Origin of the sequence: Streptomyces sp. B5E4, assembly GCF_039871555.1 — a bacterium.
Classification (GTDB): Bacteria; Actinomycetota; Actinomycetes; order Streptomycetales; family Streptomycetaceae; genus Streptomyces.
On the sequence record NZ_JBDPMI010000002.1, the window covers coordinates 517,589 to 573,553 of the forward strand.

General features: G+C 73.6%; 51 protein-coding genes and 3 pseudogenes (2 of these 54 only partly in view). 26 read left to right on the forward strand and 28 right to left on the reverse strand.

Annotated features, from left to right (window positions below):
* The 4 genes in view from ABGA99_RS04815 to bioB are tightly spaced (at most 22 nt apart) and all read right to left on the reverse strand, a layout consistent with a single transcriptional unit that may run on beyond the window.
* A protein-coding gene (locus ABGA99_RS04815) for a class I SAM-dependent methyltransferase (RefSeq protein ID WP_347582190.1) crosses the window boundary here: on the reverse strand, positions 1-307 show its 5' portion. The gene continues 356 nt to the left of window position 1, outside the view; only the first 307 of its 663 coding nucleotides appear in the window; its start codon is at positions 305-307; its stop codon lies off the left edge, out of view.
* A 22-nt stretch (positions 308-329) separates the two neighbouring features.
* Positions 330-1,076, reverse strand: coding sequence for a dethiobiotin synthase (bioD, locus tag ABGA99_RS04820; RefSeq protein ID WP_347579250.1), 747 nt, complete (start codon positions 1,074-1,076; stop codon positions 330-332).
* A gap of 18 nt (positions 1,077-1,094) precedes the next feature.
* Positions 1,095-2,399: an adenosylmethionine--8-amino-7-oxononanoate transaminase gene (locus ABGA99_RS04825; protein WP_347582191.1), complete on the reverse strand. Its 1,305-nt coding sequence runs from the start codon at positions 2,397-2,399 to the stop codon at positions 1,095-1,097.
* The gene (bioB, locus tag ABGA99_RS04830; RefSeq protein ID WP_347582192.1) at positions 2,392-3,531 is read right to left on the reverse strand and encodes a biotin synthase BioB; all 1,140 of its coding nucleotides are present in this window, start codon (positions 3,529-3,531) and stop codon (positions 2,392-2,394) included. Before bioB ends, ABGA99_RS04825 begins: the two co-directional genes overlap by 8 nt.
* A gap of 145 nt (positions 3,532-3,676) precedes the next feature.
* On the opposite strand from bioB, the gene ABGA99_RS04835 reads away from it, so the two are divergent.
* Complete coding sequence (locus tag ABGA99_RS04835; protein ID WP_347579253.1) at positions 3,677-4,849, forward strand: 8-amino-7-oxononanoate synthase; 1,173 nt, start codon at positions 3,677-3,679, stop codon at positions 4,847-4,849.
* On the opposite strand, the gene ABGA99_RS04840 is transcribed toward ABGA99_RS04835, so the two are convergent.
* Complete coding sequence (locus ABGA99_RS04840) at positions 4,846-5,109, reverse strand: DUF397 domain-containing protein (RefSeq protein WP_347582193.1); 264 nt, start codon at positions 5,107-5,109, stop codon at positions 4,846-4,848. The genes ABGA99_RS04835 and ABGA99_RS04840 overlap by 4 nt on opposite strands.
* The gene (locus ABGA99_RS04845; RefSeq protein ID WP_347579255.1) at positions 5,106-5,978 is read right to left on the reverse strand and encodes a helix-turn-helix transcriptional regulator; all 873 of its coding nucleotides are present in this window, start codon (positions 5,976-5,978) and stop codon (positions 5,106-5,108) included. The genes ABGA99_RS04840 and ABGA99_RS04845 overlap by 4 nt, the downstream gene beginning before the upstream one ends.
* Before the next feature lie 241 nt (positions 5,979-6,219).
* Between ABGA99_RS04845 and ABGA99_RS04850 the strand changes: the two genes are divergently transcribed.
* Positions 6,220-6,648: an ATP-binding protein gene (locus tag ABGA99_RS04850; RefSeq protein WP_347579256.1), complete on the forward strand. Its 429-nt coding sequence runs from the start codon at positions 6,220-6,222 to the stop codon at positions 6,646-6,648.
* A gap of 52 nt (positions 6,649-6,700) precedes the next feature.
* Positions 6,701-7,651, forward strand: a complete 951-nt coding sequence (locus ABGA99_RS04855; protein WP_347579257.1) for a serine/threonine dehydratase — start codon at positions 6,701-6,703, stop codon at positions 7,649-7,651.
* Between the two features lie 8 nt (positions 7,652-7,659).
* On the opposite strand, the gene ABGA99_RS04860 is transcribed toward ABGA99_RS04855, so the two are convergent.
* The 4 genes from ABGA99_RS04860 to ABGA99_RS04875 all read right to left on the reverse strand — a co-directional run bounded on the left by ABGA99_RS04860 (position 7,660) and on the right by ABGA99_RS04875 (position 10,007).
* Positions 7,660-8,232 carry a DUF6328 family protein gene (locus tag ABGA99_RS04860; protein ID WP_347582194.1) on the reverse strand — a complete coding sequence of 191 codons (573 nt, stop codon included), beginning with the start codon at positions 8,230-8,232 and terminating at the stop codon, positions 7,660-7,662.
* 29 nt (positions 8,233-8,261) lie between these two features.
* Positions 8,262-8,939 (reverse strand): GNAT family N-acetyltransferase, encoded by a 678-nt coding sequence (locus ABGA99_RS04865; RefSeq protein ID WP_347579259.1) that lies wholly within the window; start codon positions 8,937-8,939, stop codon positions 8,262-8,264.
* A gap of 102 nt (positions 8,940-9,041) precedes the next feature.
* Positions 9,042-9,365: a hypothetical protein gene (locus ABGA99_RS04870; protein ID WP_347579260.1), complete on the reverse strand. Its 324-nt coding sequence runs from the start codon at positions 9,363-9,365 to the stop codon at positions 9,042-9,044.
* A 6-nt stretch (positions 9,366-9,371) separates the two neighbouring features.
* On the reverse strand, positions 9,372-10,007 hold the full coding sequence (locus ABGA99_RS04875; RefSeq protein ID WP_347579295.1) for an ATP-dependent Clp protease proteolytic subunit: 636 nt from the start codon (positions 10,005-10,007) through the stop codon (positions 9,372-9,374).
* Positions 10,008-10,089: 82 nt separating this feature from the next.
* Between ABGA99_RS04875 and ABGA99_RS04880 the strand changes: the two genes are divergently transcribed.
* A complete protein-coding gene (locus tag ABGA99_RS04880) occupies positions 10,090-10,404 on the forward strand; it encodes a type II toxin-antitoxin system Phd/YefM family antitoxin (RefSeq protein ID WP_347582195.1) in 315 nt (104 codons plus the stop codon).
* 60 nt (positions 10,405-10,464) lie between these two features.
* Here ABGA99_RS04880 and ABGA99_RS04885 read toward each other — a convergent pair whose 3' ends face one another.
* Entirely contained in the window at positions 10,465-11,163 is a 699-nt protein-coding gene (locus ABGA99_RS04885; protein WP_347582196.1) for an MFS transporter, read from the reverse strand.
* Between the two features lie 187 nt (positions 11,164-11,350).
* On the opposite strand from ABGA99_RS04885, the gene ABGA99_RS04890 reads away from it, so the two are divergent.
* From ABGA99_RS04890 to ABGA99_RS04915, 6 genes are all read left to right on the forward strand, one after another.
* Complete coding sequence (locus ABGA99_RS04890; protein ID WP_347579264.1) at positions 11,351-11,719, forward strand: YciI family protein; 369 nt, start codon at positions 11,351-11,353, stop codon at positions 11,717-11,719.
* 2 nt (positions 11,720-11,721) lie between these two features.
* Entirely contained in the window at positions 11,722-12,948 is a 1,227-nt protein-coding gene (locus ABGA99_RS04895; RefSeq protein WP_347582197.1) for a sigma-70 family RNA polymerase sigma factor, read from the forward strand.
* Between the two features lie 145 nt (positions 12,949-13,093).
* The gene (locus ABGA99_RS04900) at positions 13,094-13,612 is read left to right on the forward strand and encodes a cupin domain-containing protein (RefSeq protein ID WP_347579266.1); all 519 of its coding nucleotides are present in this window, start codon (positions 13,094-13,096) and stop codon (positions 13,610-13,612) included.
* A 187-nt stretch (positions 13,613-13,799) separates the two neighbouring features.
* Positions 13,800-16,031: an MMPL family transporter gene (locus tag ABGA99_RS04905; protein WP_347579267.1), complete on the forward strand. Its 2,232-nt coding sequence runs from the start codon at positions 13,800-13,802 to the stop codon at positions 16,029-16,031.
* Positions 16,032-16,037: 6 nt separating this feature from the next.
* Complete coding sequence (locus ABGA99_RS04910) at positions 16,038-17,321, forward strand: sensor histidine kinase (RefSeq protein WP_347582198.1); 1,284 nt, start codon at positions 16,038-16,040, stop codon at positions 17,319-17,321.
* Entirely contained in the window at positions 17,318-18,016 is a 699-nt protein-coding gene (locus tag ABGA99_RS04915; RefSeq protein WP_347582199.1) for a response regulator transcription factor, read from the forward strand. Before ABGA99_RS04910 ends, ABGA99_RS04915 begins: the two co-directional genes overlap by 4 nt.
* Before the next feature lie 2 nt (positions 18,017-18,018).
* Here the strand turns inward: ABGA99_RS04915 and ABGA99_RS04920 are convergent, their stop codons facing one another.
* From ABGA99_RS04920 to ABGA99_RS04940, 5 genes are all read right to left on the reverse strand, one after another.
* A complete protein-coding gene (locus ABGA99_RS04920) occupies positions 18,019-19,215 on the reverse strand; it encodes an FAD-dependent monooxygenase (RefSeq protein ID WP_347582200.1) in 1,197 nt (398 codons plus the stop codon).
* Positions 19,212-20,594, reverse strand: coding sequence for an MFS transporter (locus ABGA99_RS04925; protein ID WP_347579271.1), 1,383 nt, complete (start codon positions 20,592-20,594; stop codon positions 19,212-19,214). Before ABGA99_RS04925 ends, ABGA99_RS04920 begins: the two co-directional genes overlap by 4 nt.
* 170 nt (positions 20,595-20,764) lie before the next feature.
* Entirely contained in the window at positions 20,765-21,706 is a 942-nt protein-coding gene (locus ABGA99_RS04930; RefSeq protein ID WP_347582201.1) for a TIGR02452 family protein, read from the reverse strand.
* 29 nt (positions 21,707-21,735) lie between these two features.
* Positions 21,736-22,443: a lysophospholipid acyltransferase family protein gene (locus ABGA99_RS04935; protein ID WP_347579273.1), complete on the reverse strand. Its 708-nt coding sequence runs from the start codon at positions 22,441-22,443 to the stop codon at positions 21,736-21,738.
* An 86-nt stretch (positions 22,444-22,529) separates the two neighbouring features.
* Positions 22,530-23,756 carry an acyl-CoA dehydrogenase family protein gene (locus ABGA99_RS04940; protein WP_347579274.1) on the reverse strand — a complete coding sequence of 409 codons (1,227 nt, stop codon included), beginning with the start codon at positions 23,754-23,756 and terminating at the stop codon, positions 22,530-22,532.
* Positions 23,757-23,913: 157 nt separating this feature from the next.
* Here ABGA99_RS04940 and ABGA99_RS04945 point away from each other — a divergent pair, with 157 nt between their 5' ends.
* From ABGA99_RS04945 to ABGA99_RS04965, 5 genes are all read left to right on the forward strand, one after another.
* Complete coding sequence (locus ABGA99_RS04945; protein ID WP_347579275.1) at positions 23,914-24,588, forward strand: TetR family transcriptional regulator; 675 nt, start codon at positions 23,914-23,916, stop codon at positions 24,586-24,588.
* Between the two features lie 170 nt (positions 24,589-24,758).
* Entirely contained in the window at positions 24,759-25,997 is a 1,239-nt protein-coding gene (locus ABGA99_RS04950) for a MurT ligase domain-containing protein (protein ID WP_347579276.1), read from the forward strand.
* 27 nt (positions 25,998-26,024) lie between these two features.
* Positions 26,025-26,753 carry a glutamine amidotransferase gene (locus ABGA99_RS04955; protein WP_347579277.1) on the forward strand — a complete coding sequence of 243 codons (729 nt, stop codon included), beginning with the start codon at positions 26,025-26,027 and terminating at the stop codon, positions 26,751-26,753.
* Positions 26,754-26,858: 105 nt separating this feature from the next.
* Entirely contained in the window at positions 26,859-27,794 is a 936-nt protein-coding gene (locus ABGA99_RS04960; protein ID WP_347579278.1) for a cytochrome c oxidase assembly protein, read from the forward strand.
* Between the two features lie 119 nt (positions 27,795-27,913).
* Positions 27,914-28,084 (forward strand): hypothetical protein, encoded by a 171-nt coding sequence (locus tag ABGA99_RS04965; protein ID WP_164715901.1) that lies wholly within the window; start codon positions 27,914-27,916, stop codon positions 28,082-28,084.
* Positions 28,085-28,106: 22 nt separating this feature from the next.
* Here ABGA99_RS04965 and ABGA99_RS04970 read toward each other — a convergent pair whose 3' ends face one another.
* Positions 28,107-28,343, reverse strand: a complete 237-nt coding sequence (locus ABGA99_RS04970) for a hypothetical protein (RefSeq protein ID WP_347579279.1) — start codon at positions 28,341-28,343, stop codon at positions 28,107-28,109.
* A 205-nt stretch (positions 28,344-28,548) separates the two neighbouring features.
* Here ABGA99_RS04970 and ABGA99_RS04975 point away from each other — a divergent pair, with 205 nt between their 5' ends.
* Entirely contained in the window at positions 28,549-29,424 is an 876-nt protein-coding gene (locus tag ABGA99_RS04975) for a hypothetical protein (RefSeq protein ID WP_347579280.1), read from the forward strand.
* Between the two features lie 47 nt (positions 29,425-29,471).
* Here the strand turns inward: ABGA99_RS04975 and ABGA99_RS04980 are convergent, their stop codons facing one another.
* Entirely contained in the window at positions 29,472-30,533 is a 1,062-nt protein-coding gene (locus tag ABGA99_RS04980) for a LacI family DNA-binding transcriptional regulator (RefSeq protein WP_347582202.1), read from the reverse strand.
* 141 nt (positions 30,534-30,674) lie between these two features.
* Here ABGA99_RS04980 and ABGA99_RS04985 point away from each other — a divergent pair, with 141 nt between their 5' ends.
* Positions 30,675-33,884 (forward strand): glycosyl hydrolase 115 family protein, encoded by a 3,210-nt coding sequence (locus ABGA99_RS04985; protein WP_347579282.1) that lies wholly within the window; start codon positions 30,675-30,677, stop codon positions 33,882-33,884.
* 1 nt (position 33,885) lies between these two features.
* On the opposite strand, the gene ABGA99_RS04990 is transcribed toward ABGA99_RS04985, so the two are convergent.
* Positions 33,886-34,620: a response regulator transcription factor gene (locus ABGA99_RS04990; protein WP_347579283.1), complete on the reverse strand. Its 735-nt coding sequence runs from the start codon at positions 34,618-34,620 to the stop codon at positions 33,886-33,888.
* A 375-nt stretch (positions 34,621-34,995) separates the two neighbouring features.
* Here ABGA99_RS04990 and ABGA99_RS04995 point away from each other — a divergent pair, with 375 nt between their 5' ends.
* The 3 genes and pseudogenes from ABGA99_RS04995 to ABGA99_RS05005 all read left to right on the forward strand — a co-directional run.
* Positions 34,996-35,538 (forward strand): snapalysin family zinc-dependent metalloprotease, encoded by a 543-nt coding sequence (locus tag ABGA99_RS04995; protein ID WP_347579284.1) that lies wholly within the window; start codon positions 34,996-34,998, stop codon positions 35,536-35,538.
* Positions 35,539-35,728: 190 nt separating this feature from the next.
* Complete coding sequence (locus ABGA99_RS05000; RefSeq protein WP_347582203.1) at positions 35,729-36,583, forward strand: alpha/beta fold hydrolase; 855 nt, start codon at positions 35,729-35,731, stop codon at positions 36,581-36,583.
* Positions 36,584-36,872: 289 nt separating this feature from the next.
* Positions 36,873-37,479 (forward strand): annotated as a pseudogene (locus tag ABGA99_RS05005) (Tn3 family transposase); the annotation flags it as partial.
* 340 nt (positions 37,480-37,819) lie between these two features.
* On the opposite strand, the gene ABGA99_RS05010 reads toward ABGA99_RS05005, so the two are convergent.
* Both ABGA99_RS05010 and ABGA99_RS05015 read right to left on the reverse strand, forming a co-directional pair.
* Complete coding sequence (locus ABGA99_RS05010; protein ID WP_347577775.1) at positions 37,820-38,569, reverse strand: SDR family oxidoreductase; 750 nt, start codon at positions 38,567-38,569, stop codon at positions 37,820-37,822.
* A 159-nt stretch (positions 38,570-38,728) separates the two neighbouring features.
* Entirely contained in the window at positions 38,729-39,634 is a 906-nt protein-coding gene (locus ABGA99_RS05015; protein ID WP_347577774.1) for an AraC family transcriptional regulator, read from the reverse strand.
* A 149-nt stretch (positions 39,635-39,783) separates the two neighbouring features.
* Between ABGA99_RS05015 and ABGA99_RS05020 the strand changes: the two genes are divergently transcribed.
* Positions 39,784-40,101, forward strand: coding sequence for an antibiotic biosynthesis monooxygenase (locus tag ABGA99_RS05020; RefSeq protein ID WP_347582204.1), 318 nt, complete (start codon positions 39,784-39,786; stop codon positions 40,099-40,101).
* 104 nt (positions 40,102-40,205) lie between these two features.
* Positions 40,206-41,174, forward strand: a complete 969-nt coding sequence (locus tag ABGA99_RS05025) for an alpha/beta hydrolase (RefSeq protein ID WP_347582205.1) — start codon at positions 40,206-40,208, stop codon at positions 41,172-41,174.
* Between the two features lie 47 nt (positions 41,175-41,221).
* On the opposite strand, the pseudogene ABGA99_RS05030 reads toward ABGA99_RS05025, so the two are convergent.
* Together ABGA99_RS05030 and ABGA99_RS05035 are read right to left on the reverse strand one after the other, a co-directional pair.
* Positions 41,222-41,722 (reverse strand): annotated as a pseudogene (locus ABGA99_RS05030) (site-specific integrase); the annotation flags it as partial.
* Positions 41,723-41,764: 42 nt separating this feature from the next.
* Positions 41,765-42,760: a glycoside hydrolase family 64 protein gene (locus ABGA99_RS05035; RefSeq protein ID WP_347582206.1), complete on the reverse strand. Its 996-nt coding sequence runs from the start codon at positions 42,758-42,760 to the stop codon at positions 41,765-41,767.
* A gap of 301 nt (positions 42,761-43,061) precedes the next feature.
* On the opposite strand from ABGA99_RS05035, the gene ABGA99_RS05040 reads away from it, so the two are divergent.
* Positions 43,062-44,306 carry a family 16 glycosylhydrolase gene (locus tag ABGA99_RS05040; RefSeq protein ID WP_347582225.1) on the forward strand — a complete coding sequence of 415 codons (1,245 nt, stop codon included), beginning with the start codon at positions 43,062-43,064 and terminating at the stop codon, positions 44,304-44,306.
* A gap of 392 nt (positions 44,307-44,698) precedes the next feature.
* Here the strand turns inward: ABGA99_RS05040 and ABGA99_RS05045 are convergent, their stop codons facing one another.
* From ABGA99_RS05045 to ABGA99_RS05060, 4 genes and pseudogenes are all read right to left on the reverse strand, one after another.
* Complete coding sequence (locus tag ABGA99_RS05045; protein ID WP_347582207.1) at positions 44,699-46,693, reverse strand: hypothetical protein; 1,995 nt, start codon at positions 46,691-46,693, stop codon at positions 44,699-44,701.
* Positions 46,694-46,806: 113 nt separating this feature from the next.
* Positions 46,807-48,120 carry a hypothetical protein gene (locus ABGA99_RS05050; protein ID WP_347582208.1) on the reverse strand — a complete coding sequence of 438 codons (1,314 nt, stop codon included), beginning with the start codon at positions 48,118-48,120 and terminating at the stop codon, positions 46,807-46,809.
* 30 nt (positions 48,121-48,150) lie between these two features.
* Complete coding sequence (locus ABGA99_RS05055; protein WP_347577785.1) at positions 48,151-48,930, reverse strand: 4'-phosphopantetheinyl transferase superfamily protein; 780 nt, start codon at positions 48,928-48,930, stop codon at positions 48,151-48,153.
* Positions 48,904-49,737, reverse strand: a pseudogene (locus ABGA99_RS05060) (metallophosphoesterase); the annotation flags it as partial. The gene ABGA99_RS05055 and the pseudogene ABGA99_RS05060, both read right to left, overlap by 27 nt.
* 260 nt (positions 49,738-49,997) lie before the next feature.
* Between ABGA99_RS05060 and ABGA99_RS05065 the strand changes: the two are divergent.
* Both ABGA99_RS05065 and ABGA99_RS05070 read left to right on the forward strand, forming a co-directional pair.
* Complete coding sequence (locus ABGA99_RS05065; RefSeq protein WP_347577768.1) at positions 49,998-51,101, forward strand: hypothetical protein; 1,104 nt, start codon at positions 49,998-50,000, stop codon at positions 51,099-51,101.
* A complete protein-coding gene (locus ABGA99_RS05070; protein ID WP_347582209.1) occupies positions 51,101-51,799 on the forward strand; it encodes a TetR family transcriptional regulator in 699 nt (232 codons plus the stop codon). The genes ABGA99_RS05065 and ABGA99_RS05070 overlap by 1 nt, the downstream gene beginning before the upstream one ends.
* A 59-nt stretch (positions 51,800-51,858) precedes the next feature.
* Here ABGA99_RS05070 and ABGA99_RS05075 read toward each other — a convergent pair whose 3' ends face one another.
* Positions 51,859-53,613, reverse strand: a complete 1,755-nt coding sequence (locus ABGA99_RS05075) for a fatty acyl-AMP ligase (RefSeq protein ID WP_347582210.1) — start codon at positions 53,611-53,613, stop codon at positions 51,859-51,861.
* A gap of 260 nt (positions 53,614-53,873) precedes the next feature.
* On the opposite strand from ABGA99_RS05075, the gene fabD reads away from it, so the two are divergent.
* A protein-coding gene (gene fabD, locus ABGA99_RS05080) for an ACP S-malonyltransferase (RefSeq protein ID WP_347582211.1) crosses the window boundary here: on the forward strand, positions 53,874-55,965 show its start. 5,324 nt of this gene lie beyond the right edge of the window; 2,092 of the gene's 7,416 nt are visible here — the first part of the coding sequence; its start codon is at positions 53,874-53,876; the stop codon falls past the right edge of the window.

Genomic DNA, 55,965 nt, shown 5'->3' on the forward strand with positions numbered 1-55,965 from the left:
CCTCCGCCGTTCCCGGCAGCACGTCCACCCGTGCGTCCGCGCGCAGCGCCGCCTCCGCGGCGAGCTGGCGCAGGTGCCGCTCCGGCTCGATCGCGACCACCTCGGACACCGCGGGCGGGTAGTGCGCGAAGTTCAGCCCGTTGCCCGCGCCGATCTCGACCACCCGGCCGGACAGCCCGGTCAGCAGCTCCTTGCGCAGCTCGGCGACCTCGCCGTGCTCGTCGGCGGCGACGCTGAGGCGGGCGTAGAAGCGCGCGAAGTACGGGTGGTACACGGCGTCCTGCGTGGCGCGCGTCGGTGAGGGCATGTCTGCCTCCTGGCGTGCGGGGTCAGTGCGATTGTCCCCTCCCGGACCCGCCAGGGGCCTGCCGGGCGCGGAAGTCGTCCGCGTCCCAGTGCCCGCCGAGCGCCGGCGCCAACCATCCCCGGGCGGCGGCGCCGAATGCCTCCGGGCCGTACCCGCCGGCGCCCTCAGGCACCGCGCCCAGCAGCGGCACCCGCGCCGTGGCCGGCAGGTCCACCAGGTTGCACCGGGCCGCCAGGTCCGGCGCCGCCGGCCAACTGCCCACCACCGCACCCGGGCACGCCAGACCGCGGCGGCGCAGCGCCTCCGTGGTCAGCTCGGTGGCGTTCAGCGTGCCGAGTCCGGCGGCGGCCACGACCAGCACCGGGGCCGCCACCAGCCGCGCCACTTCCGCCAGCGTGCCGCCCGCGTCGTCCAGCCGCACCAGTAGCCCGCCCGCGCCCTCCACCAGCACCAGGTCGTAGTGGTGCCCCAGCTTCTCCACCATCCCCGCCGCGTCCGCCGCCGTCAGCGGCGGCAGCCCCGCGCGGCGGGCGGCCGTCGCCGGGGCCAGCGGCTCGGGGAAGCGGGCCAGCTCCACGGCCCGTATGCCCGGGACGAGGCGCGCCGCCTCGTCGGCGTCCCCGGGCTCGCCCGCCGCCACGCCGGTCTGCGCCGGCTTGAGCACGGCCACCGACCGGTCCCGCGCCAGCGCCGCGGCGGCCACGGCGGCGGTGACGACCGTCTTGCCCACACCGGTCGAGGTGCCGGTGACCACGAGCACGCTGCCCATCGCGTCGCCCCCCGCCCGTCAGCCGGCCGCCGCCGCGGCGCATACGGCGGCGCAGATCCGGGCGATGTCGGCGTCTCCCGTCACGTACGGCGGCATGGTGTAGATCAGGTCCCGGAACGGGCGCAGCCACACCCCCGCCCCGACCGCGGCCCGGGTGGCGGCGGCCATGTCGACGTCGTGGTCGAGCTGTACGACGCCGATGGCGCCCAGCACCCGTACGTCCGCCACACCCGGCAGCTCCGCCGCCTCGGCCAGCCCTTCCTGCAGCCCGCCCTCGATGCGTTTGACGTCCTGCCGCCAGCCGTCGTCCGCCAGCAGGTCGAGCGAGGCCAGGGCGACGGCGGAGGCCAGCGGGTTGCCCATGAACGTCGGGCCGTGGGCGAGCACCGGAACCTCGCCCCGCGAGATGCCCTCGGCGACCCCGGGGGTGCACAGCGTCGCGGCCATCGACAGATAGCCGCCGGTCAGCGCCTTGCCGACGCACATCACATCCGGGGTGACGCCCGCGTGGTCCGAGGCGAAGAACGCGCCGGTGCGGCCGAAGCCGGTGGCGATCTCGTCGAACACCAGCAGTACGCCGTGTGCGTCGCACGCCTCGCGCAGCACCCGCAGATAGCCGGGTGCGGTGAAGCGCATCCCGCCCGCGCCCTGTACGACCGGCTCGACGATCACCGCGGCCAGCTCGTCCGCGTGCCGCGCCACCAGGTCGCGCAGCTCACGCTCGTACGCCCCGTCCACCGGTGCGTCGAAGCCCGCGGGCGGCACTCCGGCGAACAACTGCCGCGGCAGCACGCCCGACCACAGGTCGTGCATGCCGCCGTCCGGGTCGCAGACCGACATCGGCTGCCAGGTGTCCCCGTGGTAGCCGCCGCGCCAGGTCATCAGCCTGCGCTTGTCCGGCCGGCCGCGCGAACGCCAGTACTGCAGGCACATCTTGACCGCGACCTCGACCGACACCGAGCCCGAGTCGCTGAGGAACACGTGCCGCAGCGGCTCCGGCGTGACCTCCACCAGCCGCGTCGCGAGCCGCACCGCCGGCTCGTGGGTGAGCCCGCCGAACATCACGTGGCTCATCCGCTCCAACTGCCCGCGGGCGGCGGCGTCGAGCGCCGGGTGGCGGTAGCCGTGGACGGCCGACCACCACGACGACATCCCGTCGACCAGTTCGTCCACGCCCCACGCCGGCTCCGCCAGCCGCAGGCGTACGCCCTCGGCGGAGTCGACGACCAGCGGCTCCTGCCGGCCGGGCATGGGTCCGTAGGGGTGCCAGACGTGCTCGCGGTCGAGGTCGAGGAGCCGCCGCGGCGGCAACGGCTCAGGCATTGGGCGGCAGTTCCGTGCCGGCCCCCCGGCGGCGTACGGCCACGAGGTCCGCCCGTGCCTCCTGCCGCGGCTCGTCCGCCGGCGCCAGGCCGCGAGCGGGTCCGTCCTCCGGAGCCGGCCCGTGCGCCGCCCGGTGCGGCGGCAGCGTCGTCCTCCCCGCCTCCTCCACCTCGAACCCGGCGTCTGCGATCATCTCCAGGTCCGCCTTGCCCGCCTGCCCCTCGCTGGTCAGGTAGTCGCCCAGGAACACCGAGTTGGCCAGGTGCAGCGCCAGCGGCTGGAGCGCCCGCAGATGGATCTCCCGGCCGCCCGCCAGCCGCACCTCCACGTCCGGACATACGAATCGCACCATGGCGAGGATCTTCAGACAGCGCTGCGGGGTGAGATCCCACTCCCCGGCCAGTGGCGTGCCCTCGAACGGGATCAGGAAGTTCACCGGCACCGAGTCCGGGTCCAGCGCGCGGAGCGCGAAGACCACGTCCACCAGGTCCTCGTCGCTCTCGCCCATCCCCGCGATCAGCCCGGAGCACGCCGACATCCCGGCCGCCTGCGCCTGCTGCACGGTCTGCACCCGGTCCTCGTAGCCGTGCGTGGTGCAGATGTCCGCGTACGTCGCCTCGGAGGTGTTGAGGTTGTGGTTGTACGCGTCCGCCCCGGCCGACTTCAGCCGCTCCGCCTGGCCGTCGGAGAGCAGTCCGAGGCAGGCGCACACCTCCACGTCACCGTTCTGCTCCTTGATGGCGGCGATGGTCTCCGAGACCCGGTCGACGTCCCGGTCCGTGGGCCCGCGCCCGCTGGCGACCAGGCAGACCCGCTTGGCGCCGCCCGCCACCCCGGCCGCCGCGGCCTCGGCCGCCTGGTCGGCCTTCAGCCAGGTGTACTTGAGGATCCCCGCCTCGGAACCCAGCCGCTGCGAGCAGTACGAACAGTCCTCGGGGCACAGCCCCGACTTGAGGTTGACCAGGTAGTTGAGCTTCACCCGGCGGCCGAAGAACTCCCGGCGCACCTTCCCGGCCGCGGCGACGACGTCGAGCACGTCCTCGTCCGGAGTGCGCAGGACGGCCAGCGCCTCGTCACGGGTGGGCGCCTCGCGCCGCAGCCCCTTGTCCACCAGCGTCGAAAGCAGGTCCATGGCGCCGATCCTCGCCCACCGCACCGGCCCGGGCCAATGGGGTACCGCACAACGGCCGCCCCCGTCTTCTGTGCTCATCGCCACACCGCCGCGCGCCCCCACGCGCACTACGGTGCAGAAACAGCCCGCCGAGCCGAGGAACCGCATGCCCCGTCACGCCTTCGACTGGATCGACGCGCAGGCCGAGGAGCGGCGGCGCGCCGGTCTCGTACGCGCCCTGCGCCCCCGCGCGCATGACGCCCGGCTGCTCGACCTGTGCGGCAACGACTACCTCGGCCTCGCCCGCCACCCCGAGGTCACCGCCGCCGCGGCCGCCGCCGCCCGCCGGTGGGGCGCCGGCGCGACCGGCTCCCGGCTCGTCAGCGGCACCACCGTGCTGCACGCGGAACTGGAGGCCGAACTCGCCGCCTTCTGCGGCTTCGAGGCCGCGCTCGTCTTCTCCTCGGGTTACGCGGCAAACCTCGCCGCCGTCACCGCTTTGAGTGACCGCGGCACCCTGGTGATCTCGGACGCGGGCAACCATGCCTCGCTCATCGACGGCTGCCGGCTCTCCCGGGCCGATGTCGCCGTCGTTCCGCACGCCGACACCGACGCGGTCGCCAAGGCGCTCGCCGGCTTCGCCGGGCGCGCGCTGGCCGTCTCCGACGGGGTCTTCTCCGTCGACGGCGACGCCGCGGACCTGGCCGCGCTTGCGGCGGTCTGCCGCCCGTACGGGGCCGGGCTGCTGGTGGACGACGCCCACGGGCTCGGCGTCCTCGGGCCCGGCGGGCGCGGCACGCTGCACGCGGCCGGCCTGGCGGGTGCGGCCGACGTCGTCGCCACCGTCACGCTGTCCAAGGCGCTGGGCAGCCAGGGCGGCGCGGTGCTGGGTCCCGCGCGGGTGATCGAGCACCTGGTCAACACCGCCCGCACGTTCATCTTCGACACCGGCCTCGCCCCCGCCGCGGCGGGCGCCGCGCTCGCCGCGCTGCGCCTCCTGCGCCGCGAGCCGGGGCGGGCCGCGGCGGCGCGGGGGGCGGCGGCGGCGCTGTACGGCGGGCTGACGGCCGCCGGGCTGACGGCCGTGCGCCCCGACGCCGCGGTGGTGTCGGTACGGGCCCCGGCGCCCGAGGCGGCCGTGGCGTGGGCGGCGGCGTGCCGAGAGGCGGGCGTGGCGGTCGGCTGCTTCCGCCCCCCGTCGGTCCCCGACGGCATCTCGCGGCTGCGCCTGACCGCCCGTGCGGACCTCACGGAAGACCAGGTGGCCATCGCGACCGCGACGGTCGTACGCGCCGCGCCCCCGGCCCACGCCCCGGAGCGCGCGGAGCCCGCGCGCTAGGCGAGCGCGACCCGCGGACTCCCGGCGAACTCGCCGGCCTTGACCGCCGACACGAACGCCCGCCACGCCTCGGGGCGGAACAGCAGCGCCGGCCCTTCCACCTGGGTGGAGTCCCGTACGGCGAGCAGCCCGGCGGATTCCGGTCCCACGGGATAGGCGGCCTCGACGCAGTTGTTCGCCCCCGTACTGTGCGAACTGCGCCGCCAGCGGAGGTCGTCGAGTGCCGTACTGGAGGAGACGTACCGAGGCATTGCGGTCATGGTGCCTCCTTTGCGCCCGCGGCGAGCGCGGCTATGAACGACAGGGACTCCTCGTGCGAAAGGGCGCTTGCCTGCAGCGAAGCAAAGGCGGTCTCATACGCCCGTAAGTCTTCTTTCCTTTCGAGGTGAAGGCTACTCATCAAATGGTCGACAACGACCACATCGAGATCAGAACTGCGCGAATAAGAGAAGATAACGAAAGGTCCGGTGAGGCCCACGTGCTCGCCGGCGGAAAAGGGCAGGATCTGGACGCGTACGTGCGGAAGCGCCCCCATCCGCCGCAAGTGCCGCAACTGCTCCGCCATCACCCCCGGCCCGCCCACGTGCCGCCGCAGCACCGCCTCGTCGAGCACCGCGTGCAGGTGCGGCGGGTGCGCTGCACGCAGCACCGCCTGCCGGGCTATCCGGACCTCCACCAGCGACTCCACCTCCCGTGGCGCCGCGTCCGCGATGGCCGCCCGGGTCACCGCCAGCGCGTACCGACGCGTCTGCAGCAGCCCCGGGACCACCGACGTCTCCAGCGTGCGCACCGCGGACGCCTCCGTCTCCAGGCTGATGAAGTCCCGGTACGCGGGCGGCAGCAGCTCGCGGTACTCGCTCCACCAGTGGTTCTCACGACCGCCGCGCGGCGCCGTGGCCAGCGTCTCCAGCAGCGTGCGCAGCTCGGGCTCCGTGACGCCGTAGGCGTCGAGCAGCCGGGCGACGTCCGCGGCCTTGGCCGCCGACGTGCCGGTCTCTATCCGGCTGATCTTCGACTGGTGCCAGCCGACCAGTTCCGCCGCCTTCCCGCTGGTCAGCCCGGCTCTGCCGCGCAGCCTGCGCAGCTCCGCGCCCAGCTTGGCGCGGCGTACCGCCGGCTCATTGCGCATGACGCCCCTCCCGGCCCGCTCGGCCGAACGCGTGACAACTGGCCAGTGTGCCGCCCAAATACAGTCTCTCGCGGCAGAGTTCACCGCTTCGAGCGACAGATATATGCATAACTTGGTGGAGGGCTCGCGCGCCGGGCACGATCGATGGCACCGTGGCGCGAACAACAACCTGAAGCGGTCCTCGACTTCACCGGGCACGCGTCGGAGTCCGGCACACGCGTGCGAAAGGGACGGCGTCGCAATGGCAGACCAGCAGGAAGCTTCCGTCACGTTGCCGAGTGAGGCTGCTTCGGTCACGCAGGCGCGTAAATATGTCACTGACATTCTCGGGAAATGGGGAGTCCCGGAAGGCGCGGATGCGACGGACACCGTCCGCCTCGTCGTCTCCGAGCTGGCCACGAACGCCGTCCAGCACACCCTCGGGCTGTCGCCGACATTCACCGTCCGGATGATGCTCGTACGCGGGCAGTTGCGCGTCGGTGTCAGCGACAGCCACCCGCGCCGGCCGCGCCGGCTGCCGGCCGCCGTCCAGCAGGACAACGGGCGCGGCATGGTCATCATCCGGTGCCTCGTCGCGGAGTCCGGCGGCCGGCTGTCCGTGACCCCGACGGACGACGGCGGCAAGACGGTGTGGATCACCCTGCCCTGGCGGCCCGCCCCTGTGGCCTGACGCACACGGCCCCGGGCCACCCCGGCGCACCGCGCTGGTCCACCCTGGAGACATGACCGACCAGCCCCTCAGCCACGAGGACGTCCACGCCGCCGCCCAGCGCATCGCGGGAGGGGTCCGCCCGGTCGCCGTCGCGCCGGCGGGCGCCGAGGTGGTTCCGGACGCCGAGGTGTGGTTCGCGCTCGAATTCCTTCAGCACACCGGCTCCTTCAAGGCGCGCGGCGCCCTGAACTTCACCGCCGCACACGCAGCCGCGGGCACCATGCCGGACGCCGGCGTGCTCATCGCCTCCGGCGGCAACGCCGGCCTCGCCTGTGCCTGGGCCGCCGCCCGCCACGGCGTTCCCGCGCACGTCTTCCTGCCCGCCACCGCGCCGGAGTTCAAGGTCGAGCGGCTACGCGGCCTCGGCGCCGACGTACGGCTGACGGGCCGCACGTACGGCGAGGCACTGGCCGCGTCGCGCGCGATGGCCGCGGAGACCGGCGCGCTCGTCTCGCACGCGTACGACCACCCGCTGATCTCCGCCGGCGCCGGGACGCTGCTGCCTGAGATCGCCGCCGCGGTGGCCGGCGGCGTCGACACCGTCATCGTCGCGGTCGGCGGCGGTGGGCTGTACGCGGGCGTCGCGGCGGCCGCCGCGCAGCAGGGGATCGGCGTCGTCGCCGTCGAGCCGGAGAACTGCCGCGCCCTCAACGCCGCGCTGGCGGCCGGGGAGGTCGTGGACGTCCCGGTCGACTCCCTCGCCGCGGACTCCCTGGGCGCCTCCCGTGCGTCGGGCGACGCGCTGGCCTGGGCGCAGCGGCCGGGCAGCACCTCGGTGCTCGTCGCCGACGCCGACATCGCCGCGGCCCGGCGGCGGCTGTGGGACGAGCACCGGCTCGTCGTCGAGCACGCCGCGGGTACCGCGCTCGCGGCGCTGACCACGGGCGCGTACAAGCCGCGGGCGGGGGAGCGGGTGGCCGTCGTGCTCTGCGGCGCGAACACCGACCCCGGCACGCTGTGACTCCTTCGTCAGCCCTGCCCGCGGTCCTGTCTCGCCGCGCGCGCCGTGAGGCTCCTGCTCAGGCCCCACGGCAGCGCCGCCCACAGGACCGCGGTGAAGACCAGGACCGACGCGCCCGCCGCGACACCGGCCGCGCGCCCCAGGACGACGTCCACCACGAGCAGCACGGCCCCGGTCAGCGCGAGCGCCAGCACGCCCAGCCCCGCTGCGGCCAGCCGCGAGGAGACGTCGACGATGCGGCGCTTCGCCCGGCGCCGGAACAGCCCCCGGTGCACGGCCGCGGGTGCGGTGAACAGCACCGCCGCGGCCACGGAGAGCAGCAGGGTCGTCACGTACGTCCCGCGCTGCAGCGCGTCCAGTTCGGTGAAGCGCTGGGTGAAGGCGAGGGTCAGCAGGAAAGCGAACAGGATCTGTACGCCCGTCTGCGTCACCCGCAGCTCCTGGAGCAGCTCCACGAAGTTGCGATCGTCCCGTTCCAGCGCGGTCTCACGGCGCGCGTACTCCGCGGGTGCCGTGGAATCCGCCGCCCGCGCAACAGGCGCCGCCGTGCCGTGCTCGTCCTCGTTACGGTCTCGGTCCATGCCCTTCCCGGTTGCCCTGTCCGCCGGTTCTAATCCTCGTCTACCACCAGCAGCGCCTCCGCGCCCACCGGCCGGAACCCCGCGGCCAGGAACGCCCGTACGCTCGCCGCGTTGCCCGGCGCCACCTGCGCCCACAGCGGCTCGCCCGGCGGCACCAGATGCCGGGCCGCCGTCGCCAGCCGCCGCCCCAGCCCGCGCCCCTGAGCGCCCGGCTCGACCTCCACGGCGGCCTCAAAGCGCCCGGCGACGCCGCGGCCCAGGAGTACGGTGGCGCCGGGAACGGTCCAGGCGCGTACGCCGTCGCGGTAGCGCAGGGCGCGGCGCAGCCGGGGGTGGGTGCCGTCGGCGTCGGCCGCGAGCGGCAGCGGCGGCGGGCCGGGCAGGGGGTCGGCGACCAGCAGGGCGTCGATGTTGTTCACGGTGCGGCCGAGGCGGGCGGTGAGGGCGCCGAGGAACGGCGGGTTGAGCGGGGCGGACAGATCGCCGGCGGGCAGCAGGCCGCGTATCCACGCCGGGTCGGCGTCGGCGAAGACGACGTGGCCGCCGGTGAGGGCGAGGACGCCCGCGTCCCGGGGCGACGGCTGCGGGAGCACGGTGACCGCGCCGTCCGGCGGCGGGAAGTCGCCGCGGGCGGCCGCGGCCAGCAGCGCGGCGAGCCGGCCGCCGTCCGGCCCGCCGGTGCCGTATCCGGGCGTCGTCGGGGACACGGGATCAACGGGCTGCGGACACATGGCGGCTCGCTCCTCGAAGCGCGGCGGGCGGAACGCGGCCAACCTATCCGGCCGTACGCCACCCGCCCCCGCCGCCCGTCACGGTGCCCCGTCGGGCTCCTGCGGCCCCGGGGGCACCGCCACCAGCCGGGTGCGCCGCTCCCCGTCGAGCACCCGCAGCGCCCGCGCCATCGTCGCCGCGTGGATCTGCGTCTCGCGCCGCTCGTGCATCAGCGCCAGGGCGTCCCGCAGTCCGACCGCGGTGCGCACGAGCGCCTGCGCGGCGCGCAAGCCCGCGTACGTGTCCGTGCCGCGCGCCGGGTTGATCCGGCCCAACTGGTCGACGGCGTCCAGATAGCGGTCGATCACCTCCGCCTCCGCGCGCGTGAGCGCGGGCAGCGGCGGCAGCTCGGGCGGCAGCACGATCCGTCACCTCCCGTAGCGCGGTGTGCTCGTACCCTTGCGGCTCTCGGTCATCCGGTCGGCCAGCCCGTACGCGATGGCCTGCTCGGCGTCGAGGATCTTGTCGCGCTCGATGTCCTGGCGGATCTGCTCGATCGGCGTGCTTGAGTGCTTGGCGAGCAGTTCCTCCAGCAGCGCGCGATGCCGCAGCAGCTCCCGCGCGTAAATCTCCAGGTCGCTCGCCTGCCCCTCCACCGCCTCGGCGAACGACGGCTGGTGGATGAGCACCCGCGCCCCCGGCAGCACGTACCGCTTGCCGGGGGTGCCCGCGGCCAGCAGCACGGCGGCGGCGGAGGCGGCCTGCCCGAGGCAGACGGTCTCGATGTCGCTGGTGACGAACTGCATCGTGTCGTAGATCGCGGTCATCGCCGTGAACGAGCCGCCGGGGGAGTTGATGTACAGCGAGATGTCCTGGTCGGGCGAGGCATGCTCCAGATGCATGAGCTGGGCCATCACGTCGTTCGCCGACGTGTCGTCGACCTGTGTGCCGAGGAAGACGATCCGCTCCTCCAGCAGCTTCGAGTACGGATCCTGCGTGCGCACCCCGCTGCTCGTCCGCTCGGTGAACTCCGGCAGCACGTAGCGCGCCGTGGGGCTGTCCATGGCCGTCGGCACCTCTCCCTCTCTCGATTTCATGATCCTCAGTGCAAAATGTACAGGACGTACATCCGGTTATGCTGGGAGCATGGCGTACGAAATTCCGGTGACGCAAGCCCGCGCAGAACTGGCCGACTTGATCAACCGCGTGGTCTACGGCGGCGAGCGGGTCGTGGTCACGCGCCACGGCCGGCCCCTCGTGGCCCTCGTCTCCGCCGCCGACCTGGAGAAACTCGACCGGTCGGAGAACCCGCCGGCCGAGGAGCCGGTGATCACCACCGTCTCCGGCGTGCACGCCGCCCACCCCGCCGGATCTGCCACGGGCGAACGCCGCTTCGGCATCGCCGCGGAACACCGTGTCCCCGACTCCCGCGCGAGCGGCGAGGGCCCCACCTCGTCGTAGGAGGACCGGACAGGGCCGGCCCGTCACGGATCCGCGAAGCGGGCGGCCGGCGGCTGCGCCTCAGCCCTCATGCTCCCGGGCCGGGCCGGGCTCCGCGGGCTCCTCGGTCGGCGAGGGGGCGTGGCCGCCAGGACCCGCGGCGCGAACGCGTGCCGGACCTGGTCGGCCGCGCTCCCTTCCGCCGCCGGCACGGAGGGGACCAGTGCCATGGCCGCGGCCAGGGCGGCGGCGAGCACGATCACGGCCACGAACGCGCCGCGCCAGCAGGTTGCCGACCACGGTGCCCAGCGGCACGCCGAGCGCAGCCGACACGGAGACACCGGAGATGACCACCGCGATCGCGCGGCCGGCCCGCTCCGGCGGGACGCTCGCGAGGGCCACCGCGAACGCGGTGGCGTCGTAGAGCCCGGCCGCCGCACCGGTCAGCGCCCGGCACACGAGCAGCACGCCGAAGCCTGTCGAGGCCACCGCGACCACGTTGCCCAGGATGAACAGGACGAGCGCGCCGACGAGGACGGTGCGCTTGTCCAGCCGCATCGTCAGCGCGGTCAGGAGCGGCCCGCCGAAGGCGAGACCGAGCGCGTACGTCGTGACCAGCGCGCCGGCCGAGGAGACCGAGACGCCGAGGTCGCCCGCCATGACGTCGAGCACGCCGACCACCAGCAGCTCCGCGCCGCCCATGACGAACATGCCGAGGAACAACGTGCCGAGCACGCGGTTCGACCGCCGCCCGCCACGGGAGCCGGCCTGGGTACCCATGAGTCCACCCTTCGGCGTGGCGGCACCGGGTGTGCCGCCGGCTGCCCCGTGGTCGGCGGCGCGACCGGGAACCGGACAGGGTCCTGGTAAGAATCGGTGGAGGCGGCGTGTCCGGTTCGGCGCGGTGGCTTCGACCAGGGGGCGAGCGGCGGGACGTGGCGTTCCGCCCGACGATGAGGAGCGAACCGTGAAGTACCTGCTGATGGTCTACGCCTCGACCGAGGACTGGGAGGCGCTGAGCGAGGGCGAGCGCGCGGCGATGGACGCGCAGTACCGGGAGCTGCTGGCCGACTGCACGGCGTCCGGCGAGTGGCTGGCCGGGGACCCGCTGGCCGGACCGCCGTCCGGCCGGGCGGTCCGGGTGCGGGACGGCCAGACGCTCGTCACCGACGGGCCGTACCTGGAGCTCAAGGAGCACATGGCCGGCTACTGGCTCATCGACTGCGAGTCCATGGATCGCGCCGTGGAGATCGCCGCCCGGTTCCCGGACGCCCGGCACTGGGGCGTCGAGGTCAGGCCGGTACTCGGCCTCGGCGGCGCGGCCGACGAGCTCTAGCCGTGGTGACCGAGGCCCGGCTGGAGGCGCACCTGCGGGAGCTGCTCCCGCAGGTGCTGGGCGCGCTCACCCGGCGTACCGGCGACTTCGACCGGTCCGAGGACGCGGTCAGCGAGGCGATGCTGGCGGCCGCGCAGCAATGGCGGGCCGAGGGCGTGCCGGCCGACCCCCGCGCCTGGCTGGTCACGATCGCGAGCCGCCGGCTCACCGACATGTGGCGCTCGGAGTCCGCGCGCCGCCGCCGCGAGCTCCGGACCGCCGAGGCGGAGGAACGGCTGACGGCGCCGGTGGAGTACGCCGCGGACGACACCGCCGACCTCCTCTTCCTGTGCTGTCATCCGGATCTGTCGCCGGCCTCCCAGGTGGCGCTGACCCTGAGGGCGGTGGGCGGGCTGACGACCGCCGAGATCGCGGCGGCGTTCCTGGTGCCGGCCGACACCATGACGCGGCGCATCTCCCGCGCCAAGCGGGCGGTCGCGGCAGCGGGTGGCGGGTTCGGGGTCCTCGACGCCGCGACCAGGGCCGCGCGGCTGCCGAGCGTGCTGCGGGTGCTCTACCTGATCTTCAACGAGGGCTACGCCCCCGCCACCGGGGCGGAACTCGCCAGGGTGGAGCTCTCCGCCGAGGCCATCCGGCTGACCCGCCAGCTCCGGGAGAGCCTGCCGGAGCAGTCCGAGCTGGCGGGGCTCCTCGCCCTGATGCTGCTCACCGACGCCCGCCGCCCGGCCCGGCTCGACGCGGACGGCAGGCTGGTGCCCCTGGAGGCGCAGGACCGGCGGCTGTGGCGGTACGAGCTCGTCGACGAAGGCGTCGCGATCCTCACCGACGTCCTGCCGCGCCCGCCGACCGGGCCGTACCAGCTCCAGGCGGCGATCGCCGCCGTCCACGACGAGGCGGAGGTCGCGCAGGACACCGACTGGCCGCAGATCCTCGGGCTCTACCACCTCCTGGAGCGGATGGACCCGAGCCCGATGGCGCAGCTCGGCCGCGTGGTCGCCCTCGCCATGGTCCAGGGCCCCCGGGCCGGCCTGGCCGCCTGCGAGGAGCTGGCCGGGGAGCTGGGCGATCACCATCGGTGGTTCGCCGTACGCGCTCACCTGCTGGAGGACGCCGGCGAGGCGAAGGCCGCCGTCCGCGCCTACCGCGAAGCGGCGCAGCGCACCGCGAGCCTGCCCGAGCGCGACTACCTGACCCGCCGCGCCGACCGGCTCGGCTCCGATCCGGACTGATGCGTCCCGCCGGCGGCAGGGCCGCGGGTACGGCTTAGGTCCGCGGGCCTCGGCCGGGCGCCGGCGGAGATCATCCGGTTGCCCGATGCCGTTCGGGCGGCGTCCGGGACACGATGCCGGAGGACCCGCCGGAAGGAGCGCACCCATGTCGTACCCCGAAGACCTCGTCTACCCCGAGCCCCGCTACCACGGTGAGAGGGGCGAGGTGAACGCGACGTTCCGCCCCGCGGGCGGCCCGCCGGACCTCACCTCGCCCGGCGGCTTCACCCGCTACCTCGCCACCGGGGAGTCGACCGGCGGCGAGTTCGGGCTGTACGACGTGCAGCTCGGCCCGCGCTCGCCCGGGGCGAAGACGCACTTCCACAAGGCGATGTCGGAGTCCTTCTACGTGGTCTCCGGCGAGCTGGAGCTGTACGACGGCGACGGGTGGGTGACGGGGCGCGGCGGGGACTTCCTGTACGTGCCCGTCGGCGGGCTGCACGCCTTCAGGAACGCCACCGACGACCCCGTCCGCGTGCTCATGCTCTTCTCCCCGGGAGCGCCGCGCGAGGAGTACTTCGAGCGGGTCGCGGAGATGTCGCGGCGCGGCGGTGAGGAGCTGAAGCAGTTCCGGATCCGGCACGACAGCTTCTTCGTGGAGGACTTCGAGGGCGAGGAGGAGTAAGCAGGCGGGGCGGCCCGGGGCGGCCTGTGGTGCGTACGCACCAGGAGGCCCCGCCGGCTGGTCCGGGCGCACCAGGCGAAGACGGCCACGGCAGACGATGCCCCGCCGGGCGCCGGACGGGAGTGTGGGAAAGGCGCGGGATCTCGCGTGTTTCCCCCTTCCTACGGGTGTCTGGAGTGATCGAGAAGTGGCCACTTTTCTTTACCGGATCGGGCGGTGGGCCTTCCGGCGGCGCCGGCTCGTCGGCGGCACGTGGCTGGTCGCCCTGGTGCTGGCCGGGGTCGCCGCCGCCGTCGCGCCGGCCGGGGAGGAAGAGGACCTCTCCATGCCCGGCACCGAGTCGCAGGAGGCGTTCGACCTGCTCGACGAGCGCTTCCCCGAGAACAACGCGCAAGGGGCCGAGGCCCGTCTGGTGTTCCAGGCCCCGGACGGGCAGCGGGTGACGGCGCAGGAGCACAAGGCGGCCGTCGCGGACGCGCTCGACTCGCTGGCCGGCGGTCAGGTCGCGTCGGCCACCGACCCGTACGAGGCCGGTGACGTCAGCGAGGACGGCACCGTCGCGTACTCCACCGTCACCTACACCGCCGACGCCGTGGACCTGACCGGGCCGACGAAGAGCGCCCTGGAGAACGCCGCGGACCAGGCCAGGGATGCCGGGCTGACCGTGGAGATCGGCGGTTCCGCCCTGGACGCCGAGGAGGAGCCGGGCGGGACGACGGAGATCATCGGCGTCGCGGTGGCCGCGGTGGTGCTGGTCCTCGCCCTCGGCTCGCTGGTCGCCGCCGGGCTGTCCCTGCTGACCGCCTTCGCGGGTGTCGCCATCGCCTTCGGGCTGGTCTCGGCGCTGGCCGTGCCGCTGGGCCTGACGTCCACCGTCGCCATCCTGGCGCTGATGCTGGGGCTGGCGGTCGGCATCGACTACGCGCTCTTCATCACCTCCCGGTTCCGCGACGAACTCGCCCGCGGCAGCGAGCCGGAGGAGGCCGCGGGCCGGGCGGTCGGCACGGCCGGGTCCGCCGTCGTCTTCGCCGGCGCGACCGTCTTCATCGCCCTGGTCGGGCTGGGCGTCGTCGGCATCCCCGAACTCACCAAGATGGGCATGGGCGGCGCGGGCGCCGTCGGCCTCGCCGTGCTCGTCGCGCTCACCCTGGTGCCCGCGATGCTCGGCTTCGCCGGCCGGCGGGTGCTGTCCCGGGCCGCCCGCAAGGCCGCCCGGCGGGCCGGCGGGCGTCCGCACGCGGTGCCCGCCACGGCCGGCCGGCCCGGTCTCGGCGTCCGCTGGGCGCGGTTCGTCCTGCGGCGGCCGGTGGCCGTGCTGCTGGTCGCGGGACTCGGCCTCGGCGCCGTGGCCGTACCGGCACTGGGCCTCGAACTCGGGCTGCCCGGGGACGAGTCCAAGTCGGTCGAGACCACCCAGCGGCGCGCCTACGACCTGCTGTCGGAGGGCTTCGGTCCCGGTTTCAACGGCCCGTTGACCGTGGTCGTCGACACGTCGAAGGCCGCGGACACCGAGGCCGCCACCGAGCGGGTCGCCGAGACCGTACGGGACCTGGACGGCGTCGCGTCGGTCGGCGACCCGGTGCTCGACGAGGCCGGGGAGACGGCCGTCTTCACCGCCGTCCCCGAGACCGCGCCGAACAGCGGCGAGACCAAGGACCTGGTGAACTCCATCCGGGACGAGGCCGCCGGTGTCGAGGCCGGCACGGGCGCGGATGTCCTGGTCACCGGCACCACCGCGATGAACATCGACATCTCGGCAGCCATGTCCGACGCCCTGCTGCCGTATCTGACCGTGGTCATCGGCCTGGCGGTGCTGCTGCTGACGGTGGTCTTCCGCTCGATCCTGGTCCCCCTCAAGGCCGCCCTCGGCTTCCTGCTGTCGGTCGGCGCCGCCTTCGGCGTCCTCGTCGCCGTCTTCCAGTGGGGCTGGGGGGCGGACCTGCTCGGCATCGAGCAGACCGGGCCCGTCATGTCGCTGATGCCGATCCTCATCATCGGGATCGTGTTCGGCCTCGCCATGGACTACGAGGTCTTCCTCCTCACCCGGATGCGGGAGACCTACGTCCACGGCGCGTCGCCCGACGAGGCGATCGTCCACGGGTTCCGGCACAGCGGACGGGTGGTGGCCGCCGCGGCGATCATCATGATCAGCGTGTTCGCCGGATTCGTCGGCATGAGCAGCCCGACCATCCAGACGATGGGCGTGGGCCTGGCCGCCGCCGTCGCCTTCGACGCCTTCGTGGTCCGGATGGCGATCGTGCCCGCGGTCCTGGCGCTGCTCGGCCACCGGGCCTGGTGGCTGCCTCGTATCCTGAACCGTGTGCTGCCGAACGTGGACATCGAGGGCGAGGCGCTGAGCAGGCGGGTTCCGCCCGCCGCGAGCGGGCCGGTGCCGCGGCTTCCCGCCGGCCGGTACTGACCGGCCATGACGAACCCGGGCGCCGGCGGCCGGCGAGCGCGCCGTCCGTGGTGGCGGGAGGCGGCGATCACGGCGACGGCGTTCACGCTCTGCCTGCTCGGCGGCGTGGTGCAGGTCGACGACACGCTGACCGCGCCGCCCGCTGCCGCCTACGTCGTCGCCGTGGCGTCCTGTGCCGTGCTGCCCGTACGGCACCGGGCGCCCCTGGCCGTCCTGGCGGCCACCACCGCGGCGGGGCTGCTGGTGCCGCCGCTGGGTCTGCTGCTGAGTCCGCCCATCATGGCCCCCGCCGTGATCGCCGCCTACGCCTACGCCCTCCACGCCCGTACCGAACGGCGCGCCGCGGTCGTGGTGTCGCTCGCCTCCGCGGCGCTGCTGCTCGCCGCCACCCCCTGGTTCGACGACCTGTCCTGGCAGGACGCGAGCCGGATGGGCTCGGTGGCGGCGTTCCCGATGGTGGCCGGTGTGCTCGGGTACTCGGCGCACAACCGGCGGGCCTATCTGGCGGCCGTGGAGGAGCGGGCCCGGCGGGCGGAGAAGAGCCGGGAGAGCGAGGCGCGCCGCCGGGTGGCCGAGGAACGGCTGCGGATCGCCCGCGAGTTGCACGATCTCGTGGCCCACCAGATCACCCTGGCCAACGCGCAGGCCACGGTCGCAGCCCACCTCTTCGACTCCCGCCCCGAGCAGACCCGCAAGAGCCTCACCGAACTCGTCAGGACCACCGCCGACGCGCTCGACGACCTGCGCGCCACGGTCGGGCTGCTGCGCCAGTCCGGGGACGCGGCCGAGCCCGCGGAACCGGCGCCGGGGCTTACCCGGCTGCCCACGCTCCTCGACTCCTTCGGCCGCGCCGGTCTGGAGGTGTCGCTGCACGAGGAGGGCACGGCCAGGCCGCTGCCGCCGGGGGTGGACCTCACCGCGTACCGCATCGTCCAGGAGGCCCTGACCAACGTGACCAAGCACGCCGGCACCGGCACGGCGCAGGTGCGCCTCGTCTGGAACCGCGACCGCGTGACCCTCACCGTCGCCGACGAGGGCCGCGGCGCCCGTACGGCGCCGGACGCCGCCGCGCCCGAGCGCACTCCCGGCTACGGTCTGATCGGGATGCGCGAACGCGCCACCGCGGTCGGCGGACGCCTCTCCGCGGGCAGCCGCCCCGGGGGCGGCTTCCTCGTCTCCACCGAACTGCCCCTCCCGGCGGCCAAGGACACGACGCGCGCAACGGGCGGCGAAGAGGCAAGAGAGACGGAAGAAGCGAAAGAAGTGGAAGAAAGGGGAGAGGCACAGTGACGCTACGGGTGCTGCTCGCCGACGACCAGGCGCTGCTGCGCGGTGCGTTCCGGATGCTCCTCGACACCGCCGACGACATCACCGTGGTCGGCGAGGCGGCCGACGGCAGGGAGGCGGTGGGCCTCACCCGCGAACTGCGCCCGGACGTGGTGGTGATGGACATCCGCATGCCCGACGTCGACGGCCTCACCGCCACGTCGGAGATCGCCGCGGACCCGGAACTGCGCGGCAGCCGCATCCTGATCCTCACCACGTACGAGACGGACGAGTACGTGGCGCAGGCGCTGCGCGCGGGGGCCGGCGGCTTCATCGGCAAGGGCATCGGGGCCGAGGAACTGGTGGACGCGGTCCGTACGATCGCGGCGGGCGACACCCTGCTGTCGCCCGCCGCGACCCGCTCCCTGGTCGCCCGCTTCCTCGCCACCCCGGACGACACGCCGCGGCACCATCCCGAACGGCTCGCCGTGCTCACCCCGCGCGAACGCGAGATGGTGGCCCTGGTCGCCACCGGCCTGTCCAACCAGGAGATCGCCGAGCGGATGTTCCTCAGCCCCTTCACCGTCCGGGCCCACGTGCAGCGCGCGATGACGAAGCTGGAGGCCCGCGACCGGGCCCAGCTCGTCGTCATCGCGTACCGCGCGGGCCTGGTCCATGCCGCCCCTGACGACGACGGCGACCGCGAGCGCCCGTTCTGACGTCACGGCAGCGCGGTGAACTCCGGCAGCGTCAGGGCCGAATGAGCCGGCCGCGGGGGTGCGGCGGGCAGGGTGTCGAGGCCGCGCAGCACGGTGTTGCGCTGCTCCAGGGCCCGGGCCGTGGCGGGGAAGAGCGTGGCGCCGCCGACGTCGACCAGCGCCTGGTTCGCGGCGACGAAGTCGCGCATGCCGCGCTCGTAGGCGGCGAACGCCGACACGTGATCGGGGTGAGCGGCCAGGGCGTGGGCGAGCACGTAGGCGCCGGCCAGCGCCAGGCTCGTGCCCTGGCCGGTCAGGAACGAGGGTGCGTACGCGGCGTCGCCGACGAGCGCGACCCGGCCGCGGGACCAGCGCCGCATGCGGATCTGCCCGGCGCTGTCGAAGAACGGGTCGTCCGCGGCGCGCAGCGCCGTGACGATCGCCGGAACCTCCCATCCCGCACCCGCGAAGGCGTCGGCGACCAGTTCCCGTTGGGCGTCAGGGTGCCGGAGGTCGTCGAGCGGCGGGTGCGGTCGGTGGAAGGTGAGGAAGGCGTGCAGGTCGTCTTGTGCGCCGACCGCGTAGAGGGCGGCGGCCTTCCCCGGGGCGTTCCACAGCACCACCTCGCGGGCGAGGCCGAAGGTGTTCGGCATGGTGAAGAGGGCGAACCGGTAGCCGAGGTAGCGGTGGAACCGTCTCTCCGGGCCGAACTGCGCCTCCCGGGTGCGCGAGTGCATTCCGTCCGCGCCGATCACCAGGTCGTACGTCCGCCGCAGCCCGCTGCGGAACGTCACGTCGGCTCCGCGCCCGGACTGGTCGAGGCGGTCGACGGAGTCGCCGAAGCAGAACTCCACGTCGTCCCGGACGAGCGCGTACAGGCGCGCGGTCAGATCGCCCCGACGCACCTCCAGGTCCCTGCCCTCCGCATCGCCGGTGACGGCCCGCGCGCCGGCCACGGCCACCTCTCGGCCGTCGGCGTCGAGGAAGGTGAAGCGGCGCGAGGCGATGTGGGCGTCCCGCAGGTGCGGCAGGAGGCCCATCCGCCGGACCACCTCGATCGCCGTACCGCGGATGTCGATCGGATAGCCGCCGTCCCGCAGCGCGGCGGCCTTCTCCACCACCGTGACGGCGTATCCGGCCCGGTGCAGCCAGTACGCCAGCGCGGGTCCTGACACACTCGCCCCGGAGATCAGCACCGTACGCTTCCCGGTCGTGCTCATACGCGGGCTCCCTTCTTCGTGATACGGACAGCGAGCAGCGACAGCGCCGCGACGAGCCCGGCGACGGCGAAGCCGGTGACGAACGCCGACTCGCCCGGCAGCCCCGCCGGGCCCGCCCCGGCGTCGAGGATCGCGCCGGCGATCTGGACGCCCAGCGCGACGCCGATGACGCGCGTCACCACGAGCAGGCCGGTGGCGATGCCGGTGTCGCGGGGGTCGACGGCCGCCGCGGTGTGGGCGACCAGCGCCGTGGTGCCGACGCCCGCGCCGAACGCGGTCAGCACCTTCGCCACGACGAGGTGCCACGCCGACGTGTGCAGCGCGGCAAGGGCGGTCATCGTCACCGCGGTGACGACGGCGCCCGCGAGGACCACGGCCCGCGGTCCGAACCGCCGCGCCGCGAGCCCGCCGACCGAATCGCTCACCGCACCGGCGACGGCCCCGGGCAGCAGGTACCAGCCGATGCCGGTGGTGTCGGCCCCGAAGCCGTACCCCTCGCCGGATATCGCGAACAACTGCGGCAGCAGGAAGACCACCATGCCGAGGCCGGTGGTGATGACGAACGTGAGCAGGCACGCCTGCCACATGACGGGCTTCGCCAGCATGCGCAGATCCACCATCGGCGAGACCGCGCGGCGCTCCACGGCGACCCACCCGGCGGCGAGGGCGATCACGAGCAGGGCGAGGGCGCCGATCGCGTACGGCGGCAGGCTGTGCCGCGTCACCGACACGAGCCCGGCCATGAACGCGAGCAGCGTGCCGCTCAGCAGCGCCACTCCGGGCCAGTCGATCCGCTCGTCCGAGGGGACCGGCGGATCGTGCGGCATCAGCCGGGCCACGGCGGGTGTCGTCACGATGACCGCCATCGTCGGCAGCAGGAACATCCACTGCCAGGACAGGGCGTCGGCGACCGGCCCGGCGAGCATCGTGCCCGCGACGCCGCCACCGGTGAAGAGCGCGATGACGAAGCCGACGGCAACCTGCGACGACGCCGCCGGGAGGTGTGTGCGTACGAGGATGAACGAAAGCGGCAGCGCGCCGACCATCACGCCCTGGAACACCTGGCCGAGCAGCAGCACCGGCAGGTTCGGCGCCAGACCGGCCAGCAGACCGCCGGCCGACACCAGCGCCATCAGCCCGAGCAGCACCCGCTTGCCGCCGTGGCGGTCGCCGAGCTTGCCCGCGACGGGGGTGACGACCGCGCCCGTGACGAGCAACGTGTTGGCGACCAGCGCCCCTTCCGAGGGGCTGACGCCCAACTCGCGTTGCAGCAGCGGGAGCGCGGGCTCCACCACCGACTGCAGGGTGCCGAGGGCGAGGGCGAGTAAGCCGAGGGCGCCGATCGGCAGCCACCCGATACGGGCAGGGGAAACCGCCACCTGTGGATCACTCCAGACACCGTGGGGAAGGGGAGGAGCGCGGTGTGCGCGCCCTTTCCACACTTCCTTCCGGCGTCTCGCGGGGCATCGTCCGGCGTCACCGGTTTCCCCTGGTGCCCCCGGACCAGCCCGTCACGGGCCCTGGTCTCCACGCACCACGGCGCGGTCGATCAGCCGGCGCCGAACGCGGCCTCGAACGCCGCCCGGTTGGCCGACGCCGGCTGCCGGTCCCAGACGGCGAACACCAGCCGCGGGAACCGCCCCGCGAAGCGCCCGCCGGGCTCCAGGTGCGTACGGAACGCCGCCGCCACCTGCGCCGGGTCGTTGCGGAAGACCCCGCAGCCCCACGCGCCCAGCACCAGCGCCGTCACCTCGGCGACCGCCGCCACCTCCAGCACCCGCTCCGCGCGCCCGGCCAGCGCGGCGGGGATCCGGTCGGTCTGCTCCGGGGTGCGCTGGGCGATGACGCCCGCGTTGGGGGCGGGGGAGGTGAGGAAGTCCACGGCGTACGGCTCGGCGAGGAGCGCGCCCGTGTCGTCGCGGAAGACCGGGACGGCGGGGGAGTGGATGACGCGGTGGGTGTAGAAGGGGCTGCGGTCGGCGCGGTGGGCTGCGTAGAACTCCGGGGCCCGCAGCAGCGCCGGGTAGAGCGCGGAGGCCCGGCACAGCTCCTCCTCCTGCGCGCGGGCGCCGTTGACGTAGCCGCCGCCGGGGTTGCGGGCGGAGGAGAAGTTGAGCACGCCGACGCGCTCGGCCCCGTCCGCGACCAGCCGCCGGGCGGCGGCGAGCGAGGTCTCGGCGGTCACCTCGGCGGGCGTGGCCCGCGGCCCGTCCGCGGGGGCGCTCCCGGCGCCCGCGACCGGCCCGGGACCGTACATCCGCGTGCCGTCCGCAGCGCCCGCGGCGGCCTCGCCGAGGGGCACCCACCGGCCCGCGGCCTCGTACCCGCCGTCGGCGAGTATCCGCTCGTTGTCGCGCGCCACCTCGCGCAGCCGCGCGCTCACCGGGCACCGCCCGGGCCGGTCCGTACCGTGCCGCAGGCCGCCGGGGCGGCGCGGTCCGCTGTCCTCGTCATGCCAGGACCGTACGCACCGGAGCCGGGCCGCGACCACCGGGTTTCCCGCGCGGCGGCCGGTGTCCTTCAGGCCGCGGACGGCGGGTTCTTCTTCGCGGCATCCTGCTCGGCCTTGACCTCCTGGGCGTAGCGGTCGACGTACTCCTGGTTCGACATGCTGAGGATCGCGTACATGATCTCGTCGGTGACGGCCCGCAGCACGGCCTTCTGGTCCTCCAGCCCCTCGTACCGGGAGAACTCCAGGGGCTCGCCGAAGCGGATGGTGACGCGGCCGATGCTGGGGATCTTCTGCCCGGGCGGCTGGACTTCGCGGGTGCCGAGCATCGCGCACGGGATGACCGGCACGCCCGCCCTCAGCGCCATGGCCGCGACCCCGACCCGGCCCTTGTACAGCCGGCCGTCATGCGAGCGTGTGCCCTCCGGGTAGATGCCCAGCAACTCGCCCTTGGCCAGCACGCCCAGGCCCTCCTCGATGGCGGCCTGCGCCGCCTTGCGGCCCCGGCGGTCGACCGGGATCTGGCCGATGCTGTGGAAGAACCCGGCGGTCAGCCGCCCCTTGAGGCCGGGGCCGTTGAAGTACTCGGCCTTGGCGAGGAACGTGATGCGCCGCTTCAGCATCACGGGCATGAGGAAGTGGTCGGCGAACGACAGGTGGTTGCCCGCGACGATCGCCGCCCCCTCCTGCGGTATGTGCTCCAGCCCCTCGATCCGCGGCCGGAACAGCGGCCGCAGCAGCGGCCCGAAGAACAGGTACTTCAGCAGGTGGTAGAACACCGCGGCCTCGCCTTTCCCCCCGGTCGGTCGTCATGCGCTCGCAGAGTAGCCGCGCGCCGCCCGCCGGGGGGAGAGGGCGGGCGAAGTCAGCGGATCGGGACGCCGGCCAGCGTCCGGGCGATCACCAGGCGCTGGATCTCGCTCGTGCCCTCGAAGATCGTGTAGATGGCGGCGTCGCGGTGCATCCGCTCCACCGGGTACTCGCGGGTGAAGCCGTTGCCGCCGAGGATCTGCATCGCCCGCGCGGTGACGTCCTTGGCCACCTCGCCCGCGTACAGCTTCGACATCGAGCCCTCCGCCGAGGTGAACCCCTTGCCCGCGCTGGCCATCCAGGAGGCGCGCCAGACCAGCAGCCGGGCGGCGTCGATCTGGGTGCGCATGTCGGCGAGCTGGAAGGCCACGCCCTGGTTGTCGATGATCGGACGGCCGAACTGGACCCGCGTCTTGGCGTACTCCAGCGCCGTCTCGTACGCCGCCCGCGCGATGCCCACCGCCTGCGCGCCCACCGCCGGGCGGGACGCCTCGAAGGTGGCCATCGCGGCGTTCTTGACCCGCGCGCCGCCGGACTGCGCCCGCTCGCGCGCCCGGGCCAGCCGCTCCTGGAGCTTGTCCCGGCCGCCGAGCAGGCACGAGCCCGGCACGCGCACGTCCTCCAGCACCACTTCGGCGGTGTGCGAGGCGCGGATGCCGTGCTTCTTGAACTTCTGGCCCTGCGACAGCCCCGGCGTGCCCGGCGGGACGATGAACGAGGCGTGCCCCTTGGTGCCCAGCTCCGGGTCGACGACGGCGACGACGACGTGCACGGCGGCGATGCCGCCGTTGGTCGCCCAGGTCTTGGTGCCGTTGAGCACCCACTCGTCCTTGGCCTCGTCGTAGACGGCGCGGGTGCGCATCGCGGAGACGTCGGAGCCCGCGTCCGGCTCCGAGGAGCAGAAGGCGGCCAGTTGGACGTTGTCGACGTCGCCGTACATCTGCGGGATCCAGGTGCCGATCTGCTCCTCGGTGCCGTTGGCCAGCACGCCGACGGCGGCGAGCCCCGTCCCGACGATCGACAGGGCGATGCCCGCGTCGCCCCAGAACAGCTCCTCCATGACCATCGGGATGCTCAGCCCGGTGGGGTCGAAGTACTGCTGGGCGTAGAAGTCCAGGGAGTACAGCCCGATCTTGGCCGCCTCCTGGATCACCGGCCAGGGGGTCTCCTCGCGCTCGTCCCACTCGGCCGCGGCGGGGCGGATGACGTCGGCGGCGAAGCCGTGCACCCACTCCTGGACGGACTTCTGGTCCTCGTTGAGCTCGAACGTGAACTCGGACATTGCGCCTCCGCAGCCCTCGCATTTCGTTACCGTCGGTAACCAAGTCTGTTACCCGCGAGTAGACGCTGTCAACTCCCGTACGCCCGCGGGGGCCCCGCGGGAGGGGTGCTAGGTTGCGCAGGCATTCGGGCATCGACCAGGCAGGGGAGCGGTCTCCATGGACAACCGGCGCGGCGAGAGGGAGCAGGCGACCGAGGACCGGCGCCGCGAACTGCTCGAAGCCGCGGACCGGGTGGTCCTGCGCGACGGACCGGGCGCCTCGATGAACGCGATCGCCGCCGAGGCAGGCATCACCAAGCCCATCCTCTACCGCCACTTCGGCGACAAGGGCGGCCTGTACCGCGCGCTCGCCGTACGCCACACCGACGCCCTCCTCGCCGCCCTGCGCGCCGCGCTCGACGCCCCCACCGGCCGGCGCGAGCGCGTCGAGGCCACCCTCGACACGTACCTCTCGGCCATCGAGGCGCGCCCGCAGGTCTACCGGTTCCTCATGCACCCCGCCGACGGCGGCGCCGCCGAGATCCCGGAGCCGACCGCGTCCCCCGAGGCCGGCGACCGCGGCTTCGAGGTCGGCCGCCACTCCGCGCCGCTGCTCCGCCGACTGGGCGAGGAACTGGCCCAGGTCATAGCCGACCGCATCGACTTCGGCCCCGGGGGCGCGGTGATCGCCCGCGCCTGGGGCCACGGCATCGTGGGCATGATGCACGCCGCGGGCGACTGGTGGCTGCACGAACGGCCCTGCACGCGCGCAGAATTGGTGCAGAGCCTCGCCGATCTGCTCTGGGGCCGACTCGCCGCCGCCGCGGACAAGGCCGGCGGACCCGGCCTCTAGGGCCGCTACGGGACCGGCCCCCGAGCGCCGCGACGTGCCGCGATTCGGGGCCGGGCGCGTATCTCGATAGGCTGGCCGCTACCGCGCCGCGCCGCAGGCCGGGCAGCGGACGAAGGACACCGGAGCACCGCGGCGTACCACGCACGGGCACGCGAGGAGGAGCTACGACGATGGCAGGCAACACGGAACCGCTGTCGCCACGGTCCAAGCTGGCCGTCACGGCGGGCAGGGCGGCAGCAGCGGTGTCCCGCGCCGCGGGCAAGGGCAGCGGCTCCGTGATCGGCGGCAAGGTCGCGCTCAGGCTGGACCCCGACCTCCTCGGCCGGCTCGCCGGCCACCTCGACGTCGTCCTCGTCTCCGCCACCAACGGCAAGACGACCACCACCCGGCTGATCGCCGAGGCCCTGCGCGCCTCCGGTCCCGTCGTCTCCAACGCGCTCGGCGCCAACATGCCCGCCGGCATCACCTCGGCCCTCGCCGGCGGCTCCGACGCCCGCTACGGCGTCATCGAGGTCGACGAGAAGTACCTCGCCGGCGTCGCCCGCGACGTCACCCCCAAGGCCATCGCGCTGCTCAACCTCTCCCGCGACCAGCTCGACCGCGCCGCCGAGACCCGCATGCTCGCCGAGCGCTGGCGCGAGGGCCTCGCGGGAAACAAGGCCCTCGTCGTCGCCAACGCCGACGACCCCCTCGTCGTCTGGGCCGCCTCCTCCAGTCCGAACGTCATCTGGGTCGCCGTCGGCCAGGAGTGGAAGGACGACGCCTGGTCCTGCCCCTCGTGCGGCGGCGTCCTGCAGCGCCCCGGCGAGGACTGGCTGTGCGCCGAGTGCGGCTTCCGCCGCCCCGTACCCAGTTGGGCGCTGTCCGGCGAGCACGTCCTCGACCCGCACGGCGCCGCCTGGCCGATCCGCCTGCAGCTCCCGGGCCGGGCCAACCGGGCCAACGCCACCACCTCCGCCGCGGTGGCCGCCGCCTTCGGCGTGCACCCGCAGACCGCGCTGGAGCGGATGTGGGAGGTCACGGCCGTCGCCGGGCGGTACGACACCGTGCAGTTCGGCGGCCGCGACCTGCGGCTGCTGCTGGCGAAGAACCCCGCGGGCTGGCTGGAGACGTTCTCCCTGATCGACCCCCCGCCCACCCCCGTGGTGCTCTCCGTCAACGCCCGCGGCGCGGACGGCACCGACACCTCCTGGCTGTGGGACGTCGACTACACCCGGCTGACCGGCCACCCGCTGTACGTCATCGGCGACCGCAAGCTCGACCTCGCCGTCCGGCTGGAGGTGGCGAACCAGAGCTTCCGCGTCTGCGAGCACGTCGACGAGGCCGTCGCCGCCGCGCCGCCCGGCCGGATCGAGGTCATCGCCAACTACACCGCGTTCCAGGACCTGCGCCGCCGCGTCGGCAACTGATCCGTACGAGACGTAAAGGACCGCCCGATGAACGACACCAGCCTGCGCCTCGTCTGGATCTACCCCGACCTGCTGTCCACCTACGGCGACCAGGGCAACGCCCTCGTCGTCGAGCGCCGCGCCCGGCAGCGGGGCTACGACGTCACGCGCGTCGACGTCCGCTCCGACCAGCCCGTGCCCGCCTCCGCCGACATCTACCTCATCGGCGGCGGCGAGGACCGCCCGCAGCGGCTCGCCGCCGAGCGGCTGCGCCGCGACGGCGGCCTCAACCGGGCCGCGGGCAACGGCGCGATCATCTTCTCCGTCTGCGCCGGCTACCAGATCCTCGGCCACGAGTTCATCAACGACCTCGACCGGCAGGAGCCGGGCCTCGGCCTGCTCGACGTCACCAGCGGCCGCGGCCAGGCCGGCCGCTGCGTCGGCGACGTGCTCGGCGACATCGACCCGCAGCTCGGCCTGCCCCAGCTCACCGGCTTCGAGAACCACCAGGGCGTCACCCACCTCGGCCCGACCGCCAAGCCGCTCGCCCGGGTCCGCTTCGGCCACGGCAACGGCACCGGCGACGGCACCGAGGGCGCGTGGAACGGCAACGTCTTCGGCACGTACATGCACGGCCCGGTGCTCGCCCGCAACCCGCAGATCGCCGACCTGCTGATCCGGCTGGCGCTGGAGTCCCAGGGCCTGCCGCCGGTCGACGACCGCTGGTACGAGGCCCTGCGCAACGAGCGCATCGCCGCCGCCAGCGCCTCCCGCTGACGCCGCCGGGTACCCCGTCCCCCGCCGGGGTACCCCCGCGAAGCGGCGGAACGGGCCGGGTCTAGCCTGAGTGAGGGCATCACCGGCACAAGGAGCAACACCGACATGGACCACGGCGGGCACGGCGGCCACCTGGACCTTCCGCCGTTCACCCTGGGGCGCGGGCTGGAGTGGACCGGGGAGCCGGTCTTCCTCATCGGCTCCCTCGTGGCCCTCGCCCTCTACGGGTACGGGGTCTTCCGGCTGCGCCACCGCGGGGACGACTGGCCGCTGGGGCGGACCGTCGCGTTCACCGTCGGCGTGCTGACCATCGTTCTGGTCATGTGCACGGGCCTGAACGACTACGGCATGGTCATGTTCAGCGTGCACATGGTGCAGCACATGGTGATCAGCATGCTCTCGCCGATCCTGCTGCTCCTCGGCGCCCCGGTGACGCTGCTGCTGCGCGCCCTGCCGACGGGCGGAGTGCGCTCCGCGGTGGTCTCGGTGCTGCACAGCCGCTATCTGATGGTGATCACGCACCCCGTGTTCACGATCCCGCTGTTCATCGCGAGCCTGTACGCGCTCTACTTCACCCCGCTCTTCGACACGCTCATGGGGAGCAAGGCCGGGCACGTCGGGATGATGATCCACTTCCTGGCCGTGGGCCTGGTCTTCTTCTGGCCGATCATGGGCGTCGACCCGGGCCCGAACCGGCCCACACACGTGATGCGGATGCTGACGCTCTTCGCCGGCATGCCGTTCCACGCCTTCTTCGGCATCGCGCTGATGATGGGCAGCGAGCCCATGGTGGACGTCTACAGCAACCCGCCCGCGTCCCTCGGCATCGACGCGCTGGACGACCAGCAGGCCGCCGGCGGCATCGCCTGGGCGTTCAGCGAGATCCCCTCGGTGCTCGTCCTCATCGCGCTGGTCTACCAGTGGTACAACTCCGAGCAGCGCCGGGCCAAGCGCAGCGACCGCACCGCGGACCGCGACGGAGACCAGGAGCTGGCCGCGTACAACGCCTATCTGGCCTCGCTCCAGGCTCGCGAACAGTAACCGCGCGGACACTCGCCGCCCTTTCGACTACCGCGCCGGGTCCCGGCGAGGGACCATGGGGGGAAGGTTGCGTGCGGTCGCGCGGGGACGGCCGTCGGCTGACGGCTGGTGGAGGCGGCATGGACAAGCCCGGTTCTGCGAAGGCCATGGTCGTGAGTACCGTGGCCGGTCTCGTGGTCATCACGGCGTACACGGTGTCGGTGGGCAGCAGCGGATGGCTCTGGTTCGGCTGGGTCATCCTGGGGCTGGCCGCGCTCGGTGTCGTGCTGACCGGCGGCTCCTGGAGATAGGCGGGTAGACCCGCGGCCCGCGTCAGCCGGTGAGCAGGGCGCCGCAGCGGGTGCAGCGGACCGGGGGTGCGGTGTCGGCCAGCCGCCCGCACTCCGGGCAGACGCGTTCCAGCCAGCACACCGACTCCCCGCCCTCGGGCCCGGTCGCGCCGGTGGCGGCGGGCTCGGCCGTCGTCGCGGGCTCCTTCTCGTCCTCGTCGGCCATCAGCGCCCCTCCGGTTCCGTACGGGATCACCTGCCCGATCACACCTGCAGCCATGCACACTCTTCCCGCCGGAAGCGGCCGGAATTCGAGGCCAGTTCGACGTCAATTCGTTACGGTACCGTAATCTGAGAACTTGTCTGCGACTGCATGCAACGACTCAGGTTGCCGAACCCCGCCGCGCGGCGGCGGGGTTCGGCTGTGGCCCGGTCCGCGGCTGCCGCGCAGAGCCCAGTGCGTCGGCGTGAGACAGGGGTGACGGATGGCGGCCGGCACAGCGACTCTGGAGCGACCCACTTCCCTGCCCGCCCCGGCCGACCGGCAGGCCGCGGCGAGACCGGTCGAGCGCCGAGCGGTGTGGTGGGCGGCCTGCCTGATCTGCGGCGGGCTCACGGGGCTGCTCCTCGCGGTCGTCGGCACGCTGCGCGGTGCGCGGCCGTCGCGGCGCCGGGTGCTGATCGTCGTGTGGGGCACGGTGGTGCAGGCGGTGCTCGCGTGCGCCTTCGCCGTCCTCGGGCCGCTCGCCCAGATGCGGCCGTGCTCGGCGGCCGGGGAGGGCGGCGGGGCCTGGCAGACGGCCCGTACGGTCCTCAACGCCCCCGTCTCCGGCGCCGCGTTGCTGTACGCGGCGGGAGAGGGCGGCGAGATGTACCACTGCGCGGCGAACGGCACGACCGCGGTCGTCCTCGACGACGGGTTCGCGCGTGCCGGCACGATGTACGGGACCGTCTTCCTCACCGACCAGCGGGCCGAGACGCAGTCGCCGCGGATGCGGAAGCTGTCGGAGCACGAGGCGCGCCACTCCGACCAGTGGGCTCTGGGGTCGCTGCTCGCGGGGCCGGCCGCGTTTCCCGCGCTGTACGCGGCGGACGAGGCGTTCTTCCCCGGTGCGTACAACCACTTCGAACAGGCGGCGGGCCTGGAGGACGGGGGCTACGACCCGCCGCCGGACAGCCCGCCGGCCGCGGGGCGGCTGGCGGTTCTGTCGGTCGGCGTGCTCGTCGGCTACACACTGGCGGTGAGCCCCGGCCGCCGCCGGCCGGGGCCCGTCGGGCGGCCCGGTCCGGTGCCGACCGCCCTGCACGATCCCGGCGCCGCCCGCGCGCCGGAGCCGGCCAAGGCTGCCCGGCGACGGTGAGGGACGGCGCCGTCCGCTCGAAAGTTTCGGTTCCGCCCGGGTCGCCGTCAGCGCTCCGGCGGCGGGGCCGTGCTGTTGCGGATGACCAGGCTCGTCGCCAGCTCCACGCGGCGCGTCACCGGCTCGTGGCCGCGGCCGAGGTCGAGCACCAGGCGGGCCGCCGCCTCGGCCATCTCCGTCAGCGGCTGCCGCACGGTCGTCAGCGGCGGGCCGATCCAGCGGGCCACCGGCAGGTCGTCGAAGCCGACGACGCTCAGGTCGTCGGGGATGCGCAGGCCCAGCTCGCGGGCGGCCTCGTACAGGCCGAGGGCCTGGAGGTCGTTGCCGGTGAAGACGGCGGTGGGGCGGTCGGGCAGGGCGAGCAGCTCGCGCCCGGCGACGTAGCCCGCCTCGTGGTGGAAGTCGCCCTCCCGGATCAGCTCGGGGTCCACCGGCAGCCCGGCGACGCCCAGCGCCGCGCGGTAGCCGTCGATACGGGCCCGGCTGCACATCATCGTCGGCGGCCCGCCGACGACGCCGATCCGGCGGTGGCCCAGGCCCACCAGGTGGCGCGTGGCGGCCAGCCCGCCCTGCCAGTTGGTGGCCCCGATGGACGGCACGTCCTCGGCCAGGTCGCCGGCCGGGTCCAGGACCGCGAACGGGATGCCGCGGCCGGTGAACTGTGCGCGCTGATCGGCGGAGAGGTCCGACAGCACCAGGATGACGCCGGCGGGCCGGCGCGCGAGCACGTCCTCCACCCACGTCTGCCCCGGCGTCAGCCGCCCGGCGCTCTCCGAGAGCACCACGCCCAGCCGCTCCGCCCTGGCCACGTTCTCCACGCCCCGGATGACCTCCATCGCCCACGCGCTCTCCAGCTCGTGGAAGACCAGGTCGAGCAGCGGGGCCTGGCGGGCGCCGCCGCCGCGGCGCCGGTAGCCGTGCTCGCGCAGCAGGTCCTGGACCCGGGCGCGGGTGCCGGGGGAGACGTCGGAGCGGCCGTTGAGGACCTTCGAAACTGTCGACGCCGACACGCCGGCGGCCTCCGCGATCGCCGCCAGCGTGGCGGTCGCCTGCGGCTCCTCGCCGGCTGCGGGGGCCTCTCCGTCGAACTGCACTCCAGCACCACTCATGCCGGGATGGTAGCCCCGCCGCCCGCCGCTGCGCGATGTCTTGACCTTCCCGGGGCCTCACCCTAGGTTGCGCAGAAATATTCGCGATGCTTTACGAAACATTGCCGCCGCTCCTGAAGGATCGGCGAAGGAAGGCCCGGCATGGACAGCAGCGACCCCCGGCACGACCCGTCTCCCGCGTCCGACTCCCCGCACGGGGACGGAGTCAGCAGGCGCCGCGTCCTCGGCGCCGGCCTCGGCCTCGGCGCGCTCTCCGCGACCGCCGGCGGGGTTCTCGCGCTGCCCGGTCCGGCCGCCGCCGCGCCGCCGGACCCGCCGCGGCCGACCGACCCGGGCGCGTACCTCGCCCACGGCCCTGGCACCGGCCGGTTCCCGCTCGTCGCCGGTGGCCGGGCCGCACCGCTGGTGGCCGACGGCGGCGACTTCCCCGGAGTGCTGCGCGCGCTGGGCGACCTGCGCACGGACCTGGAGCGGGTCACGGGCGTTCGCCCCGCGCTCACCCGCGGCCGCGCGCCGTCCGGGCGTACCGCGGTGCTCGTCGGCACCATCGGCCGCAGCCCGCTGATCGACGGGCTGATCGCCGCGGGCAAGCTCGACGTGACCGGCGTCGCGGGCCGGTGGGAGACCTCGCTGCACCAGGTCGTGGCCGATCCGCTGCCCGGCCTGGACAGCGCCTTCGTCATCGCCGGCAGCGACCAGCGCGGCACCATCTTCGGTATCTACGACGTCTCCCGCGGCATCGGCGTCTCCCCCTGGCACTTCTGGGCCGACGTCCCGCCTCGCCGTCACGACGCGCTCTACGTACTCCCCGGCCGGTTCTCCCAGGGCACCCCCGCGGTCAAGTACCGCGGCATCTTCATCAACGACGAGAACCCCGCACTCGGCCGCTGGGCCCCCGGCTTCTTCGGCCCCGGTCACGCCGAGGGCCACCCCGGCGGCTTCAACAGCGCCTTCTTCGCCAAGGTCTTCGAGGCCATGCTGCGGCTCAAGGCCAACTACCTGTGGCCGGCCGTCTGGGGCCGCGCCTTCGCCGAGGACGACCCCGCCAACCACGCCACCGCCACCGAGTACGGCATCGTCATGGGCACCTCGCACGAGGCGCCCATGATGCGCGGCATCGAGGAGTGGAACCGGCACGCCGTCCCCGCCGTGCGCGACGCGGAGGGGAACATCGTCACCGAGGGCCACGACCCGTACGGCGGCACGGGGGAGTGGAGCTTCGTCCGCAACGAGGCCGCCGTCCGGGCGTACTGGCGCGACGGCATCCGCCGGATGGCCGCCGAGGACTTCGAGGGCGTGGTGACCCTCGGCATGCGCGGCAACGGCGACACCTCGCTGCCCGACGGCGACGGCATCGAGCTGATGGAACGCATCATCGCCACCGAGCGCGGCATCCTCGCCGAGGAACTGGGCGACGCGGCCGCGGTGCCGCAGGTGTGGACCATGTACAAGGAGGTCCAGCACTACTGGGACAGCGGCATGCAGGCGCCCGACGACGTGACCGTCGTCTTCACCGACGACAACTGGGGCAACCTGCGGCGCGTACCGGACGCCTCGCTGCCGCCGCGCTCCGGCGGCTACGGGCTGTACTACCACTTCGACTACGTCGGCGGCGGCCGCAACTACAAGTGGGTCGACACCGCCAACCTCGCCAGCACCTGGGAGCAGTTGCACCAGACGTACGCGTACGGCATCCGGAATCTGTGGGTCGCCAACGTCGGCGACCTGAAGTCCAACGAGCTGCCCACCCAGTTCTTCCTGGACTACGCCTGGAATCCCGACCGCTGGCCGGCCGACGGCCTGCCCGAGTGGGAACGCCGCTACGCCGCCGCGAACTTCGGCCGCCGGCACGCCGTCGAGATCGCCGAGATCCTGCACCGGTACGGCCGCCTCCAGGCCCGGCGCAAGCCCGAGCTGCTCAACCGCCGCATCACCCTCGACCCGGCCGGGGACCCGGCCACCGATGCCGCCGCCGTCGTCTACGACGACCGGGCCACCCCGTTCAGCCTCGTCAACTACGGCGAGCTGGACGCGGTCACCGACGAGTGGCAGGAACTGGCCCGCAGGGCGGACCGCGCCGAGGCGCGCCTCGACCCCGCCGACCGGGCGGCCTACTTCCAGCTCGTCCGCTACGCCGTACGCGGCACGGCCGTCGTCTACGCCCTGCGCCGCGCCGAGTTCACCAACCTCCTCTACGCCGCGCAGGGCCGCGCCGCCGCCAACCAGCTCGCCGCCGAGACCGACGCCCTGTTCGCCGAGGACCAGGCGCTCGCCGACTACTACAACCACACCCTCTCCGGCGGGAAGTGGCAGGGCTTCCAGACCCAGCCGAAGATCGGCTACGGCGACGTCGAGCGCTACGGCCCCAACGCCCCCTGGCAGCAGCCCGAGAAGGACAACGAAGCCCTGCCCGACGAGGTCTTCCCCGCGGTCAGGCGCATCGACCCCGCGCCCGGCGCGGTGCTCGGCGTGGCGGTGGAGGGCTCCGAGCAGTGGTGGCCGGAGGCCGCCGGGCCCGCGGTGCTGCCGGAGGTCAGCCCGTACGACAGCGGCCCCGCCCCGTACATCGAGGTCTTCAACCGGGGCCGCAGCCCCTTCTCCTACGCGATCGAGCCCGCGGTGCCCTGGCTGCGCGTCGACCGCCCGCGCGGGCGCCTCACCACCCAGATCCGCGCCCGGCTGCGTGTCGACTTCGCCCGCGCCCCCCGGGGCGCCACCATCGTGCCCCTCCTCGTCAGCGGCGCCGGCCGCACCGTGGAGGTGCACGCCCGGGTGCACCGCCCGTCCGTGCGCCACTCCGCGCTCGCCGGCTCCGTCGAGGCGGGCGGCTGCGTCTCGGTGGAGGCCGACCACCACACCCGCGCCGTCCCGGCCGCCGGCGTCGCCTGGCGCCGCATCCCCGACATCGGGCGCACCGGCAGCGGCATGGCGCCGTTCCCCGTCACGGCCGCGCCGCGGCCGGCCGGCGAGGGGCCGCGGCTGGAGTACACGATGACACTGTTCACCACCGGCACCCTGCGCGTGGCCGCGTACCTGTCGCCGCGCAACAGCGTCCTCACCCCGGACGGGCTGCGCTACGCCGTCGCCTTCGACGACGACGCCCCGCAGACGGTGAACGTCACCCGGGTCACGGGCGCCGACGACGGCCGGATGAACCGTCAGTGGGAGCGCAACACCTCGGACAACGCCGCCGTCACGGTGACCGGGCACCGGGTGAGCCGACCGGGCGTACACGTGCTGAAACTGTGGATGGTGGACCCGACGGTGGTGGTGCAGAAGCTGGTGGTCGACACCGGCGGCGTACGCCACAGCTACCTCGGGCCGCCGCCCAGCCGGTTCGTGCAGCGGTGAGTCACGGCGCGGACGGGGACTGCGGGGAGCCGGGGGTGATCAGGCCGGTCTCGTAGGCGGCGATGACCGCCTGGGCGCGGTCGCGGAGCTGGAGCTTGGCGAGGATACGGGCCACATGCGTCTTCACCGTCGCCTCGCTGAGCCGGAACCGCGCGGCCAGCTCCGCGTTGCTGTGGCCACGCGCCAGGGACTCCAGCACCTCCAGCTCGCGCCGGGTCAGCGCGGACAGGTCGCGGTGCAGCGTCGCCGCGCGGTCGTCGCGGGCGGCGAAGCGCTCCACGAGGCGGCGGGTGATGGACGGTGCGAGGAGCGCGTCGCCGGAGCGGACGAGGCGGACGGCGGCGGCCAGATGCTCGGGGGTGACGTCCTTGAGCAGGAAGCCGCTGGCGCCCGCGGCCAGCGCCGCGTACACGTACTGGTCGAGGTCGTACGTGGTGAGGATGATGACCCGCGGCGCGCCCGGCCCCGGCGCCGGCGTCCGGCCGTCCGCGCCGAGGAGGCGGCGGGTGGCCTCCAGGCCGTCCATGCCCGGCATGCGGATGTCCATCAGCACCACCTCGGGCAGGCTGCGGCGGACGGCGGCCACCGCCTCCTCGCCGTCGGTCGCCTCGCCGACGACGTCGATGCCGTCCGCGGCGAGGATCATCCGGAAGCCGGTGCGGACGAGCGCCTGGTCGTCGGCGATCACCACCCGCGGTGGCCGGTCCGCCCCGCCGGGTCCTGCCTGCGTGCCCACGTCCCCTCCACTGCCGTCACCACGGGCGCCCGCCCGCGGTCAGCGTACCGGTGCAGTCTGACAAGACGTCCGGCGCGGCGGATCGGCCGAGAGGCGCAATCCGTCTCAACTTCCCGACTACTCCGGAAGAATGACCCGGGGGACCCGACCGGATTCCGCCCGTACGAAATCGGCCGTGTATGCCGCTCAGAGGAATACCGCGGGCGGTTCGGAGACGGCCGAGAAGGTGAAATCTACGGCCATTGCCGCCCCTTGTGGGCCGCGGAGCGCCGCTTCTACACTCGGGCCGACCCTTACCGGGGTTGCGCAGTAGTGCTCGATTCTCACACCAAGAGGAGGGCTCCCCGCATGCTGCGAAAGTTGGGTATCGGCGTTATGGCCGCTGCCGCAATCGTCACTCTGTCCTCGGCCCCCGGGGCCACCGCCGCCCCCGCTCCCGCACCGGAGCGTACGGCCGCCACCACGCTGTACTACGACGACAGCCAGGCCGGTGAATTCAAGGGCGCCGTCGCCGCGGGCGCCGAACAGTGGAATTCCACGGTGCAGAACGTCAAGCTGGCGAAGGCCCCGGCGGGCACCCGCGCCGAGATCACGGTCATCGCCGACGACGGCTGGCCGCGGGCCACCCTCGGCCCGGTCCGCCCCGGCGGGCGCGCCACGGTCTGGTTCGGCCGCCAGGCGGTCAACGAGGGATATAACACCACCCGCATCGCCGCGCACGAACTGGGCCACAGCCTGGGCCTGCCCGACCGGAAGCCCGGTCCGTGCTCGTCGCTGATGTCCGGCTCCACCGCCGGCGTGAGCTGCACCAACCCGGTCCCGAACGCGACCGAGCGGGCGCAGGTCGAAGCCAACTACGGCGGCGGCTTCACCGGCCTCGCCCCGATGGACGGACGCATCGTCGTCGACGCGCCCTGAGTATCGGACCGCACGTACGGCACCTCCCGTGGCCGGGGCCAGACCTCCCCGGCCACGGGCCACGGGCCGGCTCGTACAGGCGCATTCCCCCTCCGGAAAACGGGGAATTCATCCGAGCCCACCACAGACCGTTGGCGCCCCGAAACACCCCGTCCGCGCCCGGATGATCGTCGTGTGTGAGGGTGGCGCCATGCCGAACACGCCGACCTTCGTCCTCGTCCACGGGGCGTTCGCGAACTCCTTCTCCTTCGCGCCCCTGCAGGCGGAACTCGCTCTGCGCGGACACCGCTCCCTCGCGATCGACCTGCCGGGCCACGGATTCGCCGCCACGTTCCCCGCCGCCTATCAGGCCCCGCAGGATCTGGAGGCGCTCGCCGCGACTCCCGGCGGCATCAAGGGCGTCACGCTCGCCGAGAACGCGGCCCACCTCATCGGCGTCCTGGAGCGGGCGAAGCGGAACGGCACGACGATCGTCGTCGCCCACAGCCGCGGCGGCATCACCGCCACCGCCGCCGGCAACGCCCGCCCCGACCTGATCGACCGCCTCGTCTACGTCTCCGCCTGGTGCCCCGTCGACCTCGACGTCAACGACTACTACGGCGAGCCCGAGATGGCCGGCGTCGACGCGGCCGGCCTCGCCCGCGCCCTCGCCGGCGACCCGGCCGCGCTCGGCCTGATCCGTACCAACTTCCGCACCGCGGACCCCGAAGCGCTGGCCGCGTTCCGGCAGGCGTTCGCCGCCGACCTCACGGACGACGAGTTCCGGACCTTCCTCAACACCTTCCAGCCCGACGAGAACCTGGACGTCGGCTCGTCCGCGGACCGCGCGCAGGCGGCCACCTGGGGCCGGATCCCGCGCAGTTACGTGCGTCTTGCGGACGACGTCAGCATGCCGCCCGCCATGCAGGACCGGCTGATCCGCGAAGCCGACGCCCTCACCCCCGGCAACCCGTTCGACGTGCACACCGTGCCGGGGGGCCACCTGCGCTGGCTGGTGCACCCGGAACCGGCCGCCGACGTCCTGGCCGGACTCGCGGCGGGCTGACCGGGGGTTGAGGAACATCGGAACGACAACCGGCGCTAAGCCTCCCGAGCACCTGAGAGCGCTTTGACCTGGACTTCTTCGAGGGCGGAGCCTTCAGCAGTCGTGTTGATCACTGACTGTGTGGAGGTCCGGGGTGCCGGTCGAGTTTCTGACGGTTGCACAAGCCGCCGCGTACGCGGCGTATGACGGGACGCCGTCCCGTACGGAGTTGGAGCGGTTCTTCTTCCTGGACGACGCGGACCGGGAGCTGATCGAGGGCAAGCGGCGGTCCCACAACCGGCTGGGCTTCCGCACCGCCGACTACGGCGCCTTCCAGGAAGCGGCCCGCGGCCGGGGTCGACCTCATTCGGATCGAACGCCAGTGGGAGGACATCCTGCGCATCATCGGCTCCATCCACACCGGCGCCGTGCGCGCGTACGAGGTGATCCGGATGCTGTCGCGGGACGGGCGGCCGACCCCGCTGGGAGACGCGATCGCGCACTACGGGCGGATCGCCAAGAGCCTGCACATCCTGCGCCTGGCCGACGAGCCCGGCTACCGCCGCCAGATCAAGGCGCAGGCCAGCCTCCAGGAGGGCCGCCACTCCCTCGCCCGGAAGATCTTCCACGGCCGTTCCGGGCAGCTCTACCAGCGCTACCAGGACGGCATGGAGGACCAGATCGGCGCGCTGGGCCTGGGCCTGAACGCCGTCGTCCCCTTCAACACCCGGTACATGGACGCCGCTGTGAACCAGCTGCGCACGGACGGGTTCGACGTGCGTGACGAGGACGTCGCCCGCCTTTCCCCGTTCGTGCGGCAGCACATCAACATGCTCGGCCGGTACTCGTTCAAGCTGCCCGAGCTGCCCGGCGGGATGCGCCCGCTGCGTGACAAGGACGTCACCGACGACGAGTGACGTCATACGATGGCTCGTCGTGGTCGCCACCATCTTGACCTAGGCGTCTGCGCTGGCCAGACCCCGGAGAGGGGTACGGGAGCCGTCACACCGGCCGGAGCTGTTACGGCTTCGCGGATCCGCTCGGCGGCCCGGCGGGCCCGGTACGCCTTCTGTCGGCAGGCGGGCCGGTCGTGACGGTGTCCCGGCGGTGACCGTGGCCCAGGGTGAACCGGTCCGGCTTCTCGTCGTTGGTCAGGTTCCCGTTCCTCGGGGTGAGCGCCCGACCGCGAGCCGACCCGGTGCGTGGGCGCGGGCCGGCTCCTGGCCTCGGTGCGGCGTGACCTTGCCTGCTGGCTGATCACTTCGCCTGGGAGAGCGAGACCGCGTCGGGGCCGGCGGGGAATCGGAGCTGGCCGGTCGTGTCGTGCACGGCTCGCCACACTGTCTCGGCGACGTCGCTCTCCTTGGTGAACAGGTCCTGGCCCGTGAAGTCGCCCATGGCCTTCTTCGCCCATGGTGCGTAGGGCGCCGGGACCAGCTCGTCCAGCGAGGCGCCCTTCGTCGCGTTGGCCGCGAAGTTCGTCGTCAGGCAGGCGCCCGGCTGGACCGTCTTCGCCTGTACACCGAAGGGCGCGAGCTCGATCGCGAGGGATGCGGTGAACCCCTCGATGGCCATCTTGCTCGCCTTGTAGACGGCCGAGAGCGGCATGTGGCCCAGCACCACGCTGGAGGTCACGTTGACCACCACGCCGGAGCCGCGCTCGCGGAACTGGGGCAGCACCGCCTGGGTCGTCGCCATCACGCCGAACGTGTTGGTCTCGAAGACCTCCCGCACCCGGGCCATGGGGGTGCCCTCGAACACGCTGATCGAGGGCACGCCCGCGTTGTTGACCAGGACATCGATAGGCCCGGCTGCCTCGAACGCGGCGGTGATGCTCTCGGGCCTGGTCACGTCGAGTTCGATGACGCGGAGCCGGTCCGACTCAGGAAGGACGCCTGGACGCGGCGTCCGCATCGTGGCGATGACGTTCCACCCCTGCGAGTGGAAGTAGAGGGCGGTCTCCCGCCCGTACCCGGATGAGGTACCAGTGATCAGAACCGTCTTCATGTTGTGCCCCTTTGCGACGTGGTGGGATCCATACGGGTGGGCAGGCATTTTCCTGCTCCACGGGAGAACCGGTGACCCCATTGAATCGCTCTGACCTGCGGAGATAGTAGAACTATCCTCGCTACTCCTTGCACGATCCTCCGGTAAAGCCCACCCAGCTCAGGGCAGGAGACCTGCCTGCGCACGCACGGCCTGACGCAGGCGGGCGGCGTCCTGGCTGGGGGGCGCGCCGAACTGGCGGCGGTACTCCCGGCTGAACTGCGACGGGTTGTCGTAGCCGACGCGGTGGCCGACTCCGGTGACGTCTCCGGGGTGGGTGGCGAGCAGTAGCCGGGCCTCCTGGAGCCGGATCTGCTTCTGGAACTGGATGGGGCTCATCGCGGTCACCGCTTGGAAGTTGCGGTAGAAGGCGGAGACGCTCATGCCGGACTGCCGCGCCACGTCCTCGACCCGGAAGGGCTGCGCGTAGTGCTCGCGGATCCAGCGCACGGCCCGCGAGATGTGGCTGAGGCTGCTGTCGGCCAGGCCGAGCTGGCGAACCGTCGCACCCTGCTCGCCGGTGATCAGACGCCACAGGATCTCGCGCTTGACCAGCGGGGCCAGTACGGCCCGGTCACGGGGTTCGTCGAGCAGGCGCAACAGCCGGACCACCGCATCGAGCAGCGCGGCCGGAGCGTCACTGACGGCGATCCCCGACGGCGCGCCCCCGCTGTTCCGGTGGGCGTCTGCGGGCCCGGCCTCAAGCAGCAGCTCGGCAATGGCGGACGGTTCCAGGACGAGACCGAACCCCAGCGCCGGCTGCTCGGGGTCGGCCTGGGTGAACTGCCCTGTGACAGGCAGATCGACGGATGCGACCAGGTACTGCCCGGGACCGTACTCGAACACCCTCTCACCCAGGGCGAGGCGTTTGGCGCCCTGCGCGATGACCGCCAGGAGCGTGCCGGACATCGAAGGCGCCGGCGGATCAGGGCGGTCGACCTTCGAGATGAGGACGCCGTCGACGGCGGTGGTCCAGTCGGGCCGCGCATGGCGGGCCAGCAGGGTGCGGAGTTCTTCGAGGTACATGCGTCCATTGCAGCACCATTCCGCGCCGCGGTTCCCAAAGCCGCGAGGATCGTGCAAGTGCGAACGAGTATCGGTCTAACGTTTCCGCAGGTCAACCCGCTTGAATGGAATCACCGCACTCCATCACCGAAGAGGAAGAGAAGGAATCCATGATTGCCGACTACGGCTTCGGCGCCACCCTGACCGCCAGGCCCGGTATGGGCGACCAACTCGTCGACCTGCTGCTGACCGGACTGAACGAGGGCAGCCCCGGCGCGAGCGAACACTGCCTCGTCTACCTCGTCTCCCGCTCCGCGTCCGACCCCGACGTCGTCCACGTCGCCGAAGGCTGGACCAGCGAGGAGGACCACCACCGCGTCTTCGCCGGCAAGACCGCCCAGGCCATCGTCGCGCAGATCGACCCGCTGCTCGCCAAGGACTCCGAGTACACCGACTACGTTCCGGTCCGCGGCAAATCCGCCCTCTGACCCGCCGAACACCCCACACCCCAGCCTCTGCCGCCTCGGTGCCCACCGAGGCGGCCCCCGTCCTCGCCCGACCGTCCCGACACCACCCACGAGAGGCAACGACCATGACCACAGCACGTCCCTCCCTCGACCCCGAACTGCAGGAACTCCTGGCCGACATGCCGCTGATGTCCCAGCTCAGCCCGGAAGTGCTGGCGCAGGTACGCCCCTTCTCCTCGATGCCCGTCGAACCCCTCCTCGAAGGTCGCGCCATCGACCGGCGCGAGGTCACCGTTGCGAGTCCGGACGGCACCCCGATCCCCTTGTCCGTCTTCAGCCCCGCGAACAGCGATCGCACCGCTGCCGCACCCTGCGTCTACTGGATGCACGGCGGCGGGATGGTCATGGGCGACCGCTTCTCACAGATCGACATCCCGCTGGAGTGGCTCGACGAGTTCGGCGCCGTCGTGGTCTCCGTCGACTACCGGCTCGCGCCCGAGTCCACCGGCACCATCCCGGTCGACGACTGCTACCAGGGACTGCTCTGGATCGCCGACCACGCCGCCGAACTGGGCATCGACCCCGCCCGGATCATCGTCGCAGGCGCCAGCGCGGGCGGCGGCCTCGCCGCCGGCGTCACCCTGCTGGCCCGCGACCTCGGCACCCCGACGATCGCCGCCCAAGTCCTGATCGGCCCCATGCTCGACCACCGCAACACCACCACCTCCAGCCTCCAGTACTCGAACGGGCCCGGCGTCTGGACCCGCGAGATGAACGGATTCGGATGGCGCTGCCTCCTCGGCGACCTCACCGACGACGAGGTACCCGCATACGTCTCACCCGCCCTGGCCGACGACCTCGCGGGCCTGCCGACCACCTACATCGACACCGGCTCCGCCGAAGTCTTCCGCGACGAGGACACCGACTACGCCACCCGCATCTGGGCGGCCGGCGGCCAGGCCGAACTCCACGTCTGGGCAGGCGGCTTCCACGGATTCGACGCCCTGTACCCGCAGGCACACATCTCGGCCGCAGCCCGCCGAACCCGCACCGGCTGGCTCGCCCGGCTCCTGCCCACGAACCCCGCCGCATAGGTGAAGTCGACGAGTTCCGTTCGTACGCTTCAGCCATGGCCAAGACCTCACCGTCCGCTGTCTCCGGGCGCGAGCAGGCTGGTGACCTCGGCGATCGCCTCCGCCGAGGGGTGGAAGTAGCGCCGTACGTTCTCCGGCTTCTTGTGCCGGCACTTCGCCATCAGCATGGGCAGGCTGGCCCCGGCCTCGCCGAGGTGGGTGAGACCAGAATGGCGGTACTCGTGCCGGTCCCAGTCTGTGCCCGGCACCCCGCCGACTGCGGTGTGGGCGTCGAGCAGGGCGCGGGCCTGGCCGTACGACAGCCGGACCAGCCCGGTGTCCGGGCACATGTCATGCGGCGCAAGGACCTTGCTGGGACCCGACTTGCGGTGGGTGACGAACACCGGCCCGCGCGTGCGGCCCTTGATCAGCCGGGGCAGCAGGCGGGCGGGGCGGGCGTCCCCGTACACGGGCTTCATGACGTAGTCCTCGCGCGGGGCACCGCGGCGGCGGGTACGCGGCTTCGAGCCCTTGGCCTTCACCGGGGCCCTGCGGGCGGCAAGGCTCAACCCCCTGACCGGACGGGCCGGCCGGGGTGCGGCGCCCCGCGCTCACCAGCCGACGGCCACCACCATCCACTGCGGGTTCTGGACCGAGACGAACGACGACTGCTCGGCGACGTCGTCGTACGGGAAGCCGTACGCCAGGTTGCCGATCGCGTGCTCGTGCCAGAACCGGGCGTAGTAGTTGGCCGGCGCCTGCCGGTAGAAGCGGCTCGGGTCGCCCCACTGGTTCTGCGGCAGTTCGGCGACGTGCCGGTTGAGCGCCGCGCAGCCGGGGGCGTCGCCCGCGAGCGGTCCCGAGCAGCCGAAGATCTCCTGGGTCGTCACGTTCCTGCCGACCGACCGGGCATAGTCGCTCATGTAGGCGGCGTGCTTTCCGCCGGGCCGGAAGTCCGGCACGTTGCCGGGGGAGGGGATGCGGTACGGCGCCTGCACCTGGCTCAGCGACGCGAACTCGGGCGGCATGGCGGCGGCGAACTTCTGCCATGTGGCCTCGCGGGACTCCTGGAACGTCGCGTAGTCCTCGCCGACCTGCCGGTCCGTGCCGTCGTGGCCGTGCACCCGCATGGCGAGCTTGAGCGCGAAGGCGTCGACGCGGGTGGTGTTGCCGTGGAAGGCGTCGGGGCCGACGGTGAACTCGATGAAGTCGGAGTACTGGCTGTCGGGCGAGCCGAGGTGGAAGTACATCCGGCCGGCGGAGTTGGCGGGCATGTCCACGTACCGCTGCTGCGCGATCGAGCGGGTCTGTCCGCCGAAGGACCAGAAGACCCGGTCGTCGGGGTACTGGCCGTTGGTCCTGTTGAGGATCTGCACCGTCAGCACGTTCCCCGCGGGCGGGATGGCGCCCGTGTCGCCCCAGAAGGAGGCCGGCGGCGGGTCGCCCGCCGCCGCCGCGGGGGCCGGGCCGGGCGCGGGCGGTGCCGCGGCGTGGGCCGCCGTGCCGGTGCGGTCGGCCAACGCGAAGCAGGCGAGCAGCAGCAGGGTGACGACGGCGGTCAGCAGGCTGCGGTGGCGTCTGGGCCACGTCGGGTGCGCGGGGGACATGCGGGGCTCCTTCGCTGTGGGGGCGAACGCGGCCCGAGGCGGGAGCCTGCCCGGCGGGCCGGGCGTACAGAGAGCGCTCTCAGAGCGTCGTGAGGTGCGGGTGCGTTGTCAAGGGGCGCGGTCGTACGACCTCCGGGAGTTGAACACCCCGCGTGCCCGTCGGACCCATTGACTGCATGACATGAAGGGAGTTCACTCACCTCGCGCAAAGGTATGGACCATGCTCCACGCTCGACCCCACGACGCATCGAGGTGAGCTCCCATGTTCGTACGACGACGCAGACATCCGCTCCGCAAGGCCGTGCTCGTCGCGACGGCCCTCGCCGCCGTGCTGGCCGTCCCGCTGCCCGGCGCCGCCGGCGCGGCGCGGGCCCCCGAGCCCGGCGGGAAGGCCGAAGCCGCGCCCTACGCCGTCACCTTCGAGGACAACTTCGACGGCCCGGCGGGTTCGGCCGTCAACGGCGGCAAGTGGCTGATCGAGACCGGCGACAACGTCAACAACCACGAGCGGCAGTACTACACCGCGGGCAACGCCAACGCCGCGCTCGACGGCCAGGGCAACCTGGTCATCACCGCCCGCCGCGAGAACCCGGGCAACTACCAGTGCTGGTACGGCCGGTGCGAGTACACCTCCGCCCGGCTCAACACCTCCGGCCGCTTCACCACCACCTACGGCCACGTCGAGACCCGGATGAAGCTCCCCCGCGGGCAGGGCATGTGGCCCGCCTTCTGGATGCTCGGCAACGACATCGGCCAGGTCGGCTGGCCGGCCAGCGGCGAGATCGACGTGATGGAGAACGTCGGCTTCGAGCCGGGCACCGTCCACGGCACCCTGCACGGACCGGGTTACTCCGGCTCCGGCGGCATCGGCGGCGGGTACACGCTGCCCGGCGGGCAGCAGTTCGCCAACGGGTTCCACACCTTCGCCGTCGACTGGTCGCCCAACAGGATCACCTGGTCCGTCGACGGCAACGTCTACCAGACGCGCACGCCCGCCGACCTCGGCGGCCGGCAGTGGGTGTTCAACAAGCCGTTCTTCCTGATCCTCAACCTCGCGGTCGGCGGCTACTGGCCGGGCGACCCCGACGGCAGCACCACCTTCCCGCAGCAACTCGTCGTCGACTACGTCCGCGTCAGCACCTCCGACGGCGACGGCGGTACCTACGGTACGTTCACGGGCCCCGGCGGCAAGTGCCTCGACGTGGCCGGCGCGAACCCCGCCAACGGCACCGCGGTCCAGCTCTACGACTGCAACGGCACCTCCGCGCAGCGCTGGACCGTGGGCACCGACGGCACCATCCGCGCCCTCGGCAAGTGCCTCGACGCGGCGGCCGCCGGGACCGCGAACGGCACCCGGGTGCAGCTCTACGACTGCAACGGCACGGGCGCCCAGCGCTGGTCGTACAACTCCGCCACCCGCGACATCGTCAACCTGCCCGCGGACAAGTGCCTGGACGCGGTGGGCGGCTCGACGGCCAACGGAACGCCGACGCAGCTCTGGACCTGCACCGGCGCCGCGAACCAGAAGTGGACGCTCAACTCCTAGCGCCACAGGCCCCGCAGGGGCGCCGGGAAAGCGCTCTCACAGGTACGGACCCGAGTCTTGACACCGCTTCCCGGCGCCCCCTTAACTTCACCACGTGAAGTAGCCGGACCCCCACTCGACTTCACCGCCGCGCCCCGGCCGCCGCAGTTCGCCGTCTCGGAGCCCGTGCACACGCGTTGCCCGGAAACCGGCGGCCGACGGCCTCCGGGCGCCGGCCATGCGCACGGTCTCCTGGCGCAGATGGTTCTGCACCTTGTCGTTCGTCCCGGCGTCCAACCCCGGGGACGGGAGTGCCTTCTCCCAGTCGCGGTCGGTCAGGCCCGGATGGTGCGTGCTCGGCGCCGGCGCCGGTAGGGGTCCCCGCGGGCCCTCCCCGGCCGCCGGCGGGCCGTTCAACGCCCCGTCGCCAGGCTGCCGCCGCCCTCGATGCGGCCGGTCACCCGGGCCCGTCCGCCCTTCTCCGCCCGCTCGGCCAGCGTCGGTCCTTCGGCGGTGGCCGTCACGTCCCCGGTGGCCTCCAGGTCGCGTACGTCCCGGCTGCCGGCCGCCAGCAGGTACCAGTGGCCCGAGGGGGCACGCCAGTCGGTGGACGCGAGGACGTGCTGACCGAAGCGGCTGCACGCGGCGGAGTCCTCCCCGCCGCTCTGCGCGGCGACGACGCGGCCCGGCGTGGCCGCGGAGCGGGCGGGCGGCTGCAACTGGACGACGACCTGCCCCGGCCCCCGCCACGTACTGGCCCTGCTGCACACCCAGTCGGCCCGGCCGGCGTCCTCGGGCAGCTTCTGCTGCGCGAACACCCAGTTGTTCACGGAACGTACGCCCTCGCCGCGCCAGCCGTCGAGCCGGCAGGCCGAGCGGGCCCAGCCGGTGAGGGCGGGACCGCCGGTCGCCTCGCGCGGCTGCCGGGCCTCGGCGTCGCCGTCGGGCGGCGGGGTGTACGTCAGGTGGACGGGGGTGAGGTCGCCGAGATCGGTGACGAGGAAGGAGTGGTCCTCCACGATCCGTGCCGAGGAGCGGAGTTGCAGCGCCGGCCAGGCGTCGCAGCCCTCGGCGGGGCTCGCCGGCACCGGGTCGGTGACACCGTCGTCCGTGACGGCCAGGTCGCGCGCGGGGGCGCCCGGGCGGAGCAGGTCGCGGGAGGCGGTCTCCGCGACCCAGGGTGCGACGAGGTAGCGGACGCCGTCGCGGCCGCGGCTGACGGCCACCGCCGCCGCGGTGGTCACGTCGGCGTCGTCGACCCGCGCGACGTCGAGGGCGGGCGCCTCGTCGGCGCCGTCGGCGGACTCGGCGTAGCGCACGATGCGTTGCCCCTCGTAGAGCACGACGACCGCGGCGCCGGAGACCTCGCCCGCGTACAGCAGCCGGGGCGGCGTGGCCGGCGGTGCGGCGGACGTGCCCGGGGTCGCGGTCATCCCCGTCTCGGGTGCGGGCGCGGCCCAGGCGGACAGGGCCCGGCCCAGCAGTTCGTCGTCGCCCGTCAGCGGGCCGCGGGCGGGCCAGGCGGTGAAGTCCACGCGCGCGGTGTCCGCCCACGCCTCGGGCGGCGCCTTCGCCAGACGGCCGGGGTCGAGCAGCGCCGCCGGTACGGCGTCGGCCTCCCGGGCGCTCCCGGCGGGGCGCCCGCCCCCGCCGTCGCCGGGCACGGCGAGCGCCGCCCCGACCGCGCCGACGGCGACCGCGGTCACCAGCGCCGCCGCGACCCGCCGCCGGCGGCGTCGGCGCACCAGGTCCGTCGGCCGCAACTGCACCGCCGTGGGGTCGAACTCGCCGGAGCGCAGCAGCGCTTCCAACTCCGGCACGGCGGCGGCCACCCGCTCCGCCGCCCGCAGCGCGCCCCCCGGATCCCGCACACCCGCCCGGCGCAGCAGGTCCCGCGCGCGGGCGGAGCCCAGGCCTGCCTCCGTCAGCAGCGCGAAGGCGGCGCGCTCCGGCGCCGACAGCCGCGCCAGCGACCGTTCGAGGCCCATCTCGTCGGCGCCCCCGGCCGCCGTCGCCATCCGCAGCCCCAGCACGAGGGGCAGCCCGCCCCCCGGCCGCAGCCACCCGGGCCCGCGGCGCGCCGCGGCGGCGCGGCGCAGTGCGTACCGCAGCACCTGCACCCGCAGTTCGTCGAGGCGGATGTCGGTCTCCGGCTCGCGGGGTGCGGGCGTGCGCTGCGCCGGGACGCGCAGCAGGCGACTCGATCTCCTGGCCGGCAGGGCCCGTTGCACGGCGGCGTGGGCGGTGAGGACCCGCCGGTGCCTGCCGAGGGCCGTGGGGAGCGTGAGGTAGGCGAGCCGGGCGAGCGGCGTGTAGTGCGCCAGCGGCGGTGCCTCCGGCGCGGCTTGGGGTGCCCGGTCGCGGGGGCGGTCGCCGTCGCGGAGGCGCGTGCGGCTGCTCGTCGGCATGGTGACCATCCACGGGGTTCGTGCGGGCGGGGCTCGTACCGCCAAACGAACGACCCCCGGACGAGTCACGGAAAGATCCCGGACGCGCGGGCCTCGTGGCGCGCGCCACCGCCTCACACGGCGCCGGGGACCCGCCGGCACAGCTCGTCGATCGCCGTCGCCAGCCGGGCGAGTTCGGCGTGGTCCGCCGTACGGCCGTGCAGGTGCCCGAGGCGCGCGCCCGCCCCCTCGCGGGGGTCGCCCGGCGGCGCGGCGGCGGTGGTCAGGTCGGCGAGGTCGACGCCCGGCAGGTGGCGCAGGCCGTCGAGCCGGGCGGACAGGTCCGGCGGGCCAGCCGCGGATCCCCGCCCGGTCCCGCGCGCGGGAGGCATCAGCGTGTACTGGTACGTGACCCCCTCGAACCGCGGCGCGTCCGGCACCGGCAGTCCCAGTGCGAGCCGCATCGCCGCCGCCACCATGTCGAAGCCGGAACCGCGCCGTACGACGTCGCCGACGAGCCCGCCGAGGCGGCCGTTGACCTCGATCAGCCGGGGCCCGTCCGCGGTGAGCTTCAGCTCGGTGTGCACGATCCCGTCGCTGATCTCCAGCGCGCCGATCGCCGCCCGGGCCAGGTCCTCGGCGCCCTCGGCCAGCGGCGCGTCCAGGGTGTGCGGGACGAAGGAGCCACGCTCCCGGAACGGCTCGACCAGGGGGAACTTGCCCGTCACGCAGAGCGGTTGGCACTCCTTGCGGTGTACGGCCGTCTCCACGGAGACGTAGTCGCCCCACTGCGGCCCGGCCGCCCCGGGGTCGCCCGGGAGCAGCGCCTCGACCAGCAGGTCCGTGCCGGGTGCCGCGTCCGCGCACGCCGCGACGGCGGCGCGCGCGCCGGAGACGCTGTCGAGCCGGTGGACGAGCCGGCCGCCCGCGCCGCGACGCGGCTTCAGCACCGCGGGCAGCCCCACCGTGTCCAGCGCGGCGTCGAGGTCGGCGGCGTCGGCCACGGGCGCGAACGGCAGGTCGTCCAGGCCCGCTTCGGCGAACGTCCGGCGCTGCTGCAGCTTGTCCACGAGCCGGCCGGTGACCGCGGGGGAGTGCCAGTACGGGATGCCGAGCGCCGCCGCGATCGCCGAGGTGAGTTCCATCCGGTGCTCGCTGAACGTCAGCAGCCCGTCGGGTACGAACACGGCGACCTCCCGCGCCGCGTCCTGCGCGTCCAGCCCGGTGATGTCGCACAGGGCGAACCGCCGCGTCAGCACCGGCAGCAGCTCCCGTACGTGGCCGGAGGACCGGTCCACGACGAGGAACAGCTCGGCCCCGCAGAAGCGTGCGGCGGCCGCGACCTCCGCCGCGCCCGCGGAGCCCGCGTCGTACAGGACGCCCACGGTCCGCTCCCCGCCCACCGTGCTTGCGCCGTCGCCCGGCGCATACGGGAAGGACTGGGGCACGCGGCCGGTCCCGCCCCGCGCCGCCCGCACCTACCCGCCGTCCCCGGCGCGCCCGCCGGCACCCGCGATCAGCGTGACGGCGGTGACGAGCAGGCCGCTGCGGCACAGCCAGCGGCCGGTCATGTGCGTCAGCGACGTGCCGCCGACGGTGGGTGCGGGGACCAGGATCCGGGCGGTGAAGGTCCCCCCGGGGTCGACGTCGATACGGGCCTCGTCGAAGTCCAGCTCCCTGGCGGTCAGCGGGTACCAGACCTTGAAGACCGACTCCTTGGCGCTGAACAGCAGCCGGTCCCAGCAGACTCCGGACGCGCCGTGCATCCGGGTGCGTACCTCCTTCTGCTCCTCCGGCAGCCCGATGGCCTCCAAGAGGTCGTCCTTCAGCGGCTCGTTGGGCTCGGCGTCGATGCCGATGCCGAGCACGTCGGCCCGGCGGGCCACGGCGGCGGCGCGGTAGCCGGCGCAGTGCGTCATGGAGCCGACGATCCCGGCTGGCCACCGCGGGGCGCCACGGCGGCCGGGGAGCAGGGGGGCGGGCTCGACGCCGAGCGTGCCCAGGGCACGGCGCGCGCACTGCCGTACGGTGGCGAACTCCGCCTGCCGGTGCGGTACGGCCCGGGCGACGGCCTGCGCCTCCTCGGGGTACAGCCGCTCCGCCGGGGGCTCGGGCGGGTCGGTGAACGCCTCGGCCGCGGCCGCCGCACCGGGCAGTAACTCCTGGAGCAGCCGGGCCGGTCCGGCGGCCGGGGGGTCCTTCGGCTGCGCCGCCGGGGCCGCCGTCGTCGTCGACGGGGGCAGGACCGTGCGCAGCAACTCGCGCGGCGGGCGGCGCTTCCACTCCCGCGGGTAGCCGAGCGAGACCTCGGTGAACTTGACCCCGTCGTACCAGGTGACGCGGGGGATGTGCAGATGGCCGTAGACGACGGCGGCGGCGCGGAAGCGGCGGTGCCAGTCGGCGGTGAGCGTCGTACCGCACCACTGCGCGAACTCCGGGTAGCGCAGGACGTCGGTCGGCTGGCGCACCAGCGGCCAGTGGTTGACCAGCACCGTGCGGTGCGCCGGGTCGACGGCCGCGAGCCGCCGCTCGGTCAGGGCCACCCGCTCCCGGCACCAGGCGTCCCGGGACTCGTACGGGTCGGGGTGCAGGAAGTACTCGTCGGTGCAGACGACGCCGGCCTCGTGGGCCAGGCGCAGCGACTCCTCCTTGGTCGCCGCGCCCGGGACGCGGAAGGAGTAGTCGTAGAGCACGAACAGCGGCGCGATCGTCACCGGGCCGCCCTCGCCGTGCCAGACGGGGTACGGGTCCTCCGGGGTCACGACCCCCAGGCGGCGGCAGAGCTCGACCAGGTGCCCATAGCGCTCCTCGCCGCGCAGCGTGACCGGGTCGTCGGGATGGGTCCACAGCTCGTGGTTGCCCGGCACCCAGACGACCTTGGCGAACCGCTCGGCGAGCAGCCCGAGGGTCCACTCGATGTCCGAGACGCGCTCGCCGACGTCGCCGGCGACGATCAGCCAGTCGCCGGGCGCGGTGGGGCGCAGCCCGGCGGTGATGTCGCGGTTCTCTTGGTAGGCGACGTGCAGGTCGCTGACGGCCAGCAGTCTTGCGTGCATCAGGGCCATTCGATCATTCGGCGGCGGCGGAACGGGGAGTGTCAAGGGCGTGACGGCGGCTCCCGTGACGGCAGCCGCGCATCAGGCGTGTGCCGACAGGCTGGTGCCCGCACCTAAAATCCCGCCAAAAGGCGGCTGACCGGCCCTTTCGCAGAGGCAAAGCGACGTGTCGGCGGGGGAGTTGCGGCCGCGGCCGGAGCCGCGCCATGCTGGATCCTCAACGTCCGTTGAACAGAAGTGTTCTGTTTGCGAATGACAGGGAGCAGATCGTGACCACACCGGCCGCAGGGTCCCCCCACGGCGCAGCGCCGGCCCCGGCGCCGACGGAAGCGCCGCCGGAAGCCGGCAGCTCCGGCAACTACGGCGTGCTGTTCGGCCCGGTCGTGCTCGGGCTCTTCCTCGTCCTCGCGTTCGCCGGGCTGATGATCCCCGGGCTGCGCAACCCCGCCCCCAGCGAGATGCCGCTCGGGCTGGCCGGCCCCGGCCCGGCCGTCGCGCAGATCGAAGCGCAGCTCGACGCGGCCGCCCCCGACGCCTTCGAGGTCAAGCGGTACGCGGACGGGGCCGAGGCCCGCACCGCCCTGCGCGAGCAGGACGTGCTCGGCGCCATCGTCGTCGGTCCTTCGCCGAAGCAGCCGCCCGGTCTGCTCGTCGCGAGCGCCGCCGGCGACGCCCCGACGACGGCCGCCACCACGGCGTACGAGAAACTCACCGCACAACTCGGCACACCGCAGCAGGTGGACGACGTCGCCCCGCTGCCGGAGAACGACTCCCGCGGGGTCAGCGCCGTGCTGCTGTGCGTCGCCCTCACCATCGGCGCGCTGATCTTCCAGCTCGTACTGAGTCTGGCCGCCGCCCATGTCGGAGCCGCCAGGCGCTGGCTGTCCTGCGTCTGCTACGCGGTTGTAGCCGGCGTGGCCGGTGCCCTCTTCGCCGGGCCCGTCACCGGCACCCTGGACGGCCACTTCCTCGAACTGCTGGGCATCGCCACGCTCCTGTCGCTGACCGTCGTCGGCGTCGTCGCGGCGTGCCAGGCGCTGCTGGGCGCGCTCGGCATCGCCGTCGGTGCGCTGCTCGTCCTCCCGCTCGGCCTCGCCTCCTCCGGCGGCGTCGTCGACCCGCACTTCCAACCCGCCTTCTACGGTGCCGTCTCGGAGTACCTGCCCATGGGCAGCACGGTCTCGCTGCTGCGCCGCGTGCTGTACTTCGACGGCAACGCGGTCGGCGGACCGCTGCTCACCCTGCTGCTGTGGGCGGCCGGTGCCTGGCTCGTCACGGTGGCGGTGGAGCGGATCCGGCCCTTCCGGCCGCTGATGGTCATCGTGCCCGCGACCGCCGTGGGCCCGGCCCGTACCGACGCGCGGACGGCCTGATGGCGCGGCTCGACGAGCCCGGCGACCGGTCGGCGGACGAGCCGCCGGAAGCCGGGCAGGACCGCCGCGAGCTGATCCGGCTCGCGGCGGTCGAGCTGTTCGCGCGGCACGGTTACCGCGGCACCACCGTGCGCGCCATCGCCGAACGCGCGGGGGTGGACCCGGCGCTGGTGATGTACCACTTCGGCAGCAAGGAGAACGTCTTCTCCACGGTGATCCGGGAGGCGATGCGCGCCGAGAAGCTGCTGCCGGAGCTGCCCCGGCTGCTCGACGAGGTCGCCGACACCGACAGCGCCGACGACCCCGCCGCGGACGGCAAGTGCCCCGGCGGGCCCGGCAGCCGGCTGCTGCGCGGCTTCCTCACCCGCTGGGAGGACGCCGCCACCCGCTCCTCGCTCCTCGTGGTCTTCCGCTCCGCGATGGAGCACCCCGAGGCGTCGCAGCTCTTCCGCGAGGTCGCCGGCGGCGAACTGCTGCTGCCCATCGCCCGCCGCATCCCCGCTCCCGACCCCGAACTGCGCGCGGCGCTGGTCGCCTCGCTGCTCCTCGGGCTGGTCACCGGGCGCTACGTGGTGCCGATCGAACCGCTGGCCGGGATGGAGCTGGACACCGTCGTCGGGCTCTACGGCCCGTACGCCGACGACATGCTGCTCGGCCGGCTGGGCGGCTCCCCGCCGCCCGCCCGGCCCGACGCCTGACCCCGCGGAGAGCATCCTCGGCTCCGCGGGATCAGGACCGTGGTCGGCGGTGCGTCTCGTCAGTGGCTCGTCGGCAGCGTGCCGTTGACGAGCGCGTCCACCACGTGGCGCCGCTGGAGCTTGCCGCTCGGGGTCTTCGGCAGCGTGCCCCGCGGCACCACCTCGACCCGGTCCGGGCGCAGCCCGGTCTCGGCGGAGACCGCCTGGATGACACCCTCGCGGATCTGGGCGACGGCGTCGGCGTCCGCGTGGCTCTTCGACTCCACCACCAGAACCAGTGCCTCCGTGCTGCGCTCCTCGTCGGGGCAGCCCACGGCGGCGATGGAGTTCGCCCGCAGGCCCTCCACCGCGGCGGCGGCCGACTCGAAGGCGTACGGGTGGTAGTTGGACCCGGCGATGATGACGACGTCCTTGATGCGGCCGGTGACGTAGGTCTGCCCGCCGTCGGTGAAGCCCTGGTCGCCGGTGTTCAGCCAGCCGTCGTCGCCCAGGACCTTCGCGGTCTCCTCGGGCTGGCGGTAGTAGCCGGACATCATCGAGGCGGTACGCAGCAGGAGGGTGCCCTGCTTGCGGTCCGGCAGGTCGGCGCCCGCGTCGTCCACGACGCGCAGCTCCATCCCCGTCAGCGGGGTGCCGGAGGAGACCAGCTCCTGCGCGTCGGCGGCGCCCGGCTCGGCCTCGACGACCTCGCCGTCCGCGGCCAGCCGGTCGCGGCTGACGGTGAGCGTGGTCAGCGGCTCGCCCGGCACGCACATGGTCGCGGCCAGAGTGATCTCCGCCATGCCGTAGCAGGGCATCATCGAAAGCTCGCCGTAGCCGTACGGGGCCATGCGCTCGGCGAACAGCCGCAGCGTGTTCGCCTGGACGACCTCCGCGCCGTTGCCCGCGACCCGCCAGGCGCTCAGGTCGAGGCCCGCCAGCTTGGCGTCGGGGATGTTCGAGGCGCACATGCGGTACGCGAAGTTGGGCGCCGAGGTGAACGTGCCCCGGTAACGGTGCATCGCCCACAGCCACCGCTCGGGCCGTACCGCGAACGACAGCGGCGGCATGCTCGCCACCGGCAGCCCGTGCAGCAGCGGCGCGAGGTTCAGCCCGATCAGGCCCATGTCGTGGTGCATGGGCAGCCAGCTCACGATCAGGTCGCCGGCACGGTAGGCGTGCTCGCCGATGGCCGCGGCGTTGGCGAAGATCGACTCGTGGGTCAGGGTCACGCCCCGGCTGTCGCCCGTGGTGCCGGAGGTGAACTGCAGCAGCGCGATGTCGTCGGGCTTGGCCTGCGCGGCGGCCAGGTCGAGACCGCCCTCGAAGGGCGGCTCGACGATCGCGACGCCCGCCTCCTTGCACGGCTCCGTCACCGCGTCGAGGAACTCCGGTGCGACGACCACGGCGCGCGGCTCGGCGCGGCTGATCAGCAGCCGCAGCCGGTCGGCCCAGCGCTGCCGGCGCATCGTCGCCAGCGGCGGCTCGCTGACGAACGGGATGGCGCCCAGCAGGAAGCAGCCGTGCAGCGTGGCGTACGCGTCGGCGCTGGTGTCCATGCAGACGCCGACGCGGTCACCGCGCCGCACGCCGTGCTCCGCGAGGGTCGTCGCGGCGGCACCCGCGCGCTCGGCCAGCTCCGCCGCGGTCAGCCGTACGGGGTCTCCGGAGCCTTCGACGTACGCCAGCGGGCGGTCGGGGTCGCTGTCCGCCAGGTCGAGCAGCGCCGCGCCTATCGTGGCGGCCGGCGTCATCGCGACCGGGGCCGGATCCTTCTCCTGCTGAAATCCGGCGCGATCCCCGTGGATTTCCTCGGTCGATGCGGCAATTGTCATTCCATACCCCCGAATTGACTGCCGCGGTCGCGGCATGAAATGGGCTGGCTGAGGTAAGTTCATGATGGGCGGCGGGCAACGGCGACGTCAAGTCGGGTAATTCCAGGTCGTGGCTTTAGCGGGCCGCTAGAGCGCCCTTAGTCGACTCCGTCACGATTGACTCGCCAGAATAGTGCTGCGCGGCCTGTGTGCGTAGCCGTTAAGTCCCCGCGGTCCCGTACCGGGATTTCAACCGACGCATACTGAAGGAACGACTCGACATGTTTGCGCTCGCATTCCCAGGCCAGGGTTCGCAGCACAAAGGGATGGGCGCGCAGCTCTTCGGCAGGTTCCCGGAGGAAGTCGCCCGCGCGGACGAGATACTCGGCTATTCGATCGAGGAGCTGTGCCGTGACGACGTCGACGGCCGGCTGCAGAACACGGAGTACACGCAGCCCGCGCTCTTCGTCGTCAACGCGCTGAGCCATCTGGCCCACCGCGCCGACGGCGGCGCGGAACCGGATTATCTCGCCGGGCACAGCCTCGGCGAGTACAACGCCCTGCACGCCGCCGGCGCCTTCGACTTCGCCACCGGGCTGCGGCTGGTCGCCAAGCGCGGCGAGCTGATGTCGCGGGTGGTGGACGGCGGCATGGCCGCGGTGGTCGGGCTGACAGCGGAACAGGTCGCCGAACTCCTCGGCAGGCCGGGCCTGGAAAGCCTGTCGATCGCCAACTACAACAACCCGACCCAGATCGTCGTCGCAGGACCGCGCGAGGACGTGGCGGGCGCCCGTCCCGTCTTCGAAGAGGCCGGCGCGGGACTGTTCACGGTACTGCGCGTCAGCGGCGCGTTCCATTCCCCGTACATGTCGGCGATCCAGGGCGAGTTCGCCGGGTTCCTGAACGGCTTCACGCTCGCGCGGCCCGGCGTGCCCGTCATCTCCAACGTGACCGCCCTGCCGTACGAGGACGACGTCGCCGCCGCGCTGGTACGGCAACTCGACCACCCGGTGCGCTGGACCGACACCGTCCGCTACCTCATCGCCCAGGGCGTCGCGGACATCAAGCCCATCGGCCCCGGCCGGGCCATGCGCGGGCTGATCAAGGCGACCCGGCGCGACGAGGAACGCCGTGCCCGGGAAGCGCGGGAAGCGGCCGAAGCCGCGCAGACCACCCCGGCGGCGGCCGCCTCCGGCGGCGAACTGCGGCTGCGCCGCCCCGAGCGCGACCGCACCCGCCCCGAGGGCACCCCCGCCGTCCAACTGCACCAGGCGCTCCTGCGGGACCTGCGCACCACTGTCGCGCAGGTGCTGAAGGTCGAACCCGCCGTCGTGCGCAGCGAGACGGAGCTGAGCGAGCTGGGCTTCGACTCGATCCGGCTGATCGAGTTCGCCGACCTGCTGCGCCGGGACCTCGGCGTCGACCTCACCCCGTCGGTGTTCTTCGAGCACTTCACCCTGGAGGCGTTCGCGCGCCACCTGCTCACCGAGCACCACGACCTCGTCTCCGCCCGCTACCCCGACGCCGGCGACGACACCCCGCGCACCGGCCCCCGCGGCGCCGGCCGCGCGCAGGACGACGCCCCGCTGCCGGACCCGTACCCCGTCGCGGTCGTCGGCCTCAGCGCCGTACTGCCCGGCTCGGCGGACCTGGAGGTCTTCTGGCAGCGCCTGCTGGCCGGCGACGACCTCGTCACCCAGGTCCCCGAGGGCCGCTGGCGCGACTGGGCGGGCGCGGAGCGCGCCGGCCGCGCGCACGGCGCGTTCCTCGACGAAGTCGACTCCTTCGACTGCTCGTTCTTCGGCATCTCGCCGCACGAGGCCGAGCTGATGGACCCGCACCAGCGGCTCTTCCTGCAGACCGTGTGGAAGGCCGTCGAGGACTCCGGCCGCCGCCCCGACGCCCTCGCCGGCAGCCGCACCGGCCTGTTCGTCGGGCTCAGCTCCATGGACTACGCGGAGGTGCTGGGCCACAGCGCCGCCGGTCCCCAGGCGCACACCGCCACCGGGCTCTCCCACGCCGTGCTGCCCAACCGGGTCTCGTACCAGCTCGACCTGCGCGGCCCCAGCGAGGCCATCGACACCGCGTGCTCGTCCTCGCTCGTCGCGGTCCACCGCGCGGTCCGCAGCCTGCGCGCGGGCGAGTGCGGGCTCGCCATCGCCGGCGGCGTGAACCTCATGCTCAGCCCCACCCCGTTCGAGTGCTTCGAGCTGGCGGGGATGCTCGCCCCGGACGGCCGCTGCAAGACCTTCGACCAGTCCGCCGACGGCTACGTGCGCGGCGAGGGCGTCGTCGCCGTCGTGCTCAAGCCGCTGGCCGCCGCCGAGGCCGACGGCGACCACATCCACGCAGTGATCCGCGGCAGCGCCGTCG

Bases quoted from the DNA above. Each gene is read 5' to 3' on its own strand.
- bioD (WP_347579250.1), bottom strand. From the start codon at position 1,076: ATGGGCAGCGTGCTCGTGGTCACCGGCACCTCGACCGGTGTGGGCAAG.
- ABGA99_RS04825 (WP_347582191.1), bottom strand. From the start codon at position 2,399: ATGCCTGAGCCGTTGCCGCCGCGGCGGCTCCTCGACCTCGACCGCGAG.
- bioB (WP_347582192.1), bottom strand. From the start codon at position 3,531: ATGGACCTGCTTTCGACGCTGGTGGACAAGGGGCTGCGGCGCGAGGCG.
- ABGA99_RS04835 (WP_347579253.1), top strand. From the start codon at position 3,677: ATGCCCCGTCACGCCTTCGACTGGATCGACGCGCAGGCCGAGGAGCGG.
- ABGA99_RS04840 (WP_347582193.1), bottom strand. From the start codon at position 5,109: ATGACCGCAATGCCTCGGTACGTCTCCTCCAGTACGGCACTCGACGAC.
- ABGA99_RS04845 (WP_347579255.1), bottom strand. From the start codon at position 5,978: ATGCGCAATGAGCCGGCGGTACGCCGCGCCAAGCTGGGCGCGGAGCTG.
- ABGA99_RS04850 (WP_347579256.1), top strand. From the start codon at position 6,220: ATGGCAGACCAGCAGGAAGCTTCCGTCACGTTGCCGAGTGAGGCTGCT.
- ABGA99_RS04855 (WP_347579257.1), top strand. From the start codon at position 6,701: ATGACCGACCAGCCCCTCAGCCACGAGGACGTCCACGCCGCCGCCCAG.
- ABGA99_RS04860 (WP_347582194.1), bottom strand. From the start codon at position 8,232: ATGGACCGAGACCGTAACGAGGACGAGCACGGCACGGCGGCGCCTGTT.
- ABGA99_RS04875 (WP_347579295.1), bottom strand. From the start codon at position 10,007: ATGGACAGCCCCACGGCGCGCTACGTGCTGCCGGAGTTCACCGAGCGG.
- ABGA99_RS04880 (WP_347582195.1), top strand. From the start codon at position 10,090: ATGGCGTACGAAATTCCGGTGACGCAAGCCCGCGCAGAACTGGCCGAC.
- ABGA99_RS04885 (WP_347582196.1), bottom strand. From the start codon at position 11,163: ATGGGTACCCAGGCCGGCTCCCGTGGCGGGCGGCGGTCGAACCGCGTG.
- ABGA99_RS04900 (WP_347579266.1), top strand. From the start codon at position 13,094: ATGTCGTACCCCGAAGACCTCGTCTACCCCGAGCCCCGCTACCACGGT.
- ABGA99_RS04910 (WP_347582198.1), top strand. From the start codon at position 16,038: ATGACGAACCCGGGCGCCGGCGGCCGGCGAGCGCGCCGTCCGTGGTGG.
- ABGA99_RS04920 (WP_347582200.1), bottom strand. From the start codon at position 19,215: ATGAGCACGACCGGGAAGCGTACGGTGCTGATCTCCGGGGCGAGTGTG.
- ABGA99_RS04940 (WP_347579274.1), bottom strand. From the start codon at position 23,756: ATGTCCGAGTTCACGTTCGAGCTCAACGAGGACCAGAAGTCCGTCCAG.
- ABGA99_RS04945 (WP_347579275.1), top strand. From the start codon at position 23,914: ATGGACAACCGGCGCGGCGAGAGGGAGCAGGCGACCGAGGACCGGCGC.
- ABGA99_RS04950 (WP_347579276.1), top strand. From the start codon at position 24,759: ATGGCAGGCAACACGGAACCGCTGTCGCCACGGTCCAAGCTGGCCGTC.
- ABGA99_RS04955 (WP_347579277.1), top strand. From the start codon at position 26,025: ATGAACGACACCAGCCTGCGCCTCGTCTGGATCTACCCCGACCTGCTG.
- ABGA99_RS04960 (WP_347579278.1), top strand. From the start codon at position 26,859: ATGGACCACGGCGGGCACGGCGGCCACCTGGACCTTCCGCCGTTCACC.
- ABGA99_RS04965 (WP_164715901.1), top strand. From the start codon at position 27,914: ATGGACAAGCCCGGTTCTGCGAAGGCCATGGTCGTGAGTACCGTGGCC.
- ABGA99_RS04970 (WP_347579279.1), bottom strand. From the start codon at position 28,343: ATGGCTGCAGGTGTGATCGGGCAGGTGATCCCGTACGGAACCGGAGGG.
- ABGA99_RS04975 (WP_347579280.1), top strand. From the start codon at position 28,549: ATGGCGGCCGGCACAGCGACTCTGGAGCGACCCACTTCCCTGCCCGCC.
- ABGA99_RS04980 (WP_347582202.1), bottom strand. From the start codon at position 30,533: ATGAGTGGTGCTGGAGTGCAGTTCGACGGAGAGGCCCCCGCAGCCGGC.
- ABGA99_RS04985 (WP_347579282.1), top strand. From the start codon at position 30,675: ATGGACAGCAGCGACCCCCGGCACGACCCGTCTCCCGCGTCCGACTCC.
- ABGA99_RS04995 (WP_347579284.1), top strand. From the start codon at position 34,996: ATGGCCGCTGCCGCAATCGTCACTCTGTCCTCGGCCCCCGGGGCCACC.
- ABGA99_RS05000 (WP_347582203.1), top strand. From the start codon at position 35,729: ATGCCGAACACGCCGACCTTCGTCCTCGTCCACGGGGCGTTCGCGAAC.
- ABGA99_RS05010 (WP_347577775.1), bottom strand. From the start codon at position 38,569: ATGAAGACGGTTCTGATCACTGGTACCTCATCCGGGTACGGGCGGGAG.
- ABGA99_RS05015 (WP_347577774.1), bottom strand. From the start codon at position 39,634: ATGTACCTCGAAGAACTCCGCACCCTGCTGGCCCGCCATGCGCGGCCC.
- ABGA99_RS05020 (WP_347582204.1), top strand. From the start codon at position 39,784: ATGATTGCCGACTACGGCTTCGGCGCCACCCTGACCGCCAGGCCCGGT.
- ABGA99_RS05025 (WP_347582205.1), top strand. From the start codon at position 40,206: ATGACCACAGCACGTCCCTCCCTCGACCCCGAACTGCAGGAACTCCTG.
- ABGA99_RS05035 (WP_347582206.1), bottom strand. From the start codon at position 42,760: ATGTCCCCCGCGCACCCGACGTGGCCCAGACGCCACCGCAGCCTGCTG.
- ABGA99_RS05045 (WP_347582207.1), bottom strand. From the start codon at position 46,693: ATGCCGACGAGCAGCCGCACGCGCCTCCGCGACGGCGACCGCCCCCGC.
- ABGA99_RS05070 (WP_347582209.1), top strand. From the start codon at position 51,101: ATGGCGCGGCTCGACGAGCCCGGCGACCGGTCGGCGGACGAGCCGCCG.
- ABGA99_RS05075 (WP_347582210.1), bottom strand. From the start codon at position 53,613: ATGACAATTGCCGCATCGACCGAGGAAATCCACGGGGATCGCGCCGGA.